General features: G+C 50.4%; 55 protein-coding genes and 2 pseudogenes (1 of these 57 only partly in view). 25 read left to right on the top strand and 32 right to left on the bottom strand.

Annotated elements, in window-relative coordinates; all coding sequences use genetic code 11:
* Positions 1 to 167 carry the start of a MipA/OmpV family protein gene (locus OGV38_RS10775; RefSeq protein ID WP_016154944.1) on the bottom strand. It extends 574 nt beyond the left edge of the window, so the window shows 167 of its 741 coding nt (coding positions 1-167); it begins with the start codon at positions 165 to 167; the stop codon falls past the left edge of the window.
* Between the two features lie 119 nt (positions 168 to 286).
* Here OGV38_RS10775 and OGV38_RS10770 point away from each other — a divergent pair, with 119 nt between their 5' ends.
* Positions 287 to 1240, top strand: coding sequence for a LysR family transcriptional regulator (locus tag OGV38_RS10770; protein WP_286473290.1), 954 nt, complete (start codon positions 287 to 289; stop codon positions 1238 to 1240).
* A gap of 48 nt (positions 1241 to 1288) precedes the next feature.
* Here the strand turns inward: OGV38_RS10770 and OGV38_RS10765 are convergent, their stop codons facing one another.
* The 9 genes and pseudogenes from OGV38_RS10765 to OGV38_RS10725 form a co-directional block, all read right to left on the bottom strand.
* The gene (locus OGV38_RS10765; protein WP_016154946.1) at positions 1289 to 2425 is read right to left on the bottom strand and encodes an HlyD family secretion protein; all 1137 of its coding nucleotides are present in this window, start codon (positions 2423 to 2425) and stop codon (positions 1289 to 1291) included.
* 5 nt (positions 2426 to 2430) lie between these two features.
* Positions 2431 to 2754, bottom strand: a complete 324-nt coding sequence (locus OGV38_RS10760) for a DUF3302 domain-containing protein (RefSeq protein ID WP_286473289.1) — start codon at positions 2752 to 2754, stop codon at positions 2431 to 2433.
* 184 nt (positions 2755 to 2938) lie between these two features.
* The gene (gene aldB, locus OGV38_RS10755; protein ID WP_286473288.1) at positions 2939 to 4477 is read right to left on the bottom strand and encodes an aldehyde dehydrogenase AldB; all 1539 of its coding nucleotides are present in this window, start codon (positions 4475 to 4477) and stop codon (positions 2939 to 2941) included.
* Positions 4478 to 4569: 92 nt separating this feature from the next.
* Positions 4570 to 5721 (bottom strand): L-threonine dehydrogenase, encoded by a 1152-nt coding sequence (gene yiaY, locus OGV38_RS10750; RefSeq protein WP_137380157.1) that lies wholly within the window; start codon positions 5719 to 5721, stop codon positions 4570 to 4572.
* A 188-nt stretch (positions 5722 to 5909) separates the two neighbouring features.
* Entirely contained in the window at positions 5910 to 7754 is a 1845-nt protein-coding gene (selB, locus tag OGV38_RS10745) for a selenocysteine-specific translation elongation factor (protein WP_016157738.1), read from the bottom strand.
* Positions 7751 to 9142 carry an L-seryl-tRNA(Sec) selenium transferase gene (selA, locus tag OGV38_RS10740; protein WP_016154951.1) on the bottom strand — a complete coding sequence of 464 codons (1392 nt, stop codon included), beginning with the start codon at positions 9140 to 9142 and terminating at the stop codon, positions 7751 to 7753. Before selA ends, selB begins: the two co-directional genes overlap by 4 nt.
* A 98-nt stretch (positions 9143 to 9240) precedes the next feature.
* The gene (locus OGV38_RS10735) at positions 9241 to 9849 is read right to left on the bottom strand and encodes a glutathione S-transferase (protein WP_101700432.1); all 609 of its coding nucleotides are present in this window, start codon (positions 9847 to 9849) and stop codon (positions 9241 to 9243) included.
* A 70-nt stretch (positions 9850 to 9919) separates the two neighbouring features.
* Positions 9920 to 11055 (bottom strand): annotated as a pseudogene (locus OGV38_RS10730) (HlyD family secretion protein).
* A gap of 2 nt (positions 11056 to 11057) precedes the next feature.
* Positions 11058 to 11420 (bottom strand): DUF3302 domain-containing protein, encoded by a 363-nt coding sequence (locus OGV38_RS10725; RefSeq protein WP_016154955.1) that lies wholly within the window; start codon positions 11418 to 11420, stop codon positions 11058 to 11060.
* 533 nt (positions 11421 to 11953) lie between these two features.
* Here OGV38_RS10725 and mtlA point away from each other — a divergent pair.
* The 3 genes from mtlA (at position 11954) to mtlR (ending at position 15826) form a co-directional block, all read left to right on the top strand.
* A complete protein-coding gene (gene mtlA, locus OGV38_RS10720; RefSeq protein WP_016154956.1) occupies positions 11954 to 13870 on the top strand; it encodes a PTS mannitol transporter subunit IICBA in 1917 nt (638 codons plus the stop codon).
* Between the two features lie 220 nt (positions 13871 to 14090).
* Entirely contained in the window at positions 14091 to 15239 is a 1149-nt protein-coding gene (gene mtlD / locus OGV38_RS10715) for a mannitol-1-phosphate 5-dehydrogenase (protein WP_286473287.1), read from the top strand.
* Complete coding sequence (gene mtlR, locus OGV38_RS10710) at positions 15236 to 15826, top strand: mannitol operon repressor MtlR (protein WP_005120486.1); 591 nt, start codon at positions 15236 to 15238, stop codon at positions 15824 to 15826. Before mtlD ends, mtlR begins: the two co-directional genes overlap by 4 nt.
* A 12-nt stretch (positions 15827 to 15838) precedes the next feature.
* Here mtlR and OGV38_RS10705 read toward each other — a convergent pair whose 3' ends face one another.
* Complete coding sequence (locus OGV38_RS10705; protein WP_016154958.1) at positions 15839 to 16045, bottom strand: hypothetical protein; 207 nt, start codon at positions 16043 to 16045, stop codon at positions 15839 to 15841.
* 292 nt (positions 16046 to 16337) lie between these two features.
* On the opposite strand from OGV38_RS10705, the gene OGV38_RS10700 reads away from it, so the two are divergent.
* The 6 genes and pseudogenes from OGV38_RS10700 (at position 16338) to trmL (ending at position 22633) form a co-directional block, all read left to right on the top strand.
* Complete coding sequence (locus OGV38_RS10700) at positions 16338 to 16700, top strand: YibL family ribosome-associated protein (RefSeq protein WP_286473286.1); 363 nt, start codon at positions 16338 to 16340, stop codon at positions 16698 to 16700.
* Between the two features lie 262 nt (positions 16701 to 16962).
* Positions 16963 to 18618 (top strand): L-lactate permease, encoded by a 1656-nt coding sequence (lldP, locus tag OGV38_RS10695; protein WP_016154960.1) that lies wholly within the window; start codon positions 16963 to 16965, stop codon positions 18616 to 18618.
* Positions 18615 to 19391, top strand: coding sequence for a transcriptional regulator LldR (gene lldR / locus OGV38_RS10690; protein ID WP_003024170.1), 777 nt, complete (start codon positions 18615 to 18617; stop codon positions 19389 to 19391). Before lldP ends, lldR begins: the two co-directional genes overlap by 4 nt.
* Positions 19388 to 20578 carry an FMN-dependent L-lactate dehydrogenase LldD gene (gene lldD, locus OGV38_RS10685; RefSeq protein ID WP_016154962.1) on the top strand — a complete coding sequence of 397 codons (1191 nt, stop codon included), beginning with the start codon at positions 19388 to 19390 and terminating at the stop codon, positions 20576 to 20578. The genes lldR and lldD overlap by 4 nt, the downstream gene beginning before the upstream one ends.
* 195 nt (positions 20579 to 20773) lie before the next feature.
* Positions 20774 to 22113: pseudogene (locus tag OGV38_RS10680) on the top strand (MFS transporter).
* Positions 22114 to 22159: 46 nt separating this feature from the next.
* Entirely contained in the window at positions 22160 to 22633 is a 474-nt protein-coding gene (gene trmL, locus OGV38_RS10675; RefSeq protein ID WP_016157744.1) for a tRNA (uridine(34)/cytosine(34)/5-carboxymethylaminomethyluridine(34)-2'-O)-methyltransferase TrmL, read from the top strand.
* 181 nt (positions 22634 to 22814) lie between these two features.
* On the opposite strand, the gene cysE is transcribed toward trmL, so the two are convergent.
* The 5 genes from cysE to OGV38_RS10650 form a co-directional block, all read right to left on the bottom strand.
* Positions 22815 to 23636: a serine O-acetyltransferase gene (cysE, locus tag OGV38_RS10670; RefSeq protein WP_016154965.1), complete on the bottom strand. Its 822-nt coding sequence runs from the start codon at positions 23634 to 23636 to the stop codon at positions 22815 to 22817.
* 77 nt (positions 23637 to 23713) lie between these two features.
* Positions 23714 to 24733, bottom strand: a complete 1020-nt coding sequence (gene gpsA, locus OGV38_RS10665) for an NAD(P)H-dependent glycerol-3-phosphate dehydrogenase (protein ID WP_016154966.1) — start codon at positions 24731 to 24733, stop codon at positions 23714 to 23716.
* Complete coding sequence (gene secB, locus OGV38_RS10660) at positions 24733 to 25200, bottom strand: protein-export chaperone SecB (RefSeq protein ID WP_003024155.1); 468 nt, start codon at positions 25198 to 25200, stop codon at positions 24733 to 24735. The genes gpsA and secB overlap by 1 nt, the downstream gene beginning before the upstream one ends.
* A gap of 46 nt (positions 25201 to 25246) precedes the next feature.
* Entirely contained in the window at positions 25247 to 25498 is a 252-nt protein-coding gene (gene grxC / locus OGV38_RS10655; protein ID WP_003024152.1) for a glutaredoxin 3, read from the bottom strand.
* Between the two features lie 51 nt (positions 25499 to 25549).
* Complete coding sequence (locus OGV38_RS10650) at positions 25550 to 25981, bottom strand: rhodanese-like domain-containing protein (protein WP_005120473.1); 432 nt, start codon at positions 25979 to 25981, stop codon at positions 25550 to 25552.
* Positions 25982 to 26228: 247 nt separating this feature from the next.
* On the opposite strand from OGV38_RS10650, the gene gpmM reads away from it, so the two are divergent.
* Genes gpmM through OGV38_RS10635 form a run of 3 tightly spaced genes read left to right on the top strand, consistent with a single transcriptional unit; the run spans position 26229 to position 30041 of the window.
* A complete protein-coding gene (gene gpmM / locus OGV38_RS10645; RefSeq protein ID WP_047501311.1) occupies positions 26229 to 27773 on the top strand; it encodes a 2,3-bisphosphoglycerate-independent phosphoglycerate mutase in 1545 nt (514 codons plus the stop codon).
* 33 nt (positions 27774 to 27806) lie between these two features.
* A complete protein-coding gene (envC, locus tag OGV38_RS10640) occupies positions 27807 to 29066 on the top strand; it encodes a murein hydrolase activator EnvC (RefSeq protein ID WP_286473309.1) in 1260 nt (419 codons plus the stop codon).
* 3 nt (positions 29067 to 29069) lie between these two features.
* Positions 29070 to 30041: a divergent polysaccharide deacetylase family protein gene (locus OGV38_RS10635; protein ID WP_103284429.1), complete on the top strand. Its 972-nt coding sequence runs from the start codon at positions 29070 to 29072 to the stop codon at positions 30039 to 30041.
* On the opposite strand, the gene OGV38_RS10630 is transcribed toward OGV38_RS10635, so the two are convergent.
* The gene (locus OGV38_RS10630) at positions 30028 to 31062 is read right to left on the bottom strand and encodes a glycosyltransferase (protein ID WP_049042810.1); all 1035 of its coding nucleotides are present in this window, start codon (positions 31060 to 31062) and stop codon (positions 30028 to 30030) included. The genes OGV38_RS10635 and OGV38_RS10630 overlap by 14 nt on opposite strands.
* Positions 31063 to 31306: 244 nt before the next feature.
* Here OGV38_RS10630 and rfaY point away from each other — a divergent pair, with 244 nt between their 5' ends.
* A complete protein-coding gene (gene rfaY, locus OGV38_RS10625; protein ID WP_075848011.1) occupies positions 31307 to 31993 on the top strand; it encodes a lipopolysaccharide core heptose(II) kinase RfaY in 687 nt (228 codons plus the stop codon).
* A 67-nt stretch (positions 31994 to 32060) separates the two neighbouring features.
* On the opposite strand, the gene tdh is transcribed toward rfaY, so the two are convergent.
* The 3 genes from tdh to yibB all read right to left on the bottom strand — a co-directional run bounded on the left by tdh (position 32061) and on the right by yibB (position 35419).
* Positions 32061 to 33086 (bottom strand): L-threonine 3-dehydrogenase, encoded by a 1026-nt coding sequence (tdh, locus tag OGV38_RS10620; RefSeq protein ID WP_046275753.1) that lies wholly within the window; start codon positions 33084 to 33086, stop codon positions 32061 to 32063.
* Positions 33087 to 33095: 9 nt separating this feature from the next.
* On the bottom strand, positions 33096 to 34292 hold the full coding sequence (kbl, locus tag OGV38_RS10615) for a glycine C-acetyltransferase (protein ID WP_075848009.1): 1197 nt from the start codon (positions 34290 to 34292) through the stop codon (positions 33096 to 33098).
* A gap of 269 nt (positions 34293 to 34561) precedes the next feature.
* Complete coding sequence (gene yibB / locus OGV38_RS10610) at positions 34562 to 35419, bottom strand: protein YibB (protein WP_286473285.1); 858 nt, start codon at positions 35417 to 35419, stop codon at positions 34562 to 34564.
* A gap of 278 nt (positions 35420 to 35697) precedes the next feature.
* Here yibB and rfaD point away from each other — a divergent pair, with 278 nt between their 5' ends.
* From rfaD to rfaL, 4 genes are read left to right on the top strand one after another with little or no spacing between them, the layout of a single operon-like run.
* Positions 35698 to 36630 (top strand): ADP-glyceromanno-heptose 6-epimerase, encoded by a 933-nt coding sequence (gene rfaD, locus OGV38_RS10605; RefSeq protein ID WP_016157750.1) that lies wholly within the window; start codon positions 35698 to 35700, stop codon positions 36628 to 36630.
* 2 nt (positions 36631 to 36632) lie between these two features.
* Positions 36633 to 37679 (top strand): ADP-heptose--LPS heptosyltransferase RfaF, encoded by a 1047-nt coding sequence (gene rfaF, locus OGV38_RS10600; protein WP_286473284.1) that lies wholly within the window; start codon positions 36633 to 36635, stop codon positions 37677 to 37679.
* A gap of 3 nt (positions 37680 to 37682) precedes the next feature.
* On the top strand, positions 37683 to 38660 hold the full coding sequence (gene rfaC, locus OGV38_RS10595) for a lipopolysaccharide heptosyltransferase RfaC (RefSeq protein ID WP_016157751.1): 978 nt from the start codon (positions 37683 to 37685) through the stop codon (positions 38658 to 38660).
* A 14-nt stretch (positions 38661 to 38674) separates the two neighbouring features.
* Entirely contained in the window at positions 38675 to 39883 is a 1209-nt protein-coding gene (gene rfaL, locus OGV38_RS10590; RefSeq protein ID WP_109018076.1) for an O-antigen ligase RfaL, read from the top strand.
* Between the two features lie 37 nt (positions 39884 to 39920).
* Here the strand turns inward: rfaL and OGV38_RS10585 are convergent, their stop codons facing one another.
* The 6 genes from OGV38_RS10585 to rfaQ all read right to left on the bottom strand — a co-directional run bounded on the left by OGV38_RS10585 (position 39921) and on the right by rfaQ (position 46245).
* Positions 39921 to 41063, bottom strand: a complete 1143-nt coding sequence (locus OGV38_RS10585) for a lipopolysaccharide N-acetylglucosaminyltransferase (RefSeq protein ID WP_286473283.1) — start codon at positions 41061 to 41063, stop codon at positions 39921 to 39923.
* A gap of 11 nt (positions 41064 to 41074) precedes the next feature.
* Positions 41075 to 42088, bottom strand: a complete 1014-nt coding sequence (locus OGV38_RS10580) for a glycosyltransferase family 8 protein (protein ID WP_200104092.1) — start codon at positions 42086 to 42088, stop codon at positions 41075 to 41077.
* A 90-nt stretch (positions 42089 to 42178) separates the two neighbouring features.
* Positions 42179 to 43189, bottom strand: a complete 1011-nt coding sequence (gene waaO, locus OGV38_RS10575) for a lipopolysaccharide 3-alpha-galactosyltransferase (protein WP_153646752.1) — start codon at positions 43187 to 43189, stop codon at positions 42179 to 42181.
* A 74-nt stretch (positions 43190 to 43263) separates the two neighbouring features.
* On the bottom strand, positions 43264 to 44061 hold the full coding sequence (gene rfaP / locus OGV38_RS10570; RefSeq protein ID WP_019078045.1) for a lipopolysaccharide core heptose(I) kinase RfaP: 798 nt from the start codon (positions 44059 to 44061) through the stop codon (positions 43264 to 43266).
* Positions 44054 to 45178: a glycosyltransferase family 4 protein gene (locus tag OGV38_RS10565; RefSeq protein ID WP_269519199.1), complete on the bottom strand. Its 1125-nt coding sequence runs from the start codon at positions 45176 to 45178 to the stop codon at positions 44054 to 44056. Before OGV38_RS10565 ends, rfaP begins: the two co-directional genes overlap by 8 nt.
* Complete coding sequence (rfaQ, locus tag OGV38_RS10560) at positions 45175 to 46245, bottom strand: lipopolysaccharide core heptosyltransferase RfaQ (RefSeq protein WP_016157758.1); 1071 nt, start codon at positions 46243 to 46245, stop codon at positions 45175 to 45177. The genes OGV38_RS10565 and rfaQ overlap by 4 nt, the downstream gene beginning before the upstream one ends.
* Before the next feature lie 397 nt (positions 46246 to 46642).
* Here rfaQ and waaA point away from each other — a divergent pair, with 397 nt between their 5' ends.
* On the top strand, positions 46643 to 47920 hold the full coding sequence (waaA, locus tag OGV38_RS10555) for a lipid IV(A) 3-deoxy-D-manno-octulosonic acid transferase (protein WP_047415798.1): 1278 nt from the start codon (positions 46643 to 46645) through the stop codon (positions 47918 to 47920).
* Between the two features lie 8 nt (positions 47921 to 47928).
* Positions 47929 to 48408, top strand: a complete 480-nt coding sequence (coaD, locus tag OGV38_RS10550; RefSeq protein ID WP_047358802.1) for a pantetheine-phosphate adenylyltransferase — start codon at positions 47929 to 47931, stop codon at positions 48406 to 48408.
* A gap of 47 nt (positions 48409 to 48455) precedes the next feature.
* On the opposite strand, the gene mutM is transcribed toward coaD, so the two are convergent.
* From mutM to radC, 4 genes are all read right to left on the bottom strand, one after another.
* Positions 48456 to 49265 (bottom strand): bifunctional DNA-formamidopyrimidine glycosylase/DNA-(apurinic or apyrimidinic site) lyase, encoded by an 810-nt coding sequence (gene mutM / locus OGV38_RS10545; RefSeq protein WP_019078041.1) that lies wholly within the window; start codon positions 49263 to 49265, stop codon positions 48456 to 48458.
* 98 nt (positions 49266 to 49363) lie between these two features.
* A complete protein-coding gene (gene rpmG / locus OGV38_RS10540) occupies positions 49364 to 49531 on the bottom strand; it encodes a 50S ribosomal protein L33 (RefSeq protein ID WP_003024094.1) in 168 nt (55 codons plus the stop codon).
* A gap of 20 nt (positions 49532 to 49551) precedes the next feature.
* A complete protein-coding gene (gene rpmB, locus OGV38_RS10535) occupies positions 49552 to 49788 on the bottom strand; it encodes a 50S ribosomal protein L28 (RefSeq protein WP_003024071.1) in 237 nt (78 codons plus the stop codon).
* Positions 49789 to 50064: 276 nt separating this feature from the next.
* A complete protein-coding gene (gene radC / locus OGV38_RS10530) occupies positions 50065 to 50730 on the bottom strand; it encodes a RadC family protein (protein WP_016154986.1) in 666 nt (221 codons plus the stop codon).
* Positions 50731 to 50902: 172 nt separating this feature from the next.
* Between radC and coaBC the strand changes: the two genes are divergently transcribed.
* The 3 genes from coaBC (at position 50903) to slmA (ending at position 53272) form a co-directional block, all read left to right on the top strand.
* A complete protein-coding gene (coaBC, locus tag OGV38_RS10525; RefSeq protein WP_269519296.1) occupies positions 50903 to 52123 on the top strand; it encodes a bifunctional phosphopantothenoylcysteine decarboxylase/phosphopantothenate--cysteine ligase CoaBC in 1221 nt (406 codons plus the stop codon).
* Positions 52101 to 52559 carry a dUTP diphosphatase gene (gene dut / locus OGV38_RS10520; protein ID WP_016154988.1) on the top strand — a complete coding sequence of 153 codons (459 nt, stop codon included), beginning with the start codon at positions 52101 to 52103 and terminating at the stop codon, positions 52557 to 52559. Before coaBC ends, dut begins: the two co-directional genes overlap by 23 nt.
* A 116-nt stretch (positions 52560 to 52675) precedes the next feature.
* Entirely contained in the window at positions 52676 to 53272 is a 597-nt protein-coding gene (slmA, locus tag OGV38_RS10515) for a nucleoid occlusion factor SlmA (RefSeq protein WP_016154989.1), read from the top strand.
* Positions 53273 to 53359: 87 nt separating this feature from the next.
* On the opposite strand, the gene pyrE is transcribed toward slmA, so the two are convergent.
* Positions 53360 to 54001: an orotate phosphoribosyltransferase gene (gene pyrE, locus OGV38_RS10510; RefSeq protein WP_016157763.1), complete on the bottom strand. Its 642-nt coding sequence runs from the start codon at positions 53999 to 54001 to the stop codon at positions 53360 to 53362.
* Between the two features lie 65 nt (positions 54002 to 54066).
* A complete protein-coding gene (rph, locus tag OGV38_RS10505; protein WP_016154991.1) occupies positions 54067 to 54783 on the bottom strand; it encodes a ribonuclease PH in 717 nt (238 codons plus the stop codon).
* Positions 54784 to 54908: 125 nt separating this feature from the next.
* Between rph and OGV38_RS10500 the strand changes: the two genes are divergently transcribed.
* The gene (locus OGV38_RS10500) at positions 54909 to 55772 is read left to right on the top strand and encodes a YicC/YloC family endoribonuclease (RefSeq protein WP_269519207.1); all 864 of its coding nucleotides are present in this window, start codon (positions 54909 to 54911) and stop codon (positions 55770 to 55772) included.
* Positions 55773 to 56109: 337 nt separating this feature from the next.
* Positions 56110 to 57317 (top strand): IS3 family transposase gene (locus tag OGV38_RS10495; RefSeq protein ID WP_117086587.1). Its coding sequence is split into 2 segments (ribosomal slippage): positions 56110 to 56431 and positions 56431 to 57317, totalling 1209 coding nucleotides; the frame shifts between segments, so codons are not numbered across the junction.
* Positions 57318 to 57354 lie beyond the last annotated feature (37 nt).

Genomic DNA, 57354 nt, shown 5'->3' with positions numbered 1-57354 from the left:
GATTCACTTTCATAACTGACAAGCGGTACTGCGTGAACGTTATCATTATATCCACGATAAGGAGATTCGTTATATACAGCGCCGCCGCCAATAGAAAATTCTGCGGCAGTTGCGCTCGCCATAAATGAAAAGGCGAATAGCGCCACAATATTGCGTTTAATTAACATGCCCACATTCCATTTTAAAATAAGATACAAAACGCGTGCATAATAATGCTTACAATTTCATCGGTGCAAGATTCATATTTATATAGTAATATATACAAACATATATATTGGGTTTGGCAATGAACAAATTACAACTCAAACACCGGGAACTGAAGATTATTTCGGTAATTGCTGCCAGTGAAAACATCAGTCATGCCGCTACGGTTCTCGGCATCGCACAAGCCAACGTTAGTAAGTATCTTGCTGATTTTGAATCCAAAGTTGGACTAAAGGTATTTGATCGCACCACTCGACAGCTCACCCTCACACCGTTTGGTACAGCGCTGCTTCCTTACATCAATGACATGTTGGACAGAAACGATCAGCTCAATAATTTCATTGCTGATTATAAGCACGAAAAACGTGGCCGGGTAACCGTATATGCTCCGACGGGCATAATTGCTTATTTATCGCAACATGTGATCGCAAAAATTCAGGATATTGGTGGAATTAGCCTCTCACTTAAAACATGTAACCTGGAACGAAAGGCATTTTTTGAAGGTGTCGACTTCCCTGAAGATTGTGATATTTTAATCACCTATGCGCATCCTAAAGATGAATCTCTGGTTGCCAGTTTCATTACTAAATATGCGGTGACGGCTTTTGCCAGCCCTGAGTATATCAAAGCACATCCTATTAGTAGCCCTGATGAACTGAAAGAACATTCCTGTATCCTGATTGATTCCATGATGATAGATGAGGCTAATATCTGGCGTTTCACTTCTGCCGGAGGCAAGGAGATGCACGATTATCGGGTAACCGGAAATTATGTCTGCGACAATACACAGTCTGCACTGGCGCTGGCACGTAACCATCTGGGCATTGTTTTTGCGCCAAATGCGAGTGTGCAAAAAGATGTTGAATCCGGGTCGCTGGTTCCATGTTTCTCAGAACAACATGAATGGTGGCTGGATTTGGTGGTGATTTTCCGCAAACGTGAATACCAGCCGTGGCGGGTACAGTTTATTCTTGATGAGATGTTGGCAGAGATCCGCCAGCAACTTACTCAGGCGCTGGAACAGCAGCCTGAGTAAGCGAAATTAGGGTACCAGGTTCAAAATGGTAAGCAAAATAGCCTGCGCCTAGTGATCGAGATACAGATAATGCACCCAACTGGTCATGCGCAGCAGAACCTTACGCATCACTGACACATGGGTGAAGTGATCAGAATAAACCGCGACCTGCGCATAAATCCCATCAGGCAGAGCGTTCACATCCACATTATCATTCAGCTCAATCGTGGCGATCACCCCTTCCGATCCAGGCGTAGAATTTAAGGATTGCAGCGCCCCATTCGACTGGTATGTCCCCCCCGGTACGGCCGGACTGATGGCAGCCAGTTTGCCGCTGAAAACCTTACCCGGCAGGGCGTTAAACACCACTTCAGCTTCATCGCCTGGCTCCAATCGCAGCAACGAGTTTTGCCGGAACTGGGCGATAATTTGCCGTTTTTGATCCGGAATAAACACCATCACCGGACGCATAGGCAGCGCGGCGGCATAGGTTCCCGGTCGCATCAGCACCTGCGTAACGTAACCATCGCTGGGCGCGCGAACCACTGTCTGGTCCAGGTTGAACTCCGCTTCGGCTAACTGCGCTTTCAGGCTGGCAATTTGCGAATTCTCACCCTGCACCAGGCTGTCTAACTGACTCTGGATTTGCTGTTGTTCCGCAACGGAGGATTTCACCGCTGCTTCCTGCGCCAAATAGTTTTGCCGCGCCGCATCGATATCGCGTTCAGAAAAAGGATTGACCTTCGCCTGACTCCCCTGCGCATAGCGCTGGTAATCTTTAGCTAGCTTGTCACGCGTAGCCTTTGCCCGCTGCGTGTTGGCTTGCATTTCGTCTAACTGCGCCACCAGCACCTGCTCTTTATGTTGTGCAGTGACAATATCAGCTTTCAGGCGATCAACTCGTGCCTGGTAACGTCCTGGATTAAGTTTAAACAGTACCTCACCTTTTTTGATCAGCGTATTCTTCTTATCCGTCACTTCCGTCACGACCCCCGTGACCTGCGGTACTACGGGAATAGAAATTACTGCCTTTTGCGCCTTAAATGTATACGGATGGTTATAATTCATCAGTAATATAAGCCCGCAAACAATGAATATACCGCCCAATGCTGCAGTGGGTACTGTCCATTTATTGGCAGGAATTTTAAAAATCTTAAATATTGACCATGCGCACGCCACATAGGTCAGAACGATCAATAAATCCATCGATATTACTCCGCCGGAGAGGTCTTCGCCTCACCCAGTTTCTTTTCCAGATCGGCAACCCTGGCCTGCAACTGGATCAGGGAAGAATCCGCGCTTTGCATACCCCACCCGCGTTCCGGGCGATAAAGCGTTGCCCAGATCCATAAAAAGGGCCAAATGACATGTAAGGTAAACAAACTCACCCAGCCTACGACATGTATTGCGTCAGCGTGAGGATGGTTACGTTTCTTTGCAATGAGATAGGGAATATCATGCAGAATAATAATCCCGTAAAAAATGACCAGGAATACAAAAATAAGCACTCCTAATGCAAAATAATTAAGGAACATATTTGCCTCAGGGATTTAAATTAAAAATTCGGCTGCAATTTGATTTACACAATAGAGTTGATAATAGTAGTGGAATGACCAGATTGGATGCAATCGTCTTATTTATATAACGATATATGGGTTTATATATAACTGCAGAATAAAGATATGCCCGGCGCAAAACCGGGCAATAAGTGATGAGAAATTAAAATAGTCCCAGCGGTTTATCCGAGTAGCTCACCAGCAGACATTTGGTTTGCTGATAATGCTCGAGCATCATCTTATGCGTCTCGCGCCCGATGCCCGACTGCTTATAGCCACCGAATGCCGCATGGGCCGGGTAAGCATGGTAACAGTTGGTCCATACACGCCCCGCCTGAATCCCACGGCCCATCTTGTACGCCAGATTTCCGTTACGGCTCCAGACACCAGCGCCAAGCCCATATTGGGTGTCATTGGCGATTTCCAGCGCCTCTTCCATGGTTTTAAAGGTCGTGACGGCCAGCACGGGCCCGAAGATCTCTTCCTGGAAAACCCGCATGTTGTTCTTGCCAAACAGAATGGTTGGTTCGAGGTAATAACCTTCTTTTAAGTCGCCATCCAGTTGCTTGCGCCGCCCGCCGGTGAGAACATCAGCCCCTTCTTTCTTACCAATATCGATGTAATTCAAAATGGTTTCCAGTTGACCATGCGAGACCTGCGCACCCATTTGCGTCACGCTGTCTAACGGGTTGCCGCTGCGAATACCCTCCACCCGGCGAATAGCTCTTTCCATAAAACGTTCGTAAATAGATTCCTGTACTAACGCACGGCTCGGACAGGTACACACTTCACCCTGATTGAAGGCAAACAGCGCGAAACCTTCCAGCGCTTTGTCAAAAAACGCATCCTCTTCATCCATCACATCAGCGAAGAAGATATTGGGCGATTTCCCACCCAGCTCCAGCGTGACGGGAATAATGTTCTGCGTGGCGTATTGCATGATCTGCTGCCCAACTTCCGTTGAGCCGGTAAACGCCACTTTCGCAATGCGTTTAGACGTCGCCAGATACTCACCGATTTCCCCACCCGCACCGTTTACCACGTTCACCACGCCCGGCGGGAGCAGATCGCCGATGACTTCCATCAGCAACAGCACGGACAGCGGCGTGAGGCGCGCGGGTTTAAGCACGACGCAGTTACCCGCCGCCAGCGCGGGCGCCATCTTCCAGCTGGCCATCAGCAACGGGAAGTTCCACGGGATAATTTGCCCTACCACGCCAAGAGGTTCATGGAAGTGATAAGCCACGGTCTCGCTATCAACCTCGCTTATACCCCCTTCCTGCGCACGAATACAGGAAGCGAAATAGCGGAAATGGTCAATCGCCAGCGGAACATCTGCCGCGCTGGTTTCGCGGATGGGCTTACCGTTATCCCAGGTTTCTGCCGTCGCCAGCAGTTCCAGATTTTGCTCCATACGATCGGCGATTTTGAACAGTATCGCTGCCCTGTCCTGCACGGATGTCTGTGCCCACTTGTCTTTTACTTTGTGCGCGGCATCCAGTGCCAGATCGATATCCTTTTTGCCGGAAGAGGCCACTTCGCACAGTAATTGCCCGGTTACCGGCGTCAGGTTTTGGTAATACTCGCCGTCCACTGGGGCAACCCAGTCACCGCCGATAAAGTTATCGTATCGGGCTTTTAACTTCAGAGGGTAACCATACTCGCCGGGATAAATACGCGTTGAAGGGGGGTTATTGGTCATGACCGTCTCCTTGCTGTAGGGGTACTACAAGGGTAGACGGGGCTGGCGAATTATTCGCCAGCCATTTACTGCTTTACGACAGGTATCACGAATTACATAGCAGCGCGATAAATCGCCATGATTTCTTCATGAGTCGCCTGAATCGGGTTAGTGAAACCGCAGGCATCTTTCAGGGCATTGGTCGCCAGTACGGCAATATCCTCTTCCTTCACGTTCAACTCACGCAGACCGTCCGGGATATTCACTTTCTGCGCTAGTTCGCGGATCGCCGTGATGCAGGCTTCCGCCCCTTGCTCTGCGCTCAAGCCAGCAACGTCCACACCCATTGCCGCAGCGCAATCACGCAGGCGAGCGGCAGCCACTTTGCTATTGAAGACCTGCACATGCGGCAGCAGCACTGCGTTACATACACCGTGCGGCAGATCGTAGAAGCCACCCAACTGGTGCGCCATTGCGTGCACATAACCAAGAGAAGCGTTGTTAAAAGCCATGCCCGCGAGGAACTGCGCGTAAGCCATGGCTTCGCGCGCCTGAGCATTGCTGCCATCTGCAACGGCGACCGGCAGGTTTTCCGCAATCATGGTGACCGCTTTCAACGCGCACGCATCGGTAATCGGCGTTGCAGCAATAGACACGTAGGCTTCAATGGCGTGGGTCAGCGCATCCATACCGGTTGCCGCTGTCAGGGACTTCGGCATGCCGACCATCAGCGAGGAGTCATTAACGGACAGCAGCGGCGTAACGTGCTTATCCACAATCGCCATTTTTATGTGGCGTACTTCATCGGTAATGATGCAGAAACGGGTCATCTCAGATGCCGTGCCCGCGGTGGTGTTAATGGCGATCATCGGCAGCTGTGGTTTTGCAGAACGGTCCACACCTTCGTAATCGCGAATATCGCCGCCGTTAGCCGCCACCAGCGCAATGCCCTTCGCACAATCGTGCGGAGAACCGCCGCCGAGGGAAATAACGCTATCACATTCGTTTTCTTTCAGTATATGCAGGCCAGCAGCGACGTTACTGGTCGTGGGATTAGGATGCGTACCGTCGAAAATTACGCTGAAAATATCACGTTCCTGTAATGCTTTTTGAATCTCGCCAGCCATACCTAATTTTGTCAGCATGGCATCCGTGACAATCAGCGTACGACGAAAACCATATTCCGCCATTGTATTCATTGCTTCTTTTAATGAATCAGCGCCGATTACATTCACGGAAGGAATAAAAAATGTTGAAGCAGCCATTGTACGATCCTTAATTACTCTAAAGAGTCAGGAAGCATACGAGTGAAATATCCAACAAAATATGATCGTGGTTGTTATTTTAATAACACCCACAATTAAAAAGCACATTAGGTTCATAATCTAATGTGCTTATTTCAATCAATATTTATTTTGTATTAATTCATTTAATTCCTGAATTAATTGTTTCATTACTTTTCGGGAAACAACAAAGCATCGCGTAATAAATGATCATTTCCCCGGCGACGCGTAAAACCAATGCGGTCAAAATATTCCAGAATCTGGATAGCCAATTTGCGTCCAACGTTAAGCCTGTCGCGGAAATCGGCAGCACAGGTCGATCCTTTCTCCTGATCCAGTTCGCGGATCATATTGGCAAAGGCCACAATCCGATCGTTACGGTAATAGCGATCTTTGACGATCGCGGTGATGATGCCTTGCTGCGCTGCTTGTCGTAACGCCACACGCATCATCTGCTCATCTGTGCCCGTCTGTTTTGCCAAATCGCGCACCCACCACGGCTCATCGCCAAAAAGCGGTTCTGCTTTTTGCCAGATAGCCTGCTGCTCTTCGCTGAAACCGGCCTTATGATCCGGCAAATGCAGCCAGCCATGATGACTATGGATGGCTCCGCTCTCACGCATCTTTTCAATCAGCAGCAGGACCAGCGCTTCATCTTCCATCGGCAAAGCCATACGGCGCAGGCGTTCTCGCCCAGGTCCTGGTTCATCACGGTGCTGTTCGTGGTACGTCGCCAGCGTATCAAGGACTTTCCGCTGCCAGCGCGCTGCAACGGCAGCATTCAACAGACTGTATCCCGCCTGAATAAAGCCATGCAGCTCAATCAACGGACGCATACCGTTGCCGTTGAGCTGACGCGCCCAGGCGAAGTCAGGAATATTCACCGCCCCGCGCGTCAGATGCAGCGCCAGAGCTTCGCCGTCGCTCTGCACCTTCTCCAGTGCTGCCAGCCACTGCAAATATTCCGGCTTACGCTTCCCGCGACGCGGCGGATTGAGCGTTACCACGCGCGCGCCAGCCAGCGTCGTGCGGGCCGAAATATCGCGTAGCACCAGACGGTCGTTATCGGCGAGCCAGAGCGGTGTATCAAACACCAGTTCCGCCAGCGTCCCTTCAAGCAGGGAGATTCTGCCGGTGACGTGGCTGGCCGCGTGGTGAATATGCAGCGGTTGCCACTGCATCAGCGGCGCGGCATGCTCCAAAGAGACAATCACGCGGGTAAACGCCTCTGGCGGTGCATCGGACAGCAGCCAGTCGCCGCGGTTAAGCTCTTCTTTTTGTGCATCACCGGCAATATTCAGCGCAATACGTTGCCCCGCCTGCGCGCGATCGGTGGCCTGATTTTGCGCATGCAAGCTACGCACGCGCATCGGTTTGTTGACGCCCGTGAGCCACAGCGTGTCACCAACAGTCACCTCACCGCTAAGCGCCGTCCCGGTCACCACCAGACCCGCGCCTTTGACCGTAAAGGCACGGTCAATCGCCAGGCGAAAGCTGCAATCGCGGGCATGCTCGCGCGACGTTAATTGCTGTAAATGATCGCGCAGTTCTTCGATTCCACGACCTTCACTGGCAGCCGTCACGAACAGAACCGCATCGGCGAATCCATAGTTTTCAAGCGCAGTATGCACCTCAGTACGTACCGCGTTGATGCGATCGTCATCCACGCGATCGGCTTTCGTGAGCGCCACGGTGATCTGCGGGTTGCCCGTCAGTTGCAGAATTTGCAAATGCTCACGCGTTTGCGCCATCACGCCGTCATCACACGCCACCACCAGCAGCGCATGGTCGATCCCGCCGACACCCGCCAGCATGTTGGACAAAAACTTTTCGTGTCCGGGAACATCGATAAATCCCAGAATCCTTCCGTCCGGCTGCGGCCAGTAGGCATAACCGAGATCGATGGTCATGCCGCGCTTTTTTTCTTCCGGCAAACGGTCGGCATTCACGCCGGTAATCGCCTGTAATAACGTTGTTTTTCCGTGGTCAACGTGTCCGGCGGTTGCAATAATCATTTTAGCATCATCTCCATAAACCGGGTCTCGTCCTCAAGGCAGCGCAGATCCAGCCATAAGCGACCATCATAAATTCGCCCAATGATCGGCACGGGCAGCGCACGCCAACGGGCGGCCAGTGCTTCGAGGCGGCTACCGCGCCCGTCATGTGGCGTAAAGGTTAATGCCGCGCTGGGCAGCCTATCAACAGGTAGCGAACCGCTGCCTATCTGCGATAAACAAGGCATAACGTTCAGGGCGAATTCGTCGCCGTAATGATCAGCAAGCCGTGCCTGTAATTGTTGTGCCTGCGCGTGGACAGCCTCCTGCGAGCGGGTGAGCTGGCGTAACGTCGGCAACTTCGCTGCCAGCGCTTCCGGGTGCAGGTAGAGCCGCAGCGTCGCTTCCAGCGCAGCCAGCGTCATTTTATCAGCCCGTAATGCACGTTTCAGCGGATGGCTCTGTAAGCGCGCGATCATCTCTTTTTTACCGACAATAATCCCTGCCTGCGGCCCTCCCAGTAATTTATCGCCAGAGAAGCTCACCAGGCTAACGCCAGCGGCAATCAGCTGTTGCGGCATCGGCTCCTGCGGTAATCCATACTGGCTGAGATCGACCAGCGAGCCGCTGCCGAGATCCGCCACTACCGGAACATCCAGCTCCTTGCCAATAGTGGCCAGCTCTGCCTCATCCACCGACTTCGTAAAGCCTTCGATGCTGTAATTACTGGTATGCACTTTCATCAGCAGACCGGTGTTTTCATTTACCGCCTGACGATAATCTTTCGTGTGGGTCCGGTTGGTGGTACCCACTTCGCGCAGAATACATCCGGCCTGACACATCACGTCCGGAATACGAAATGCGCCGCCAATTTCTACCAGTTCTCCGCGTGAAACGACCACCTCTTTGCCGTTAGCTGTGGCCGCCAGCATCAGCAAAACCGCTGCCGCATTGTTATTGACGATACAGGCGTCTTCCGCCCCCGTCAGACGGCAGAGTAAATCCGCCAGGGCCCGATCCCGATGCCCACGCCCGGCATCATCCAGGCTGTATTCCAGCGTCACCGGCGTGCGCATCGCCTGCACCACCGCCTCGATCGCTTCTTCGGCCTGCGATGCGCGCCCAAGATTGGTATGCAGCACCGTTCCGGTCAGGTTAATCACCGGACGCAGCGCACTTTGCGATTCTCGTTCCAGCCGGGCGCAGGCCTCTTGCGCCCAGTCCTCACACCATGCCGGGAGCGCGTGCGTGTCGCGAATAGCTTCTCTGGCTTCGTCGAGCATGTGACGCAGCAGGTCAACCACCCGGGTATGACCGTGAGACTCACGTAAAGCTGGGAAGGCGCTATCGCGCAATAAACGATCGATCGCAGGAAGCTGGCTGTAGAGTGAACGCATGTCGGTTGTCATGAAAGGGCCTGGCTGTTGGTGGCCCTCTCCACCGTGGAGAGGGATATCGATATAGGAAGGATTGTACCGTGACTTTGCTTAGGCGAGTATAATGTGTATCAAGCCTTTGGCGGTTCCGTACGGGCAAAACTTTCGCGTTGAAAGAGCGTTTCCACCAGTTTGACCAGACGCGGGCGATCAACACACCAGCCGGGCGCAACCCGACGGAAATTGAGATAACCGACGGCACAGGCAATCGCAATGGTTGCCAGGTTAACCGTATCCGTTTTCAGCGTACCCTCCGCCAGATAACCTTCCAGCATATCCAGACTACGGGTAATCTTTTCTCGCTGGCGTAACAGTTCGGTTTCTGACTGCTGTGCGACGGGGCGAGCCTGTTCGCGTACCGAGACTAAACCGGCATCCATAATGCCATCGGCCAGCGCTTCCAACTGGCGTACCTTCAGCGCCGCCAGTGGTTCACGCGGCAGCATCGCTGGCGCAATATCCAGCAGTTCTATGTATTCCGCGATGATCGGAGAGTCAAACCAGTACTCGCCCTCATCGGTAACCAACGCGGGCACTTTTCCTAACGGGTTATAGCGTGCCACGCCGCTATCTGCGTTATAGGGGAGTTCATTCACAAATTCGAAGGTGATACCCTTTTCCAGTAACAGAATAGAAATTTTACGCACAAAAGGGCTGGTATAGCTGCCAATGAGTTTCATGCCGGGTCCTTTTTGCCAACAAAAATATCAGTATGGCTCAGGTCAGTGCAAATGGCAGGTGATGACGGTCTCAATGATCCAAATAAAGGTAATGCATCCAACTGGTCATGCGCAGCAGCACTTTTCGCATCACTGAAACGTGAGCGAAATGGTCGGAATAGACCGCCACCTGGGCATAGATACCGTCCGGCAGCGCATCCACATCGGCATTGGGAGCCAGCTCAATCGTGGCCAGCACGCCATCGGTACCCGGCAGCACCGTTAAGGACTGTAATGCTCCCTGCGCCTGATAAGAACCGCCCGGAACAACCGGCAGAATGCTGGTGAGCTTGCCGGAGAATACCTGGCCTGGCAGCGCGTTGAAGACCACTTCCGCTTCATCACCCGGTTTAAGGCGCAGCAACGAATTCTGGCGGAATTGCGCCACGATTTGCCGTTTTTGTTCCGGAATAAATACCATCACCGGGCGCAGAGGCAGCGCGGCGGCATAGGTCCCGGGCCGGATAAGCACCTGCGTTACATAACCGTTGCTGGGGCACGTACGATAGTCTGCTCAAGATTGTATTTGGCTTCAGCGAGCTGGGCGCGCAGAGACGCAACCTGAGATTGCTCTCCATTGACCATACTGTCTAACTGGCTCTGAATCTGCGTCTGTTCAGCAACGGAGCCTTTGACCAGCGCATCCTGCGCCAGATAGTTTTGCCGGGCGTTGTCGATGTCGCTTTCAGAGAATGGATTAACCTTCGCCTGACTGCCCTTCAAATAGCGTTGATAATCTTTATACAGGCGATCTCGTTCAGCGGAAACGCGGGTGGTGTTGGCTACGGCTTCAGACAGCTGCGCTTTCATATTGTCGATGTTGTGCGTAGCGGTCACCAGGTCGGCCTGCAGCCTGTCGACCCGCGCCTGATAACGAACGGGATCGAGTTTAAATAACACCTCGCCTTTTTTAATCAGCTGATTATTTTTATCTGTCACCTCACTAACAATTCCGGTGACCTGTGGGGTAACAGGAATTGAAATAACCGCCTTTTGCGCCGTAAAGGTATACGGGTGGTTATAGTTCATTAATAAAATGAGTCCCGCCACAATAAACACCCCACCTAATGCGGCGGTAGCAAGCGTCCATTGATTTACCGGAATACGGAATATTTTAAAAATGGCCCAGGCGAATGCCACATAGGTCAGGACAATCAACAAGTCCATGATCAAATCTCCGGAAAGGTGGAGTTATCGTTTTTTTTCTCCCCATCCAGTCTATTTTCCAACTGGGTGATGCGCGCGGCCAGCGCGGCAATTTCAGGGTCAGGTTCCTTCCCGGACGGCGTGATGTGTGACTGCATTCCCCAGCCTCGTTCTGGCTGATAGAGCGTGGCCCAGATCCACAGGAAGGGCCAAATAACATGCAGCGTAAATAAACTCACCCAACCCGCCGTATGGATGGCATCGGCATGGGGATGGTTGCGCTTCTTAGCCATGTTATAGGGAATATCATGGATGGCGATGATTCCGTAAAACAGAACCAGAAAAACGAAGATCAGCACACCTAACGCGAAATAGTTTAGAAACATACCCGCCTCGTATTCACGCTAATCAGAGCTTTCAATTGCAGGCAGCCGAAAGGAGTCATGGCTGGTAATTTGAACATAATTGCAGTTAGTCATTTCCGCCATACCACCAGGGTATAAATTTTCAGGTTGATGGCTTGCGGGGTAGTTGCAAGAAATAGGTTATGAAACAGAATCCGCTCCAGATCACACCAGGAAAAATCCAGACAAATATTTATTGCGAAGTAGATCACAAATACTCAACAAACAGCCAAAGCAAAAACGTGAACAACTTCACACTTAACGCCCATTTTTAGCCAATCTTTGACCTGTGATGTTTTTTTGTACCGATATTTTGTGATGAAAATCACATTAACTAACGCCATACACCCTATATTTACGTGACAAACGTCACATAAAAAGCCGTCGACTGGACAGTTGAACGATTCAGTGCCAGATTTCGCAGTATCTACAGGGTCCGGCTACCTCCTGCCGCTACATTAACAAACCTCGGGCTTTTAGCCTGCGCGACAGCAAACATAAGAAGGGGTGTTTTTATGTCATCCGATATTAAGATCAAAGTGCAAAGCTTTGGTCGATTCCTCAGTAACATGGTGATGCCAAATATCGGCGCGTTTATCGCGTGGGGTATTATCACCGCATTATTCATTCCGACAGGGTGGTTGCCGAACGAAACGCTGGCGAAGCTTGTCGGCCCAATGATCACCTATCTGCTGCCGCTGCTGATCGGTTATACCGGTGGTAAGCTGGTTGGCGGCGAGCGTGGCGGCGTGGTGGGTGCTATCACCACCATGGGCGTTATCGTCGGTGCCGATATGCCAATGTTCCTCGGCGCGATGATCGCAGGTCCGCTGGGCGGCTGGGCTATCAAACATTTCGACAACTGGGTAGACGGTAAGATCAAGTCCGGTTTTGAGATGCTGGTGAATAACTTCTCCGCAGGCATCATCGGGATGATCCTCGCCATTCTGGCATTCCTTGGCATTGGCCCATTGGTTGAAGCACTGTCCAAAATCCTGGCGGCAGGCGTTAACTTCATGGTTGTCCATGACATGCTGCCGCTGGCGTCTATCTTCGTTGAACCGGCGAAAATCCTGTTCCTCAACAACGCCATCAACCACGGTATTTTCTCACCGCTGGGTATTCAGCAGTCCCACGAGATGGGCAAATCCATCTTCTTCCTGATTGAAGCTAACCCGGGTCCGGGTATGGGCGTTCTGCTGGCATACATGTTCTTCGGTCGCGGCAGCGCTAAGCAGTCTGCAGGCGGCGCGGCTATCATCCACTTCCTGGGTGGTATCCACGAAATTTACTTCCCGTACGTGCTGATGAACCCGCGTCTGATCCTGGCCGTTATCCTCGGCGGTATGACTGGCGTATTTACCCTGACTATCCTGAACGGCGGCCTAGTTTCTCCGGCTTCTCCGGGTTCTATCCTGGCCGTACTGGCAATGACGCCGAAGGGTGCTTACTTCGCGAACATCGCTGCTATCTGTGCCGCAATGGCTGTCTCCTTTGTCGTCTCAGCCATTCTGCTGAAAACCAGCAAAGTGAAAGAAGATGATGACATTGATGCCGCTACTCGTCGTATGCACGACATGAAAGCGGAATCCAAAGGTGCATCTCCGCTGGCGGCTGGCGACGTGACTAACGACCTGAGCCATGTGCGTAAAATCATCGTTGCCTGCGATGCGGGTATGGGCTCCAGCGCCATGGGGGCGGGCGTACTGCGCAAGAAAGTGCAGGATGCCGGTCTGTCTCAGATTTCCGTCACCAACAGCGCGATTAACAATCTGCCGCCGGATGTCGATCTGGTCATTACCCACCGTGACCTGACCGAACGTGCGATGCGCCAGGTGCCTCAGGCGCAACACATTTCGCTGACCAACTTCCTCGACAGCGGCCTGTACGCCAGCCTGACCGAACGTCTGGTTGCTGCACAGCGCCACAACGTGAACGAAGAGAAAGTCCGCGATCACCTGAAAGACAGCTTCGAAGAGGGTGATACCCACCTGTTCAAACTGGGTGCGGAGAATATCTTCCTCGGCCGTAAAGCCACTAACAAAGAAGAAGCGATTCGCTTTGCCGGTGAGCAACTGGTGAAAGGCGGCTACGTTGAGCCAGAATACGTCGAGGCGATGCTGGACCGCGAAAAACTGACCCCGACTTACCTCGGTGAGTCCATCGCAGTGCCGCACGGTACGGTTGAAGCCAAAGACCGCGTGCTGAAAACCGGCGTGGTGTTCTGCCAGTACCCAGAAGGCGTGCGCTTCGGTGAAGAAGAAGACGACATTGCCCGCCTGGTCATTGGTATCGCCGCACGTAACAATGAACATATCCAGGTGATCACCAGCCTGACCAACGCTCTGGATGACGAATCCGTAATCGAACGTCTGGCCCATACCACCAGCGTGGATGAAGTTCTGGAACTGCTGGCTGGTAAAAAAGCTTAACCATTAAGTATCTCCAAAATAGTTCGAGCTGCAGAAAGGCGGCAACGCAGCGAATCCCCAGGAGCGTACATAAGTACGTGACTGGGGTGAGCGAGGAGAGCCAACGCATCTGCAGTTCGAAATATGAAGGCGATATCCTCTCCCTTGTGGAGAGGGTTAGGTTGAGGGAAACGCCTCACCCCAGCCCTCTTGGGTAAAAACATTAATGAAGGTTAATACTATGAAAGCATTACATTTTGGCGCAGGTAATATCGGTCGTGGCTTTATCGGCAAACTGCTGGCGGACGCGGGGATACAACTGACGTTCGCGGATGTAAACCAGGTCGTGCTCGATGCCCTGAATGCCCGTCATAGCTATCAGGTTCATGTGGTGGGTGAAAACGAGCAGGTTGATACCGTTTCCGGCGTCAACGCCGTGAGCAGCATCGGCGATGATGTTGTCGATCTGATTGCCCAGGTAGATTTAGTCACTACCGCCGTCGGCCCGGTCGTGCTTGAGCGTATCGCTCCGGCCATCGCCAAAGGGCTGGTTAAACGCAAGGCGCAGGGCATCGCCACTCCGCTGAATATTATCGCCTGTGAAAACATGGTGCGCGGAACCACCCAGTTGAAAGGCCACGTTATGAACGCGCTGGCAGATGAAAACAAATCTTGGGTTGAAGAACATGTTGGCTTCGTCGATTCCGCCGTGGACCGCATTGTTCCCCCTTCGGCTTCTGCGACCAACGATCCGCTGGAAGTCACCGTCGAAACCTTCAGTGAGTGGATTGTCGACAAAACACAGTTCAAAGGCGAACTGCCTAACATCCCGGGAATGGAATTAACTGATAACCTGATGGCATTTGTCGAACGTAAACTCTTCACGCTGAACACCGGGCATGCTATAACCGCGTACCTCGGAAAATTGACCGGTCATCAGACCATCCGTGACGCGATTCTCGACGAGAAAATCCGTGCAGTGGTAAAAGGTGCGATGGAAGAGAGCGGCGCGGTACTGATCAAACGCTATGGCTTTGATGCAGCAAAACATGCGGCATACATTCAGAAAATCCTCGGTCGCTTTGAAAACCCGTATCTGAAAGATGACGTTGAGCGCGTGGGTCGTCAGCCGCTGCGTAAACTGAGCGCGGGCGACCGTCTGATTAAACCGCTGCTGGGCACGCTGGAGTATGGCCTGCCGCACGCGAATCTGGTCACCGGTATTGCTGCAGCGATGCACTATCGCAGTGAAGAAGATCCGCAGGCCCAGGAACTGGCCGCGCTGATTGACGAAAAAGGTCCACAGGCCGCGCTGGCACAGGTTTCCGGTCTGGATGCCAACAGTGATGTGGTGGCGGAGGCGGTTAACGCATATAACGCAACCAAATGATAGAGAATGTGGCGCAGGTCAGCCTGCGCCCAAATGACAGATTGTCAGATATGCAGGCAATAATGGAACAAACGCAGGCCTTTGAAAATCGTGTGCTTGAGCGTCTGAATGCTGGCAAAACCGTACGCAGCTTCCTCATCACCGCCGTAGAACTGCTCACCGAAGCGGTGAATATCCTTGTGCTTCAGGTATTTCGCAAAGACGACTATGCGGTAAAATATGCCGTAGAACCCCTGCTCGACGGCGACGGTCCGCTGGGCGATCTTTCCGTTCGTCTGAAGCTAATTTACGGTCTGGGCGTACTCAGCCGGCCGGAGTATGAAGATGCGGAGCTTCTGATGGCGCTGCGGGAAGAGTTAAACCATGACGGTAATGAATACGCGTTCACCGACGACGAAATTCTTGGCCCGTTTGGCGAACTCCACTGCGTGACGGCACTCCCGCCGCCACCGCAGTTTGATACCTCAGACTCAGGTTTGCACGCAATGCAGATTCAGCGCTACCAGCAGATGGTACGCTCCACGATGGTACTTTCCCTGACCGAGCTGATTTCTAAAATCAGCTTAAAAAAAGCCTTTCAAAAATAAGACCCTGCAGGCTTACTTCTCTTCCTGCTGCGGTCGATACAGCTGCCGATAATACGCCAGACGTTGCAGATACAGCTGCGCATTCTCCTGCGGTATTTCAGTAGGGACAACGTTGCGCGGTGGTGTTTTATTCAGATATTCGCGAAAAGCCTGGCTTGAAGCCATAAAATCGACCGTCTTATCAATAAGGGCCGAAACGTTCTCACCTATTTTCGCCATAATCTTCCCTCCTCCATGTATTAACCGCGCTCAGCCTGCGCGGTTGCTCATTTAAGTTTAGGATCGGTTGGGCGATTATATTGAGGAAAACGTGCTTCACTATGAACCCGTCAATAAAAAGCACCACGGCCGACCTTATCACTTAAAATTCCTTATTAATCAAAATAGTAGTATTTTCATTAGCTGAATAATACTTGCAACATTTGATTATTTATCTTCGATTAGTTGTGAATAATCCCGCTCTGCGCGCATACTATAGGATATTCATCCTATTTTTATCAGAAGCTATCCTATGAAAGAAGTCGAAAAAAACGAAATTAAACGCCTGAGCGATCGTCTGGACGCTATCCGCCACCAGCAGGCAGACCTGTCCCTGGTTGAAGCCGCCGACAAATATGCCGAGCTGGAGCAAGAGAAAGAAACGCTGGAAACCGAGATTGCGCGTCTGCGTGACGTCCACGGCCAGAAGCTGAGCAAAGAAGCGCAAAAGCTGGCGAAACTTCCTTTCCGTCGTGCTATCACCAAAAAAGAACAGGCCGACATGGGCAAGCTGAAGAAGAGCGTGCGCGGCCTGATCGTCGTTCACCCGATGACCGAGCCTGGCCGTGAAATGGGCCTGAAAGAGATGACGGGCTTCGCGAAGAGCGATTTCTGATCTCCCACCGGGCAACATTCGCTTGCCCGGTCCTTCCCTTCCCCTCGCAATTGGCCCTACCAATTTCAGCCAGATCCTACCAGTACCTCACATTTCATTAAAATGTGCGTACAATACCGTTGCCAATAAATAACATTTGATTAACCATCCATTGTCATTACCCCTACACAACAATATTGGCAGGGCCACTTTTACACATAATGTGACCAGGAGATGAGCACAGACTCATTCCATTATGTCGGCGGCCCCCAGGAGACCTGCAATGAATCTCTGGCAACAGAACTACGACCCGGCCGGTAACATCTGGCTTTCCAGTCTGATCGCATCGCTCCCTATCCTGTTCTTTTTCTTCGCCCTGATTAAGCTCAAGCTGAAAGGCTATGTTGCGGCGTCATGGACGGTGGTGATCGCTCTGACGGTCGCCCTGCTGTTTTACAAAATGCCGGTCGATCACGCTCTGGCTTCCGTGGTGTACGGCTTCTTCTATGGTTTGTGGCCAATTGCCTGGATCATTATCGCCGCGGTATTCGTCTATAAAATCTCGGTGAAAACCGGGCAGTTCGACATCATCCGCTCCTCAATACTCTCGATTACCCCGGACCAACGTCTGCAAATGCTGATTGTCGGTTTCTCCTTTGGCGCATTCCTCGAAGGGGCGGCAGGATTTGGCGCTCCGGTAGCGATTACCGCCGCACTGCTGGTTGGTCTGGGCTTTAATCCTCTGTACGCGGCAGGTTTGTGTCTGATCGTAAACACCGCTCCGGTCGCTTTTGGCGCAATGGGCATTCCGATTCTGGTTGCCGGTCAGGTTACCGGGCTGGATAGTTTCGAGATTGGTCAGATGGTGGGCCGTCAGTTACCGTTCCTGACCATTATCGTGTTGTTCTGGATTATGGCGATTATGGATGGCTGGCGCGGCGTAAAAGAGACCTGGCCTGCGGTGATGGTCGCTGGCGGCTCGTTTGCTATCGCGCAGTACCTCAGCTCTAACTTTATCGGGCCGGAACTTCCGGACATTATCTCGTCTCTGGTTTCGCTGGTCTGCCTGACGCTGTTCCTGAAACGCTGGCAGCCGGTACGCATCTTCCGCTTTGGCGATATGGGCGCTTCACAGGTCGATCAGACGCTGGCTCGCACCCACTATACCGCTGGACAGGTGGTCCGCGCCTGGTCTCCGTTCCTGTTCCTGACGGCCACCGTCACGCTGTGGAGCGTACCGCCGTTTAAAGCGCTGTTTGCGCCAGGCGGCGCGATGTACCACTGGGTGGTCAATATTCCGGTTCCGTACCTCGATAAGCTGGTTGCCCGTATGCCGCCGGTCGTACACGAAGCCACAGCCTACGCGGCGGTGTATAAATTTGACTGGTTCTCCGCGACCGGTACCGCAATTTTGTTTGCCGCCCTGCTGTCTATCGTCTGGTTGAAGATGAAGCCGTCCGCAGCGCTGCAGACTTTTGGCAGCACGCTGAAAGATCTGGCATTACCTATTTACTCCATCGGAATGGTGCTGGCATTCGCGTTTATCTCAAACTACTCCGGGCTTTCATCAACCCTGGCGTTGGCCCTGGCACACACCGGCAGCGCGTTTACCTTCTTCTCACCGTTCCTCGGCTGGCTGGGGGTATTTCTGACCGGGTCCGACACCTCATCAAACGCACTGTTTGCCGCCCTGCAGGCTACGGCTGCTCAGCAAATCGGCGTTTCGGATGTGCTGATGGTTGCGGCAAATACCACCGGCGGCGTGACCGGCAAGATGATCTCGCCGCAATCTATCGCTATCGCCTGTGCGGCAGTGGGATTAGTGGGGAAAGAGTCTGACCTGTTCCGCTTTACCGTGAAACACAGCCTGATTTTCACCTGCATGGTGGGTGTGATTACCACGCTGCAGGCCTATGTCTTAACCTGGATGATTCCATGATAGTGATGCCCAGACGCCTGTCAGACGAAGTCGCATCTCGTGTGCGGGCGCTGATTGAAGAACAACAGCTGGAGGCGGGCATGAAGTTGCCCGCTGAGCGCCAACTGGCCGTACAGCTCGGCGTATCGCGTAACTCGCTGCGCGAGGCGTTAGCAAAGCTGGTCAGTGAAGGCGTACTGATTAGCCGTCGTGGCGGCGGGACGTTTATCCGCTGGCAGCATGAGGCCTGGTCTGAACAAAACATCGTTCAGCCGCTGAAAACCCTGCTGGCGGACGATCCTGATTACAGTTTCGATATTCTGGAGGCCCGCCACGCCATCGAAGCCAGTACCGCCTGGCACGCAGCCATGCGGGCCACCGCCGCGGATAAAGAGAAAATCAGGCTCTGTTTCGAGGCCACGCAAAGCGAAGATCCGGATCTCGCCTCGCAGGCTGACGTTCGTTTTCATCTCGCCATTGCGGAAGCCTCGCACAACGTGGTGCTGTTGCAGACCATGCGCGGTTTCTTCGACGTCCTGCAGTCTTCGGTAAAACAGAGCCGCCAACGTATGTACCTGGTACCGCCGGTATTTTCTCAACTGACGGCGCAGCATCAGGCCGTGCTGGACGCCATTGTTGCCGGGGATGCCGACGGGGCGCGTAAGGCCATGATGGCGCACCTCAGTTTTGTCCACACCACAATTAAACGATTTGATGAAGATCAGGCCCGGCAGGCGCGTATTACGCGCCTGCCCGGTGATCCTGGTGAGAATAGCAGGGAGAACAACACATGATTATTTCAGCAGCCAGCGACTATCGCGCCGCAGCCCAGCGCATCCTGCCCCCCTTCTTGTTCCACTATATTGACGGCGGGGCGTATGCCGAGCACACCTTGCGCCGTAACGTGGCAGACCTGTCAGAGGTGGCGCTGCGCCAGCGCGTACTGAAGAATATGTCTGACCTGAGCCTAGAAACCAAGCTGTTCAACGAAACACTCTCCATGCCGGTAGCCCTCGCGCCTGTCGGTTTGTGCGGCATGTACGCACGCCGGGGCGAGGTTCAGGCCGCCGCCGCCGCTGATGCCAAAGGCATTCCGTTTACGCTTTCCACAGTGTCCGTATGTCCGATTGAAGAAGTCGCCCCGACCATCAAGCGTCCGATGTGGTTCCAGCTGTATGTTCTGCGCGATCGCGGTTTTATGCGTAACGCACTGGAGCGCGCCAAAGCGGCGGGTTGCTCCACGCTGGTCTTTACCGTCGATATGCCAACGCCTGGCGCACGCTACCGTGATGCCCATTCCGGTATGAGCGGCCCAAATGCGGCACTGCGGCGCTACTGGCAAGCAGTCACTCATCCACAGTGGGCATGGGACGTTGGTCTGAACGGTCGCCCGCATGATTTAGGCAATATTTCGACTTATCTGGGCAAACCCACCGGCCTTGAAGATTACATCGGCTGGCTGGCGAATAACTTCGATCCGTCGATTTCCTGGAAAGACCTCGAGTGGATCCGTGAATTCTGGGATGGTCCGATGGTGATCAAAGGGATCCTCGACCCTGAAGATGCCCGCGACGCCGTACGCTTTGGCGCGGATGGTATCGTTGTCTCTAACCACGGTGGCCGTCAGTTAGATGGCGTGCTGTCTTCAGCTCGTGCGCTGCCCGCCATTGCCGATGCGGTGAAAGGCGATATCACCATTCTGGCTGATAGCGGGATCCGCAATGGTCTGGACGTTGTACGCATGATAGCGCTGGGCGCGGATAGCGTGCTGCTGGGGCGTGCTTATCTGTACGCGCTGGCGACCCACGGCCAGGCCGGTGTGGCGAATCTGCTGAACCTGATCGAGAAAGAGATGAAGGTGGCGATGACCCTGACCGGTGCGAAGTCGATTAGCGAAATCAGCCGTGATTCGCTGGTACAGGAACTGGGTAAGAGCCTGCCTGCCGCGCTGGCACCTCTGGTCCAGGGTAGCGCAGCGTAACAACATCCCCGTAAACCCCATTTTCTGAATGGTCGGTCTGTTTTCAGCCCGACCATTTTTTATCCAAAAATAACGACTAGTTAACATTTACAACCAATATATTTGACAACTTTTTATCCACCTGCCAAATGTATAGACAAGCTAATACAACAGCATTTTATACATATAACAACCATCATAACGGGCGAGGGTGACATGGCTTATTCCGGAAAAGTGAATATCCAGCAGGCGATAGATGACAGTGCTTTTTCGCGCTTCCACTGGGTCATTATTGTCCTGGGTTTTCTGGTTTTAGCCATTGACGGCTTCGATACGGCGGCGATGGGCTATATTGCCCCCACGCTTTCAGCCGACTGGGGCATCAAGAAACAAGATCTTGGACCGGTGTTAAGCGCCGCGCTATTGGGCCTCTCATTTGGTGCCCTGCTGGCCGGACCGATTTCCGATCGTATGGGTCGTAAGCGCGTCCTGGTCTTTTCCTGTCTGTTCTTTGGCCTCGCCAGTCTGGGAACCGCCTATGCCCAGACGCTGAATATGCTCACGTTTTGGCGCTTTCTCACCGGGCTTGGGCTTGGGCGGCAATGCCCAATGCCATCACCCTAGTGTCAGAATTCGCCCCGAAACGCTGTCGTTCAATGGCGATTAACACCATGTACTGTGGCTTTCCGTTAGGGGCTGCGGGCGGCGGCGTGATCTCCTCCTGGCTGATCCCCAACTACGGCTGGCACAGTGTTCTGCTTGCTGGTGCGATCGCCCCGCTGGTCCTCACCGCACTGTTGGTGCTGTTCCTGCCAGAGTCGGTTAAGTATCTGGTTCACCGCGGTAAAGGGGTTGCACAGATCAAACGCATTGCTCAACGCTTTATGTCGGGAAGTCTGGAACAGGTTACCCAGTTTTATCTGGATGAAGACCGTATCACGGTCAAAAAAAGCAGCGTGGCACAGTTATTTAGTATGCCCTGGCTGCCGGGTACGCTGATGCTCTGGATGACCTACTTTATGGGGCTGGTTATCTATTACGTGCTACTGAGCTGGATGCCAACGCTGATGCTGGGAATGGGCTATCCGCTGGCCGAATCCGCCTGGCTGACATCGCTGTTTACCTTTGGCGGTACGGCGGGGATCCTGCTGGCCGGTTGGTTAATGGACCGCTGGGAAGCCCATAAAGTGGTCTCACTCGGCTTTATTCTGACGATGCTGTTTGCCCTCGCTCTCGGGTTTGAACATAACCACATCATCTTGTTCGGCGCACTGATCTTCCTGATGGGGATTACCATGAACGGCGCGCAGTCCGGGCTGCAGACGCTGGCCGCCACGTTTTATCCAACCCACTGCCGTGCGACGGGCATTGCCTGGATGCAGGGCGTGGGCCGCTTCGGCGGCGTAGCCGGAACGATGATGAGCGCCCAGTTGCTTTCCCTGCAATGGCAGGCAGACAGTATCTTAATGTTCCTCAGCCTTCCGGCCCTGGTCGCTGCTGCCGCGACAATTTACAAGCTGCAACGCTATAAACCGCACGCGCTGACCGTCGCATAGTACCCGCTCTTTCTGCTATTCTGCCCCCCGTTATCAAGGGGGCAGTATGCTTAACATCGTTTTATTCGAACCAGAAATCCCGCCAAATACCGGCAATATTATCCGTCTTTGCGCCAACACCGGCTTTCGTCTGCATATTATAGAGCCAATGGGCTTTACCTGGGACGACAAGCGCCTGCGTCGCGCGGGGCTGGATTACCATGAATTTACCGCCGTGCTGCGCCACCCTGATTACGCCGCCTTCGTCGCCGCAGAACATCCGCAGCGCCTGTTTGCTCTGACCACCAAAGGTACGCCAGCGCATAGCGCGGTATGCTATCAGGACGGGGATTATCTGATGTTTGGTCCGGAAACACGCGGTCTGCCAGCCAGCATCCTTGACGCGTTGCCGGCCGAACAAAAAATTCGTATTCCGATGATGCCAGACAGTCGCAGTATGAACCTGTCAAATGCGGTGTCGGTGGTGGTGTATGAGGCCTGGCGCCAGCTAGGGTATCCGGGCGCGGTACTGCGTAGCTGATGATTGTTGGATGGCGGCTAGCGCCTGATCCGACCTACATTAATTTGATGAAATTCATTTCGAGCGTTATCGGCGCAGACAGATTGAACACGGACTGCGCACAGTCACCGGAGCGTACACGCAATACGTGAGGATGACGAGCACAGCTCAGGTTCAATCTGCCAAGTAAGATAGCTCGAAATCAGATACCATCTCCATACTCAAAAGTATGATGTATCCCGTTGAAATGCTGATCCATATCCATGGACGGCTTATCGCTGTCAGGCTTACCGACAATGCGTGCCGGAACGCCTGCTGCAGTGGTATGCGGGGGTACCGGCTGTAAAACGACGGAACCTGCGCCAATCTTCGCGCCGCGCCCGACTTCAATGTTACCGAGAATTTTTGCTCCCGCGCCAATCATCACGCCTTCACGAATTTTCGGATGGCGGTCACCGCCGGCTTTACCGGTCCCGCCCAGCGTGACGGATTGCAAAATAGAGACGTCGTTTTCAATCACGGCAGTTTCACCGACCACAATACCAGTGGCGTGATCGAGCATAATCCCACGGCCAATTTTTGCCGCCGGGTGAATGTCTACCTGGAAGCTAACGGACACCTGATTTTGCAGGAAGATCGCCAGCGCCTGACGCCCCTGATGCCACAGCCAGTGACCGATACGGTAGGCCTGAAGCGCATGAAAGCCCTTCAGATACAGAAGTGGGGTGGAATATTTATCGACAGCCGGATCACGCGTGCGTACCGCCTGAATATCACAGGCCGCTGAGGCAATCATTTCAGGATCGGCCGCGTAGGCCTCTTCCACGACTTCGCGAATGGCAATGGCGGGCATGATCGGAGAAGCGAGTTTATTCGCCAGCATATAGCTCAGCGCACTGCCGAGGTTTTCATGCTTGAGCAACGTTGCGTGATAAAAACTGGCCAGCATTGGCTCACATTCCGCCAGTGCCCGGGCTTCCGCTTTAATGTTTTTCCAGACGATATCCAGTTCTTCACACGGCATTGCGTACTCCAGAAGGTAGCAAAACGACCGACCCGTTCTTCGCGGGTCGGGTCGTTATATTCAACAGTTCCTTACAGCTAGTGGCGACTCAGCTCGTCCCTGCGTGCACGGCCTAATAACGTCAATGCTGCCTCGCGCGCGTTTTTTCCGCAATACAATACTTGATAAATTTCCTCGGTTATTGGCATCTCAACACCAAAACGGTGCGCCAATTCACGAACTTCTTTCGTATTGCGGTAGCCTTCAACCACCTGACCAATCTTGTCCTGCGCCCCCTGCACGTCCATCCCCTGGCCGAGCATCATGCCAAAACGACGGTTACGCGACTGGTTGTCGGTACAGGTCAGCACCAGATCGCCTAAACCCGCCATCCCCATAAAGGTGGCAGGATCGGCACCCAACGCCGCGCCAAGACGAGACATTTCGGTCAGTCCACGAGTGATCAATGCGGTTCGCGCATTCGCGCCGAAACCGATGCCGTCAGACATACCCGCGCCAATCGCAATGACGTTTTTCACCGCGCCGCCAAGCTGCACGCCAATGAAATCCGGATTGCTGTAAACGCGGAAGCTCTTGCCGCAGTGCAGCAACTGCTGGAGATCGTCAGCAAAGGTGTCGTCCGTCGAGGCCAGAGAAATCGCCGTCGGCATGCCCGCCGCCAGCTCTTTGGCGAACGTCGGACCGGAGATAACCGCCAGTGGAATAGAATTCCCCAGCGCTTCACGCGCGACGTCCTGCAGCAGGCGTCCCGTTTCCGCTTCCAGACCCTTTGTCGCCCAGACCAGACGCGCGTCAGGACGCATCAGCGGTTTGATGTTGCGCAGCACTTCGCCAAAGACGTGGCTAGGCACCACCACCAGAATATTACGACTGGCGGCCAGCGCAGTGGCTAAATCACTTTCCAGGCGCAGCGTTTCGGGAAAAGGCACATCAGGGAGGAACGCGACGTTGCAGCGATCGTGCTCGAGGGTCGCGATATGTTTCGGATCATGGCCCCACAGGACAACCTGATGGCCATTTCTTGCCAGGGTGATGGCAAGAGCGGTGCCGTACGAGCCGGCACCAATCACAGTCATTGAAGCATTACTTTGGTTCATCAGGCATCCTGATGTTCTTCAGTACCTTCGCCAGCCTGCTGCTGTAAATAGTTCATGAACAGCGCATCAAAGTTGACCGGCGCAAGGTTCAGTTGCGGGAATGTACCGCGGGAAACCAGGCTGGTGATGCATTCGCGGGCATACGGGAACAGAATGTTCGGGCAGTATGCACCAAGGCAATGCGCCATCTGAGTCCCTTCAATACCACTGATGGAGAAAATACCGCCCTGCTGAACTTCACACAGGAACGCAGTTTCTTCACCCAGAGAAGCCGTTACGGTGACACGCAGCACTACTTCATACACATCATCTGCCAGTTGGGTAGATGCGGTATCAAGATCCAGTTTAACCTCTGGCTGCCAATCTTTCTGGAAAACATGTGGTGCATTTGGCGCTTCGAAAGACACATCCTTGGTATAAATACGTTGGATCTGGAAAGCCATTTCAGTGTTATTTTGTTCTGACATGTTGAGAAAACCCTTTAGTGTTGTCCTTTAAATACTTCGGTACGCCTTAACGCAGCAGTGGATCCAGTCCACCACGTGCATCCAACGCATACAAGTCGTCACAACCACCAATGTGCTGTGCATCAATAAAAATCTGCGGAACCGTTGTACGGCCACTGCGCTTGATCATCTCTTCACGCTTCACGGCATCGCCGTCAATCGGAAGTTCCTGGAAACTCACACCCTTGCTGTTCAACAGCGCCTTTGCGCGATGGCAAAACGGGCAGGTCGCTTTGGTATAGATCTCAATATTGGCCATGACTTATCTCCAGTGTTCTTTTACCCTGAGGCATGAAAGAAGACGGGTAAATTACTTGCCGCGAACCAGTGGCAGATTCTCGCCACTCCAGCCCGCTACGCCGTCTTTCAGTACAGATACCTGCTCAAAACCGGCTTTAATCAGCGCAGTTGCTGAATCCTGGCACTGCATACCAGAGCCATCAACCACAATAACAGGTTTGTTTTTGTGTTTTTCCAGCTCGCCAAAATTGTTGGCTTTGATTTCGCTCGGCAGCAGGTTAGTGGAGCCCGCGATATGGCCTTTGCGGAAGTCGTCGCGCTGACGTAAATCCACAATCACCGCATCTTCTTTGTTGATAAGACGAGTGGCTTCTCCGCGCGTAATTACCTTCACTTTCGAAGTCAGGCTCTTAAACGTGGTAAATAATACAGCCGCCAGTAACGCAATCCAGGCGATACTCAATACAGGGTGGCGACTAACAAATTGCATAATTTCTTGCATGGGGGGTAACAACTCCCGACTTAGTGATTAAAAAACCAGGAAAGGAGTATACCTGCGCGTTGGCGCAAATACAGCCAGAGCGTGCATTGGATTGCATTTTTGCGGGGCGCTACGGAAAAAAAAACGTAAATCCGCGCCCTCTGCGACACGCTCTGGTCGATTATTTGATCTTCTGGGGCTATTTTATCGATTCAGCTGTAGTAAAATTACGCAATTATTTTTGTCTATTGAGTGTGAGGTTGTCGCAATGTCGGTTTCTAAAAAACCTATGGTACTGGTGATTCTGGATGGCTATGGCTATCGTGAAGACAGCCAGGATAACGCCATCTTTAATGCCAAAACCCCGGTAATGGATGCTCTGTGGGCAAAACGTCCGCATACCCTGATTGATGCCTCTGGCCTGGAAGTCGGCCTGCCCGATCGCCAGATGGGCAACTCCGAAGTGGGTCACGTCAACCTGGGCGCGGGCCGCATCGTGTATCAGGACCTGACCCGTCTGGATGTTGAAATTAAAGAACGGACTTTCTTCGCTAACCCAGTGCTGACCGATGCGGTCGACCAGGCAAAAAATAGCGGCAAAGCGGTTCATATCATGGGCCTGCTCTCTGCTGGCGGCGTTCACAGCCACGAAGATCACATCATGGCGATGGTCGAAATGGCAGCTGAACGCGGTGCTGAGAAAATCTATCTGCACGCTTTCCTTGATGGCCGTGATACCCCGCCGCGCAGCGCTGAACATTCGCTGCAGAAATTCGAAGAGAAATTTGCCGCGCTGGGCAAAGGCCGCGTAGCGTCCATCATCGGTCGTTACTACGCCATGGACCGCGACAACCGTTGGGATCGCGTTGAACAGGCTTATGACCTGATGACGCTGGCAAAAGGCGAGTTCCAGTTCGCTACGGCTGTTGAAGGCCTGCAGGCTGCTTATGCCCGCGACGAAAACGACGAATTCGTGAAAGCGACCGTGATCCGTGCTGAAGGCCAGGCTGAAGCCGCCATGGAAGACGGCGATACGCTGATTTTCATGAACTTCCGTGCTGACCGTGCGCGTGAAATCACCCGTGCGTTTGTTAACGCTGACTTCGACGGCTTCACCCGTAAGAAAGTCGTTAACCTCAACTTTGTGATGCTGACCGAATACGCAGCCGACATCAAAACGGCTGTTGCTTACCCACCAGCGTCTCTGGCCAACACCCTTGGCGAGTGGATGGCGAAGAATGACAAAACGCAGCTGCGTATTTCCGAAACTGAAAAATATGCCCACGTGACCTTCTTCTTTAACGGCGGCGTAGAAGAGCCGTTCAAAGGCGAAGATCGCATCCTGATCAATTCGCCGAAAGTCGCGACCTACGATCTGCAGCCGGAAATGAGCTCTGCTGAGCTGACCGAGAAGCTGGTTGCTGCGATTCAGAGCGGAAAATACGACACCATCATTTGTAACTACCCGAACGGCGACATGGTTGGTCACACCGGGGTGATGGAAGCTGCGGTTAAAGCGGTTGAAGCGCTGGATCACTGCGTTGAGCAGGTGACTAAAGCGGTTGAATCCGTTGGCGGCCAACTGCTGATCACCGCGGACCACGGTAACGCAGAGCAAATGCGCGATCCGTCCACCGGTCAGGCGCATACAGCACACACCAACCTGCCCGTTCCGCTGATTTATGTCGGTGGTAAAAACGTCAAAGCAGTTGAAGGCGGCAAACTTTCTGATATCGCCCCGACGATGCTGACGCTGATGGGTATGGAAATCCCGCAAGAGATGACTGGTAAGCCGCTGTTCATCGTGGAATAATCCCTCCCCATGAGGGGAAAGGCGATTAATACCATCACTTGGGCCGTGAAACTGCGAAAGCTTTCAGTCAGGCCCTTGTTCTACGCCAGCGCGCTTAGCGCTGGCGTATTGCTGTGCGCCTTTCCCGCCCACGCGGACGAGCGCGATCAGCTCAAATCTATTCAGGCTGATATCGCGGCAAAAGAACGCGCGGTACGCCAACAACAACAACAACGCTCCACTCTCCTCGCTCAACTTAAAGCTCAGGAACAGGCCATCGCCGTTGCCGCCAGGCAACTACGCGAAACGCAAAACTCGCTGGCGCAGCTGAATGCGCAAATCACTGAAATGAATGCCGCCCTCGCGAAGCTGGAAAAACAGCGGGCTGCGCAAGAGCGTAGCCTGGCAGCCCAACTTGACGCAGCGTTTCGCCAAGGCGAACACACCGGTATTCAGCTCATTCTGAGCGGGGAAGAGAGCCAGCGCGGGCAACGCCTGCAGGCCTATTTCGGCTATCTGAACCAGGCGCGGCAGGAAACCATCGCGCAGTTGAAACAAACCCGCGAAGAAGTCGACTCGCAAAAAGCCGAGCTGGAAGATAAGCAGAGCGAACAGCAGACGTTGCTGTACGAACAGCGCGCTCAGCAGGCTAAGCTGGAGCAGGCGCGTAATGAACGCAAGAAGACGCTCTCGGGTCTGGAGTCATCGATTCAGCAGGGTCAGCAGCAACTGGGCGAAATGCGCGCCAACGAATCACGCCTGCGCAACAGCATTGCTCGTGCCGAAGCCGCAGCCAAAGCACGTGCGGAACGTGAAGCTCGCGAGGCGCAGGCCGTACGTGACAAACAGAAGGATGCGTCACGGAAAGGCTCAACCTACAAGCCAACCGAAAGCGAAAAATCACTGATGTCCCGTACCGGCGGTTTAGGTTCCCCACGCGGCCAGGCATTCTGGCCCGTTCGTGGCCCAACGCTACATCGTTATGGCGAACAGTTGCAAGGTGAGCTACGTTGGAAGGGGATGGTTATTGGCGCATCCGAAGGCACCGAAGTTAAAGCCATTGCCGATGGTCGCGTCATTCTGGCGGACTGGTTGCAAGGCTACGGTCTGGTGGTCGTCGTTGAGCACGGTAAAGGCGATATGAGCCTTTACGGTTATAACCAGAGCGCGCTGGTCAGCGTCGGTACGCAGGTTCGCGCCGGGCAGCCTATTGCACTTGTGGGTAGCAGCGGCGGACAGGGCAGGCCGGCACTCTATTTCGAAATTCGTCGCCAGGGTCAGGCGGTCAATCCACAGCCGTGGTTGGGAAGATAAGTTTTGCCTCAATTTCGTCGTCTATTATTCTCTCTCGCCAGCGTGCTGGCCTTCGCAACACCTGTTTTTGCTGGCAAACTTGCCATCGTTATTGATGATTTCGGCTATCGTCCACACACCGAAAATCAGGTTCTGGCGATGCCTTCCACCCTCTCCGTTGCCGTTCTGCCTAATGCCCCACACGCGCGTGAAATGGCGATTAAAGCGCATAACAGCGGGCATGAAGTGTTAATCCATCTACCGATGGCGCCGCTGAGCAAACAGCCGTTAGAGAAAGATACTTTGCGCCCGGAAATGAGCAGCGAAGAGATTGAGCGGATTATTCGCGACGCGGTAAGCAAAGTACCGAATGCGGTCGGGCTGAACAACCATATGGGCAGCGCGATGACCTCCAGCCTGTTCGGCATGCAGAAGGTGATGCAGGCGCTGGAACGCTACGATCTCTACTTCCTGGACAGTATGACCATCGGCAACAGTCAGGCAATGCGCGCAGCATCAGGAACCGGCGTGAAGGTTATCAAACGCAAAGTCTTCCTGGATGACACGCAAAACGAAGCCGATATTCGCCGTCAGTTTAATCGGGCCGTTGAGCTTGCGCGCCGCAACGGTTCAGCAATTGCCATTGGGCATCCTCACCCTTCGACGGTTCGCGTCCTGCAGCAGATGCTTTATAACCTGCCTGCGGACATTACGCTGGTTCGCCCAAGCAGCCTGCTCAATGAACCACAGGTAGACACCTCCAGACCAAACCTTACACCGCCGAAGAATGGTAAACCTGATGTGCCACGTAATCCTTTCCGCGGGGTGAGATTATGCAAACCGAAGCAGCCGTTAGAGCCGGTTTACGCCAGCCGCTTCTTCAGCGTGCTCGGTGAAAGCATCACCCAAAGCACGCTGGTGCAGTACATGCGCCTGCAATGGCAGGGCTGGGGGAATACATCCTCACCCAGCGCTATGAACGCTAACGTAAATTAAGCGTTTTACGGGCAATACGAGAGGGCGAGGATGTTTTATCGCGCCATTTCCAGAGACGGAATGACCATAGCAGCGCCTGGTACAAAACTTTGGCGCTGCGTACGTTAGTAATCATGCGCTTATACATACCAGAGACAAAAATCTCTGCAATCATGCGTTGACGAATATGGACATCCGGCTCTTTGCGTACTGCGTGGCAAACGCGTAATGCTTCATAGGTTATTTGCTGATGAAATTCCGGATAAATAGTAATCCGACCCGCATATTCACGATTCAACTTATCCAATAACCGTGTAATTTTAATATAGTGGCGTTGGTAATTGAGATTTTTTAAGCCTTGTCTTTTAAGGCGGCTAACTGATTGATCGTGTAAGAAGTATTTATACAATGATTGCTCGGTATATCGCACACGTTTGGCGTTAAACATAAACTCCGTCGTCCATACAATATCCTGATGATGCAACCCTGGAATAAACGCTATCTTGTTTTTCTCGATAACATCTCTGCGATAAACCCCCATCCAGACCACATGCGTCCAACGGCGTGAAGCCAATGCCATACGTAACCAGTCGGGGCCGGTCAATACACCCGTAGACCGCAGACGGTCCGTCGGTATTGATTGCCAGGTGTCCCCCGTTTCGAAAATGCACCAATCAGAATTGCACTGTGCCAGATCGAGGTCATCCTGAAGCGCCATGGTCATCAGGGTTTCATACATATTGGGATAAACCAGGTCATCGGCATCGACAAATGCAACATAATCCCCTTTGGCCACTGCCAGACCACGATTACGCGCGACAGATGCCCCGGCGTTAGCCTGATGTAACAACCGGACATGGGAATAGTTATCAGCATAATGTCTTGCAATATCAACAGAGTTATCCGTTGAACCGTCATCCACAATAATGATCTCTATCGCAGCCCATGTCTGTGCGATCAAAGATTCCATGCAATCCCGAAAACTATCACCCGCGTTATACAACGGAATAATAACACTCAACATATTTGTGCGGTTTCTCATCAGATAACCCAAGTTTGTCAGTACACTGATGACTTTTACTACAGTTTCATTAAGGAATTATTAAGGTTAGAACGTTTAATTTTCAGAAGCGGCGCAGCGAAAGCAACCAGTATGGGAAAATGCCATGCGGCGCCTGAGTTCAGCGGGCTGTGATAGCTCAGATCGTCTACATATTGAGGGACACAACCTGTATACTATACCCCTGTAAATTAACGCGCGATGTACACTGATATTGAGGAAAGTGATGGCCATCAGTAAGACACATGAAAAAGGTTATACGGTCTATTGTAAAGAGACCAAAACAGACCTTAAGTCACTGATGAATAAGTATATAAACAAAGAAATCAGTGGCAAACCGTTGAGCAGTGGTAACGCCATGCGCAGTGTAGAACTGGTCGAGTACAACTCACAAAAATTTATCATCAAAAACGACCGTGAAGTTGATCCTCGATTTGAGAAAAAAATGCAGAATTTTATCTCCGGCCCCTTTTATTCCAGGCTCATCAAGAAGCTGGACACACTCTCCCCGGAAATGCGCGCCTGTACAGCCGATCTCTACTATGCCGCTGAAAAAGTACGACTTCGTCAGTGTCATGATGTTTATATTATTCATGAATATGTTGAAGGCACTCCTTTAAAAGAAATTAACCATAAGAATGCCGATGAAGTGAAGCAGTGCGTTCTGCGCCTTCACAAAGCCGGGTTGGCATCTAATGATATCCACCCTGGAAATTTCATTCGTACGCCAGGCGGTGAATTAAGAATAATTGACTTATCCTGTAAGGGAAATATGAAGATTTGCCAGGCTAATGATATTTTAGCTTTGCAGCGAAAATATCATATTCACATCAAAGGAAAAGGGTTAATCTATAAGCTCATCTGGCTCAAAGAAGCGATAAGATCTTTATCCAGAAAGCTTCGTGGCAAATAGTATTTATTATTTATACGGCCAGAATAAAGAATCTGGCCATTGGTAGCATTTAATACAAGTCGAGCATTCAATCCCAGCTCAGGATCACTTTCCCTGACTGGCCCGAGCGCATCGCGTCAAAGCCCTGCTGGAATTCATCGATGGAGAATCGATGGGTGATGATCGGCGACAAATCCAGACCAGACTGAATCAATGCGGCCATCTTGTACCAGGTCTCAAACATCTCTCGACCGTAGATACCTTTAATAAACAATCCTTTAAAGATAACTTTAGTCCAGTCGATGGACATGTCTGATGGTGGAATACCCAGCATAGCAATACGGCCACCGTGGTTCATGGTGTCCAGCATGGTGCGAAACGCTGGCGGCGCGCCGGACATCTCCAGACCGACATCAAACCCTTCGGTCATGCCCAGTTCAGCCATCACGTCGGTCAGACTCTCTTTCGACACGTTGACCGCGCGAGTGATGCCCATTTTACGCGCCAGTTCAAGGCGATACTCATTAACATCGGTAATCACCACGTGGCGTGCGCCAACGTGCCTGGCAACCGCTGCCGCCATAATACCAATTGGACCCGCGCCGGAAACCAGCACATCTTCCCCAACCAGATCGAACGACAGCGCCGTATGCACCGCATTACCGAACGGATCGAAGATAGACGCCAGATCGTCAGAGATGTTGTCCGGAATTTTAAACGCGTTAAATGCCGGGATCACCAGGTATTCTGCAAAGCAGCCAGGACGGTTTACGCCAACACCGGTCGTATTGCGGCACAGGTGAGTACGTCCACCGCGGCAGTTACGGCAATGCCCGCAGGTGATATGACCTTCGCCTGAAACGCGATCGCCGATTTTAAAGCCTTTAACTTCCTGGCCGATGCCAACAACTTCGCCGACATATTCATGTCCAACGACCATCGGTACCGGGATGGTTTTTTGCGACCATTCATCCCAGTTATAAATGTGAACGTCAGTCCCGCAGATGGCTGTTTTACGGATTTTAATCAGCAAATCGTTATGGCCGACTTCCGGTTCAGGAACGTCGGTCATCCAAATGCCCTCTTCCGCTTTCAGTTTGGATAACGCTTTCATTTCACATCCTCAGGCAATAACGCCCAGTTGTTTACCAATGCGTGTGAACGCCTCAACAGCACGCGTAATCTGCTCAGGGGTATGCGCCGCAGACATCTGGGTACGAATACGCGCCTGACCTTTTGGAACCACCGGATAGAAGAATCCAGTAACGTAAATCCCCTCTTTTTGCAGCTCGCGAGCGAAATCTTGCGCCACTACCGCATCCCCCAACATGACCGGGATAATTGCGTGATCCGCTCCCGCTAACGTAAAGCCTGCGGCAGACATTTGCTCGCGGAACTGACGTGCGTTCGCCCACAGGCGATCGCGCTGCTCGCTGCCTGCTTCGACCATCTCCAGCACTTTAATGGAGGCAGAAACAATTGCAGGAGCCAATGAGTTGGAGAACAGATATGGACGGGAACGCTGACGCAGCCACTCAACAACCTCTTTGCGCGCTGCGGTATAACCGCCAGATGCGCCGCCGAGCGCTTTACCCAGCGTACCAGTGATGATGTCCACACGCCCCATCACGTCACAGTATTCATGTGAGCCACGACCATTTTCGCCGACAAAGCCGACAGCATGGGAATCATCAACCATGACCAGCGCGTCGTATTTATCCGCCAGGTCACAAACGCCTTTCAGGTTAGCGATCACACCATCCATAGAGAACACGCCATCGGTGGCGATCAGGATATGACGGGCTCCCGCTTCACGCGCTTCTTTCAGGCGCGCTTCCAGCTCTACCATGTCGTTGTTGGCGTAACGGAAACGCTTTGCTTTACACAAGCGAACACCGTCAATGATAGAAGCGTGGTTGAGCGCATCTGAGATAATCGCATCTTCTGCGCCCAGCAGCGTTTCAAACAGGCCGCCGTTGGCGTCAAAGCAGGAAGAGTAAAGGATGGCATCTTCCATACCGAGGAATGCCGCCAGTTTTTGCTCCAGTTGCTTATGGCTGTCCTGGGTACCGCAAATAAAGCGGACCGAAGCCATACCAAATCCGTGAGAATCCATACCTGCTTTTGCAGCTGCAATCAGTTCCGGGTGGTTAGCCAGCCCCAGATAGTTGTTCGCACAAAAGTTAATAACGTGGCTTCCATCGGCCACGGTGATATCCGCCTGCTGGGCAGACGTAATAATGCGCTCTTCTTTAAACAATCCTTCCGCACGTGCGGTTTCGAGATCGTTCGTTAACTGTTTGTAAAAATCCCCACGCATTTCAATTCTCCAGACTGGGCAAATTTCAGCACATATTACCCAAAGCTATACGCTGATACGAGATGACACATCATCACTTCTTCAAAATGAAGCATAAATCACGTATACCCACATGGCTAATCAGTGATGCCGTCGTATGGATTCGTTGGACGCACTGAATCGCAACCAATTGAATTGGCTGGATTTTATAAAAAAACAACAGCAATAGCAGAAGAATGCCTTTGCAGCATTCTATCTGGTTAGGTAACCCTTCAATCTCATTCAAGCCACTACTTTCGAGTGAGAAAAATTCGCAATGCCTGGAGTTTTGCACCTAAAGCGGTTCGCCGATAAACACGGAACAGATCGAACCATTTGCCACGACCAAGGTAATTAAGCATTAATAGATCAGGGCGCTTGTAATAACACATGACAAAAATACCCTGATCATCATCAACAATATTATTTCTGAGAGTCTCTTTTTGACACTCAGTGACTAATGAGTAAAACTCTTTCCATTTCTCTGGTGAACCAACAATAGCGCCGCCGATAATATAAGTATGATTTCCGATCATAAAATCAAAAACCTGTTTTCTGGATGATATAACCAGACCCTTTTTAATCGTGAAGAGATGCATTTTATTACGGTCAAAAGGGAAGTCCCATACTTTTAATCCGCGAGTAACCTGCGGTTTACGGCAATATCCGAAGTCTACCCAGGCAACCATCGGAGTATTAACTAAGCCTGCATTTATGGCCTTCACTACAAAATATGCTTTTAAATTATTGATCAACACATATTCTGGAGACCAGTACTCAGGGTTACCTAGCTGTCGCGTCTCTAATTTACTCTTAAAGGTATCATCCTGCTGGATTTGTCTTATTTTATTATTAATATGCTTAAATTTTTTACCTAAATCTATGGTTATAATTTTTGTGGGCTTACCTTTGCGTATTTCCGCAACTCTGTCCTCAAACTCAGACGAAGTAAAAATAACCATATCATTTTCTAAAGCGGCTAACCGTTTGAAGTAGTCAAAATAGACATCAGAAGATCGGGAAAGTTTTTCACGGAAGCCTTTATTAACAGTCCACTCCTCCCTACCGATATCAAAATATGCTGTCACAATAGTGGTAGACGATTTCATAACCATTTTCAAACCATTAATAAAAAAAATATTATATCACATAGTTTTTGTTTTTGTACATATAATATACATAGATGGATATAAAAAAACTAAGTACATTTAAGATTAATTTAATAGACTTAATAACCATTAAATAAGCATTCTTATACTGGTGTTTATAGGCCTTCTACCGACCCACCATCTTACTTAAGAGGCTGAAGGGATGCCGATGTGATGGTATGATTACAGACATTAGTGTCTGAGATTGTCTCTGACTCCAAAATTCGAAGGTTACATTTATGATCATCGTTACCGGCGGCGCGGGCTTTATCGGCAGCAACATCGTCAAATCATTGAATGATAAAGGCATCACCGACATCCTGGTGGTGGACAACCTGAAAGATGGCACCAAGTTTGTTAACCTGGTGGATCTGAATATTGCTGACTACATGGACAAGGAAGACTTCCTGATCCAGATTATGGCCGGAGAAGATTTCGGCGATATCGAAGCGATTTTCCACGAAGGCGCATGCTCCTCCACTACCGAGTGGGACGGCAAGTATATGATGGACAACAACTATCAATACTCCAAAGAGCTGCTGCACTATTGCCTGGAGCGTGAAATTCCGTTCCTGTATGCGTCCTCTGCCGCCACCTACGGCGGTCGTACTTCTGATTTCATCGAATCCCGTGAATATGAGAAACCGCTGAACGTTTACGGCTACTCAAAATTCCTGTTCGACGAGTACGTTCGTCAGATCCTGCCAGAAGCCAATTCTCAGATTGTTGGCTTCCGCTATTTCAACGTCTACGGACCGCGTGAAGGCCATAAAGGCAGCATGGCAAGCGTCGCTTTCCACCTCAACACCCAGCTCAACAATGGCGAAACACCAAAACTGTTCGAAGGCAGTGAAAACTTCAAGCGTGATTTCGTTTACGTAGGCGATGTGGCTGCGGTGAACCTGTGGTTCCTGGAAAACGGGGTTTCCGGCATCTTTAACCTTGGTACCGGTCGTGCGGAATCTTTCCAGGCCGTTGCCGATGCAACGCTTGCGTACCACCAAAAAGGCAGCATTGAGTACATCCCATTCCCGGAAAAACTGAAAGGTCGCTATCAGGCGTTTACCCAGGCCGATCTGACTAATCTGCGTGCTGCGGGCTATGACAAGCCGTTTAAAACCGTTGCTGAAGGTGTAACGGAATATATGGCCTGGCTGAACCGCGACGCGTAAGTATGAAAATTTTGGTGGTAGGCCCGTCCTGGGTGGGCGACATGATGATGTCGCAAAGTCTCTATCGCACGCTTAAGGCGCGCTATCCCCAGGCGATAATCGACGTGATGGCACCTGCATGGTGCCGTCCGTTATTGTCGCGCATGCCTGAAGTTAACGAAGCTATCGCCATGCCGCTGGGACACGGCGCGCTGGAGATCGGCGAGCGGCGTAAACTCGGTCATAGCCTGCGTGAAAAACGCTATGACCGCGCCTATGTGCTGCCTAACTCGTTTAAATCCGCGCTGGTACCGTTTTTTGCTGGCATTCCCCATCGTACCGGATGGCGTGGTGAAATGCGCTACGGCCTGCTAAACGATGCGCGCGTGCTGGATAAAGATGCCTGGCCGCTGATGGTCGAACGCTATGTAGCCCTGGCCTATGATAAAGGCGTAATGCTGTCAGCTAAAGATTTACCGCAGCCTCTGCTATGGCCGCAGTTGCAGGTAAGCGAAGGTGAAAAGTCCCTGACCTGTCGCCAGTTTTCCCTTTCTGCCGAACGCCCCATCATCGGCTTTTGCCCTGGTGCGGAATTTGGTCCAGCGAAACGCTGGCCACATTACCACTACGCAGACCTGGCGAAGCAACTGATCGATGAAGGCCATCAGATTGTGCTTTTTGGCTCTGCAAAAGACCATGACGCCGGAAATGAGATCCTGGCGACGCTGAGCGTTGATCAGCAGGCCTGGTGCCGTAATCTGGCGGGCGAAACACAGCTGGAGCAGGCCGTCATTCTGCTCGCCACCTGCAAAGCGGTGGTCACCAACGACTCTGGATTAATGCACGTTGCCGCAGCGTTGAATCGACCTCTGGTAGCGTTATATGGCCCCAGCAGCCCGGATTTTACTCCGCCGCTTTCACACAAGGCTCGCGTAATTCGCTTGATTACGGGCTATCACAAAGTACGCAAGGGAGATGCAGCAGAAGGCTATCATCAGAGCCTGATTGACATCACACCCCAGCGCGTGCTGGAAGAACTCAACGACCTGTTGTTACAAGAGGAAGCCTGACGGATGCGGGTACTGATCGTTAAAACATCGTCTATGGGCGATGTACTGCATACGTTACCGGCATTAACCGATGCGCAGCAGGTCATGCCGGATATTCAATTTGATTGGGTAGTGGAAGAAGGCTTCGCGCAGATCCCATCCTGGCATGCAGCCGTTGACCGGGTTATTCCAGTGGCGATCCGCCGCTGGCGTAAAGCCTGGTTTTCAGCGCCGATTAAAGCCGAGCGTAAAGCCTTTCGTGATGCGGTGCGTTTACAGCAGTATGACGCGATAATTGATGCGCAGGGTCTGGTTAAAAGCGCGGCGTTGGTTACGCGTCTGGCACGTGGCATCAAGCATGGTATGGACTGGAGCACGGCGCGCGAACCATTGGCGAGCCTGTTTTATAATCGCAAACATCACATTGCCAAACAGCAGCACGCGGTAGAACGTACGCGTGAATTGTTCGCCAAAAGTCTGGGATATTCCAGGCCCCAGTCGCAGGGTGATTACGCTATCGCTCAGCATTTTCTGAAAGAACGTAATGCTGATGCGGGCCAGTATGCCGTATTTCTGCATGCCACAACGCGTGATGATAAGCACTGGCCAGAAGCCAACTGGCGGGAGCTAATTGGCTTGTTAAATAACGCTGGCATACGTATTAAACTGCCATGGGGTGCTCCTCATGAAGAAGCACGAGCCCGTAGGCTGGCAAATGGTTTTTCTTATGTTGATGTTCTTCCACGGATGACTTTGGGAGAGGTCGCTCGCGTACTGGCGGGGGCAAAATTTGTGGTGTCGGTTGATACAGGCCTGAGTCATTTAACCGCTGCACTGGATCGCCCAAATATTACGTTGTACGGTCCAACGGACCCAGGATTGATTGGTGGGTATGGGAAGAATCAAGTGGTATGTCGCTCAGGAAGTGAAAATCTTTCAGACTTACGTTCTTCGACCGTATTGAAATCAATTAATTGCGATTTTTTAAATAATTGTCTGTAAGTGTCGGAGAAATGATGGCTTTAACAAAGTTTTTTTTAGATGAGAAAAAAAACTGGAAGATAAACTGGAATAGAGGACTTATATTTCTGTTTGTCGCCACCTATTTCTTAGGTGGTATTACGCGTTATAAACATTTGATTGTCATACTGATGACTATCACAACGATTGTTTATTTATGTAAGAATCCTCGACATTATATTCCTATTTTTAAAACATTTGTTTTTGCAAGTATATCATTTCTTGTAATCGCTACCTTCGTCTCTTTAGTGTTCACTCCTGAACTAAAAGCTAGCCTGAAAGAGATAAACAACTCAGTTATTGAAAATGTCTTATTATGCACTATTGCGATCCCTGTATTACTAAGAGAAGAAAGCAAAGAAACCATTTCAAAGTTGATATTCTTCTCGTTCCTTACAGCTCTTAGTTTGCGATGCCTTTCAGAACTTGTCCTTTATTATCAGGACTATCAGCAAGGAATCAGGCCTTTTACTAATTACCAACACCGCGAAATTTCAGATGCAATGGTGTTTTTATTCCCGGTGCTTCTGAATGTATGGCTCATTAAATCAGCGAAATACCGTATATTATTCCTAATGTTAGGGGCGATATACACCTTTTTAATTCTTGGAACATTGTCCCGTGGCGCATGGTTATCTGTATTTATTATTGCTCTTACATGGATAATCATGTACAAACAATGGCGATTGCTTACTGTAGGTATCCTCGTGGCCATTGTTGCTCTGACAGCTATATTTTCATACAAAAATATGTCAGAAAACCTGACCGTTAAATTGCAGCAAACTGACAGTTCATATCGCTATACTAACGGTACGCAAGGGAGTGCGTTTGACCTAATCTTAGAAAATCCAGTTATTGGTTATGGTTTTGGTAATAACGCTTATAAAACTGTATACAACAAGCGTGTTGTTGATTATCCAAACTGGACATTCCGCGAGTCAATTGGACCACACAACCTTATTCTTTTTGTATGGTTTGGTACAGGATTACTTGGACTTGTGGGTTTAATACTGGTGTACACTAGCATTGTGAGAGAATGTGTTACGCATGCATTTAGGGAGAATTACTATTCCCCATACAATGCTTATATAATAATTTTACTTTCATTTTTCGGTTATTTTATTATACGTGGCAACGTTGAGCAGATTGAGTTAGATCTGTTGGGTATTTTTGCAGGTTTTCTGTTAGCGCTGAAGAATAAATAAAATAGTAAAAAAAAGGCTACTTTATGTAGCCTTTTTTTCACTCGAACCAGTTACAAATAACCTCTTCAAACCGTTGTGTAACCGCAGACCAACTATAGTTTCCAAAGACATATTGCTGACCTCGTTGGGCGGTATCCGCTAAACTACTTTCCGCCATTACCCTGGTAATATCCTGAGCAATAGTTTCTGCAGTCATCAGCTCTGTAAGGTGATAGCCTGTAATTTTATCTTTAACAAACTCAACCATGCCGCCTCGAGTACTGACTAATACAGGTCTTCCAGCGCCCATAGCCTCAATAGCCACCATACAAAATGGCTCCTGAAATTGAGAAGGAATCACAACTATATCTGCCAGTGGATAGTAATAGTGCATTTTCTCGGGTGAGATACTACCTAACATAATACAATGTGGTTTGAGGCGCTCAGCTATTTCCCGAACTTCACGCTGATAATCACCTTTATCGTTCTTACTTACTTCCATGTGATCACCAACAACCACAAGCTTCAGATTTTTGTTCTCATGCAGCAACTTTTCAAAAGCCTGCAGAAGTAAGAGAACGCCTTTATCAGGGACTATACGTCCAGCAAAAAATACCACCTTGCTTTCAGGGGGAATATTTAATTTATTTTTTGATATTGATTCATATGACGATTGATAGATATCCAGGTCAATACCATTAGGCACAATAACAATATCAGCTTCAGGAAGATAAGATTGATAATAGTTCTTCAAAAACAAACTTGGTACGATCATCTTAACTTTTTTATCAAGCAACTTAGGTTCAAACGCATTATGCATATGAATCACAACTTTAGCCTGAGGAGCTTGCGAACGAATTTGTCGATATAGCTTCATACTGTTATGGACAACAATCACACTTTGATCGGTTATCTCAAACTTTTCGGCAACTTTCAGTATGCGCTTTGAATAAGGTAACGGATCCAGCCGAGTCCACTTTTGGAAAATACGCTTATATACCGAGCTAAATCCAATACGATGAATACTACATTTTTCGTTTACGTAAGAATAATCAGAATATCCTTCATTCTTTATACAGACAATACGATTAGGGAATTTGGTTCTTTGGGCAACCTGATACATCCAGGTCTCAACTGCTGCGGCACCACGTGGTGGAATAGAATAAATAGGTGTTACAGTAAATATGATTTTATCAATCATAAAGATCACCATTACATTGTTTTATATTTAATTGCTGCGATCAGGCCTGGAATTATTTTATTTTGATAAAGAAGGTGTTTATATTCTTCTCTATATTCGTGCTTTTGTTTTGCAACTTGATAAGGCTGATTCTTCCATGGTGACTTCTCATATACTGTGCGGAAAAATTGTGCTGAGGAATAGTTAGCCCACTCGTGCCATGGTTTTGTTACACCAGTATAATGAATAAATACTGTCTCTTCATTAATCACTGATTTATAGTGATTTTTATTTTTAATCTCAAACTCAGACTTCAATGAGTAAATTGAGTTATATTTCCTCGGTAGTAATACCGCATGATGCAAAAACATGATATTTAAAATATCCTGGTCAGGATATTTTACTCTGGAAACTATACTTTCATCTGACAATAGTTCGAAGAATTTTTTCGTTAAATTAGAGTTAAGCCATTGCTGCAAGTTTATATACATGACACCCGAGTTAAAGTAGTTGCCTTTAAACTCAGGATTATGTAGACGCTCTGCACTTTTATCCTGCATTGAATCAACATCTACTACAACCGCACCATATTCCCCATCAAATTTCAGTGCAGCAAGATCCTCTAAAGAGCCTTTACACGTAATATCAGCATCAAGATATAGCAGTCGTTCTAATCGTTCAGAAAAATAATCAAATGAAAGCAAGCGATAGTATATTGACACTGGCCATATATTTGTTTTAGGTAGTGACACCAGCGGTTCAGAATCAATATGATATAGCTTAATAACTGTTTTATACTGTTCTGCTAGTTGTGTCAAAAGTACAATATATTCTTGATCTAAATAATCCGCAATAATATGAAAAGTAAAATTAATATTACTCTCTTTATTATTTTCAAGGATTGAGGCAATAGAAATTGCCGCACCAGTTTGGTAATTTTTATCGATTCCCCATGAGATATTAAAAGTGTCACGATCATCACATGGTGTAACACGTCTGTCTAACTCAATAATATCTTTGAAGTTAGTTAATCTTTTGAAGTCCAAGTTAATTACCTTTAATTATTTCAGCTATATTTTCCAGCGGCTAAGATATGCATTGTCGTTGATTATTTTAACAATGTACTTAACCAGCAGTTAACCTTTCAACTTGGTCAGATAATAATTAAAGTAGTTACACAGTCCCTGAACGTATAACCCTTGTTTAAATTTATGCTTTGCACAATATCTGAATTGATTGCTATTGGTCGGTTTGAGAAGCGCTACTGAATGCCAGGGCGAGGCCTCTTTCGCAACTAAAAAACTCTTCGATACCGGATAGTTGGACCACTCATGCCAGGGTTTTGTCGGTCCCACATAATGAATGAAGACAGTTTCATGATTCACAGGATTGACTACTTTATCTTTCAGTTCATAATTAATGCTAAAGCGTGTATTGTATTTACCATTGATAAAAGTTACTTTTCCGGCTAACAATACATTAAGGACATCTTGATCAAGATGAGTTATTCTTTCCACCCATTCTGGAACTCGCAACATTTCGATGGCTCGGGAAGAGATATTATTACTGTGCCATGCGTTGATGTTGATAAGTAAGAATCCAGCATTAAAGTATCCGGTGATTAATTCTGGAGTGGCCAGCGTTACAGAACGATTATGCCACCATTCGGAATCTCTTTCCGTTACAACGACAGCGATCTCATCTGCGGAAAACTTATAATCGACCAGTTCTCGTACACTACCCTGGCAAGCAATATCAGCATCCAGGTATAATAATTTATCTATTTTATTATAGAAATAATCTGCAATAACAAAACGGAAGTATGTTGCATAAGTCCAGTTTTTAGTACTAGGTAAGTCTTTTAATTTATTGCAATCAATTAGGTAAACTTTGATACAGGATTGATATTGTTTAGCAAGATCGGCGAATCTGGCTTTATCACTCTCATCGAAATAATCAGTAAATATATGAAATGTGAAATCGATTTTTTTATTCGACAATAATACAGAGGCTATTGATACACCACAGCCAAATAAAAAATTCCTGTCAATACCATAACCGATATTAAAACAGTCTGCAGAAGCATTTTCCCGAAAATCGTACTCAAAAACAGAAAGGATAACTTCTTTATCGCTAAATTGAGACATTTGACTCTTACCAATTTTTGAGAAATAGACCATGTTCTCACATGATGCATTTCAAATAGTTCAGGATAAATTAATCACAGAGATTTACGGATTGTTCTTTCGCGTATTTTATTAGCTTTAACCTGAGCTTCCTTGAACAAATCAGCCTCCTGACTTAGGATGCTTTTCAACGGCAACTCGCAATAGATGCGTAGAAATCTATAAATATCACGCTGGGTTAATCCAATGTTCATGGACGAAAAATAGAGACCGATCAAGTCCTTATCGCGCCAGCGTCGGGGAACAGTCGACCGAATCTGAGCACGGTGCAAATCAATCACTGAAATCTTGAGATCGTCCTCATGCCCTGAAAAAGGCAGATGTAATAAAAAGTGGCAAATATAGCAATCGCGATGATTGATACCACCAGCATGCATCTTACGCACCATGGTGGCAACACGATCAATAATTATACGCTTCACTTTCACATCGGGAGAATTTGTGGCCCAATCAGCACAGTAATCTTCTAAGCTGATAGTTGGTGTGAGATCCTCAGTAATAATAAACGAGGTTTTAGTCAGTGGATTCAACCCTTTCTCACCAAATCCCACGCCTGTCATTGTATCCACACCTAACTGACTCAGGCGATGAATGGCATTCCATTCTCTATCAGCACCTAATACTGGCATGCGTAATGAAAGTAGGTTTTTAACAATCTCTTTCAGAGAAGTGCCTCTGTGCCATTTTAAAAAATAGCTTTTACCCGTTAGTTCAAATCGTAGAGTACGGCGAGTCTCCAGTTCTCTGAATACTTCACCTTGTAAATTTTTAACTTCTTCAAATGCATCTTTCCCGCGCCATAGTGTGGCTAACGGTTCTTTTAATTCAACCATCTAAACCACCCGTAATCATATCCGCAGCTTTCTCCGGTAGGCTGTATAAATCTTGCGTATCCGCATAGTGTCGTGCATTTGCCCTCCATTCCGAACACAATGAAGGCTCTACCAGCGCTTTACGTAAGGCTTCATTCAGCGTTTCTTGCCGGAATGGTTCTGTAATTGCCATACCACAATTAGCATCAACAATATAATGCGCGTAACCGCATACGGCTGTGGTCAACACCGGCAGCCCGGCAGTGATTGCTTCTAGTAAAACAATACCTGCCGCCTCCTGATAAGCTGGATGCATCAATATATCAGCCGCAGCCATTAATTCTGCAACATCATTACGGCCAGAGTAGAAATGGACATTACTGCGTACGCCAAGTTTTTCCGCCAGCGCCTCAAATTTTCTCGGTCTGTCTTGTCCAACAACATACAGTAGCGTATTAGTTCGAAGCGTTTCTGGTAACGAGGCCAATGCACGTATTGAACGATCCACACCTTTACGAGTGAAATCAGAGCCTACCTGCAATAATAGATTTTGTTGCTCTGTTATACCGTTTTTCTGGCGATAAACTTCACGGCTATTCGGAATCTGCTGGCTATACTTCCTGTCCGGATAAATCCCAGGAGGAAGAATATGAAATCGTTGAGCTTCTGTCTGATAGTGTTTCTGAAAATCAGCAATCTGCTTATCAGTTAGCATCAATAGCTGCGTCGGTTTACCCTGCTCAAACGTCGCGCGTTCAAACGCTGCATAGTGCCGATATCGTGAAGTTAACCGATAGAGGAAACCTTTTTCTTGTGCCACTTTCTCGGCATAGCAAACGTCAGCAGCATAGTAGAGATCCAGCCCTGGCATTTTATTAAAACCAACTACCCGATCGACAGGGTGCTGAAGTAAATGTGCCTGGACCCAGGAATAATACTCCGCATTGCGACCATGGTTTGTCTGGGACTTGACCGGTACAAGAACCAATTCAAAAACGTCAGGACACTCACCTTCCCAAGACTGCGTATAGACACGAACATGGTGACCACGTGCCGCTACAGTTTGCGCAATGCGCATAAAATCACGCTGTAACCCACCGAATGGGAAGTATTTATACAAACAGAAAGCAACAATCATACGGGACTCCCCGCTTGTGGCGGCACAAGTCTACCCGGTAATAATTTATCGATAGCAGCAATAACATCGTCAGCGGGAATCACCGAAAGATACATTTCATTGCGATCGCGCTGCTCGCGTGGAGGCATCGGACGATAATCACCAGCCCAAAATTGAATCATCTGCTTTGACCATGGTCGCCAAAAATTATGATCCGTTGCGCCAAACAGGCATATCAATGGTGTATCAACCGCAGCAGCAATGTGTCCCGGAGCAGAGTCCACCCCAATAAACAACTGCGCATGATCGATGACCGCTCCTAGCTCGGGGAAGCTCATCTTTCCCGCCAGAGCAGTAACGGGCTTTTCTTTGCAACCTTGTGCAATTTCATTCACGCAAGCCAGATCGTCTTCGCCTGGGCCTGAGGTCATAACTACCTCCAAACCACGCTGGTGTAAGGCGTCAATTACCTGTGAAAACTTTTCGTTATTCCAGCACTTGAAGCGTTGGCGTGCCGTTGGTTGAATTACAACGTATTCATCACCAACTCCAGCCCGATTTAATTCTGTGCGCATACGTTCCCAGCTATCCGGAGGATAGCTCATTGTTGTATGCGTAACAGTCGATTTAAGTTTCAACGGGGCCAGCACAGACAGATTGCTTTCCACCACATTTTCACCGCTAAGCGGAGCCAGACATGTAAAACTATTTTTCCAAAAAGAAGATTGCCGATGTGCATAATCTTGAGAGATTTTGATTGGCGCGTTCAGTAGCCGCATCAGTATCGCAACCATCCACTGATCGGTAAGGTTTACAACTAAATCATACCCGTTTGCGCGCAACGTTCCGATCAGGTGCAGAAAATTAGTAATTTTATCAGTTACTTTTGTCTTTTTATTTTTAATACCATAAAGGGCATTAATTTCTGGGTTTTCCGACAAAATTGGGATGGTATCCTGATAGAGAAGCACGTCGATTTTCGCATCAGGATAGTTCTGCTTTAGCGTACTAATGACCGGAGTTGTTAACAACATATCTCCGTGAAAACGCATTTTTATGACCAGAATTCTATTAATTGGCTTATCCACAAGCGGCTCTTTTATCGTGAGTGTCCGGTAAAGTTAAGCAGAAAAAAGCACGCTACCGCCCCAGGCTCAACAGCTACCTGATTACTGATATCGCACTGATTTTTTACGCGCTAGTGTATCACTTCTTTCGCCATGTTCCGACTCGAATAATTCTTGCACAGCCAATGATTTTAAAACATATAAATCAATGAATTAAGATGTTCAGACCTTTTGATTTTTAGCCCTCTATCTCGACTAAACCGGAAAATATCAACAGAAAACGTAAAGATGCAAAAGATGCTGGCACCCTGGACTTCCCCCGCGAGGGACGCTATTTAATTTAAAAATGGGAAAAGTATTGGTAAAGCCACAGCTAAATACATAGAATCCCCAGCACATTCATAAGTCAGCTACCATTATGCTCGAATTGCTTTACACCGCCCTTTTCTACCTTATTCAGCCTTTGATCTGGATACGGCTTTGGGTGCGCGGACGTAAGGCTCCGGCCTACCGTAAACGCTGGGGTGAACGCTACGGCTTTTACCGCCGTCCGCTAAAACCAGGCGGTATCATGCTTCATTCGGTTTCCGTAGGCGAAACGCTGGCAGCTATCCCATTAGTCCGCGCTCTGCGACATCGTTACCCCGACTTGCCGATCACGGTTACCACCATGACGCCAACCGGTTCCGAGCGCGTACAATCCGCTTTTGGCCCTGACGTTCAGCATATTTATCTGCCATACGATTTACCGGATGCCCTAAACCGTTTCCTGAATAAAGTTGACCCCAAGCTGGTGTTAATTATGGAAACCGAGCTGTGGCCGAATCTGATCGCGGCACTGCATAAGCGCCATATTCCGCTGGTCATTGCCAATGCACGTCTTTCCGCTCGTTCAGCTGCTGGCTACGCTAAATTAGGTAAATTTGTTGGCAGGCTACTGCGCCGAATTACGTTGATTGCCGCCCAGAACGAAGAAGATGGCGCTCGTTTTATCACGCTTGGTGCCAGAAACAATCAGGTCACCGTTACCGGTAGCCTGAAGTTTGATATTTCCGTCACGCCGCAGCTGGCCGCAAAAGCGATTACATTGCGCCGTCAATGGGCACCTCACCGCCCGGTATGGATTGCAACCAGCACGCACGACGGCGAAGAAAGCATTATCATTGCCGCCCATCAGGCGTTATTAAACCAGTTCCCTAATCTTTTACTGATTCTGGTACCCAGACATCCTGAACGGTTCCCGGATGCCATTAACCTCGTACGCCAGGCTGGGCTAAGCTATACGACACGTTCTTCAGGCGAAGTTCCGTCATCAGGAACCCAGGTCGTAATCGGCGACACCATGGGCGAGTTGATGTTGCTGTACGGCATTGCCGACCTTGCTTTTGTTGGCGGTTCGCTGGTTGAACGCGGTGGACACAACCCACTGGAAGCCGCGGCGCACGCCATTCCGGTACTGATGGGGCCACATACTTTTAATTTTAAAGATATTTGCGCCCGCCTCGAACAGGCAAGCGGATTGATCACCGTCACCGACGCAACTACGCTGGTGAAAGAGGTCTCTTCTTTACTGACCGATGCAGATTATCGTAATTTTTATGGCCGTCACGCAGTTGAAGTTCTGTATCAAAATCAGGGCGCGCTTCAGCGTCTGCTGCAGCTGCTGGAACCTTATCTGCCACCCAAAACGCATTGAGGCAAGTCATGCAAAAACGGGCGATTTATCCAGGAACCTTTGATCCCATTACTAACGGCCACATCGATATCGTGACAAGAGCGACAAGCATGTTCGATCACGTAATCCTGGCAATTGCCGCAAGTCCCAGTAAAAAACCGATGTTTACTCTGGAAGAGCGCGTTGAGCTGGCACAACAGGCAACGGCGCATCTCGGTAATGTGGAGGTTCTGGGATTCAGCGATCTGATGGCAAACTTTGCCCGCGATAATCAGGCTAACATTCTGATCCGTGGCCTGCGTGCGGTAGCCGATTTTGAGTATGAAATGCAGCTGGCCCATATGAACCGTCATCTGATGCCACAACTGGAAAGCGTCTTTCTGATGCCGTCTAAAGAGTGGTCATTTATCTCATCTTCACTGGTGAAAGAAGTTGCCCGCCACCAGGGTGACGTAGCGCACTTTCTGCCGGAAAACGTTCATCAGGCATTATTGAGTAAACTGAAGTAATGCGTCTGGCCGGATGAGGCATTCGCTACGTCCGGCCGATAATGGTGTTATTTCTGACAGCGACGGCAATAAAACGTTGTGCGCTGAGCGTGTTTTGTCGCAATGATTGGCGCGCCGCATACGCGACAGGGTTCACCTTCTCTCCCATAGACCTGCAACTCCTGGGCAAAATAGCCCGGCTTACCGTCACTTTGCAGAAAGTCCTTTAGCGTGGTCCCGCCCTGCTCGATAGAACGCAGCAAAACCGCCTTGATAACGCGCACCAGCAGTTCGCACTCATCCTGCGACAAAGATGACGCCAGACGGTCAGGATGGATACCAGCCGCAAACAGCGACTCGCTGGCATAGATGTTTCCCACCCCCACGACCAGCTTGTTATCCATCAGCCAGGGTTTAATCGCAGTTTTCTTCTTCGCACATTTCTGCTGCAGATAACCAGCATTGAAATCGTCGCTCAGAGGCTCAGGGCCAAGATGGGCGAGGACATTATGCCCATCCAGCTCTTTAGTCCACAGCCAGGCGCCAAAACGACGCGGATCGGTATAGCGCAGGACTTTGCCGTTACTCATCACTAAGTCGACGTGGTCATGTTTTTCTGCCGGAAGCTCTTCAGAAAGGATACGCAAGCTACCCGACATCCCCAGGTGAATGATTACCCAGCCATCTGATAGCTCCAGCAGCAGGTATTTCGCGCGCCGCTGTACGCTCAGGACAGGTTTATCACTCAGACGATAGATTTCCTCTGATACAGGCCAACGCAAACGACCGTTACGCACAGTCGCGTGCATAATCGTTGCCCCCACCAGATGCGGCTCAATACCGCGGCGGCTGGTTTCGACTTCAGGTAATTCAGGCATAGTATCTCCGGCGGTGTATCAGGTCTCATTAATATGGGGACGGCCAGAAAACAAAAAACCCCGCCGAGGCAGGGTTTTTCTTTACATCAAAGCGGAAATTATTTGATTTTCGCTTCTTTGTATAAAACGTGCTGACGAACAACTGGATCGAACTTTTTCAGCTCCAGTTTTTCCGGCTTAGTACGTTTGTTCTTCGTGGTGGTATAGAAGTGACCAGTACCAGCAGAAGAAACCAGCTTGATTTTCTCACGAATACCTTTAGCCATGATTTATTTCCTCTTAGTACTTAGTACTTTTCGCCACGGGCACGCAGTTCAGACAGAACTGTTTCGATGCCTTTCTTATCAATAACACGCATACCTTTAGCAGATACACGCAGGGTGACAAAACGCTTCTCGCTCTCAACCCAAAAACGGTGAGAGTGCAGGTTAGGCAGGAAACGGCGTTTAGTCGCGTTCAGTGCGTGGGAACGGTTGTTACCGGTCACCGGACGCTTGCCAGTAACTTGGCAGACTCGGGACATGTCTATTCTCCAAAAATCAAATTAGCTCGAGCTTCGTATGGGGTATTGGCGCCTCGTCAGGCTTCTCAGCCCGGTTATCGCAGTTCAATACACTAAATCTTTCATCGTTGCCTCGTCATTGGACGCAACAAGAATGATTTTGCGTATTTGCGAACTCTCGATTGCCAGGCCCAAATGCCAAACCCGAGATTCTCAAAGGTGGCGTAGTATACGCTGAGTCAGCGATGTGCTCAAGTCCCGAACAGACAAAGATCCCGATGGATCGCGTAAAGTGCGTTAAATCCAACCGCGTTCCGCAAAAGAAACGTACTCTCCGCGCCCAATGACCAGATGATCAAGCACCCGGATATCCATGAACTGACAGCATTTCACAACACGCTCGGTGATGAGTTTATCTGCCTTGCTCGGCTCTGCACACCCCGAAGGGTGATTATGTGCAAGGATCACCGCAGAAGCATTCATTTTTATCGCTTCGCGGACAATTTCTCGCGGATGCACTTCAACGTGGCTTAGCGTTCCGGAAAAAAGTTTACGGTGTTTAATCACGCGATGTTGAGAATCCATAAAGATCACATAGAAGATCTCGCGTTCCTCTTGCGAAAGCTGGCTTTGCAGAAATTCACGCGCCATTTCCGGGCTAAGTATCGCACGTTCCTCTATCACCTGTACGTTGTAGTAGCGCCTTGCCAGCTCCACTATTCCCTTCAACTGTGCGTACTTCGCGATACCGATGCCCTGAACATAGCTGAAATCCATGTAATCAGCAGACAACAGGCCATACAACGAATCAAAATGCTGAAGCATCTCTTTCGCCAGCGTAAGCACATCTTTACCCAGTATTCCGGTGCGTAGAAAAAGAGCCAGTAGCTCTACGTCGGTCAGCGAACTGGCCCCCTGCGCCAACAGCTTTTCCCGAGGCATTATACGTCCTGTATTTTCCATGCTTTTCCCCTCCTTTCGCCTCCGCATAGTGGCATAACGCCAGCGGCGAATCGACGCTCTGTTTTCACTTCTTCGTAGAGCCTCGCAAACTGGAGCGCGGGCAAAAGCACGACACATTGCGGATTGTGATAAAATATCCGCCTTCTGGTGAAACCCAACAGGAAAGATCATGATGAGCCTGGCCGGTAAAAAAATCGTACTTGCCGTCAGTGGCGGGATTGCTGCGTACAAAACCCCTGAGCTGGTGCGTCGTTTACGGGAACGCGGCGCAGACGTCCGCGTGGCGATGACCGAAGCCGCAAAAGCGTTTATTACTCCTCTGAGCTTACAGGCGGTTTCGGGCTATCCCGTTTCCGACAGCCTGCTTGACCCCGCAGCCGAAGCCGCGATGGGCCACATTGAGCTGGGGAAATGGGCCGATTTGGTTATACTGGCCCCTGCGACGGCAGACCTGATTGCCCGCGTTGCCGCAGGTATGGCCAACGATCTGGTGTCTACGATCTGTCTGGCAACGCCAGCGCCTGTTGCCGTGCTGCCGGCTATGAACCAGCAGATGTACCGCGCTGCCGCAACCCAACACAATCTGGGCATTCTTGCCTCGCGCGGTTTGCTCATTTGGGGCCCTGACAGCGGTAGTCAGGCATGTGGTGATGTCGGTCCTGGACGTATGCTGGATCCGTTAACAATTGTGGATATGGCGGCAGAACATTTTTCACCTGTCAAAGATCTGCAACATCTCAACATCATGATTACAGCAGGCCCGACGCGTGAACCGCTTGATCCCGTGCGTTATATTTCCAACCACAGCTCCGGGAAAATGGGATTTGCTATCGCGGCCGCTGCCGCAAAACGCGGGGCAAACGTCACACTGGTATCAGGTCCGGTTTCGTTACCTACACCGCCTTTTGTCCAGCGCATTGATGTGATGACCGCGCTGGAAATGGAAGCCGCCGTGCAATCTGCGGTGCAACAACAGCATATTTTTATCGGCTGCGCCGCAGTCGCTGATTATCGCGCTGAAACTGTCGCCAGTGAAAAAATCAAAAAACAGGCAACGCAGGGTGATGAATTAACAGTAAAAATGGTCAAAAACCCGGACATCATCGCTGGTGTTGCCGCACTGGATGCTAATCGTCCTTTTGTCGTTGGGTTTGCCGCCGAAACAAATAATGTGGAAGAATATGCCCGGCAAAAACGCATCCGCAAAAACCTTGATGTGATCTGTGCGAACGACGTTTCGCTGTCTACTCAAGGATTTAACAGCGACAGCAACGCATTACACCTTTTTTGGCAGGATGGAGATAAAGTCTTACCGCTTGAGCGCAAAGAACTCCTGGGCCAATTATTACTCGACGAGATCGTGACCCGTTATGATGAAAAAAATCGACGTTAAGATTCTGGACCCGCGCGTAGGGCAACAATTTCCGCTCCCGACGTACGCCACTTCTGGTTCTGCCGGACTTGACCTGCGTGCCTGTCTTGATGACGCCGTAGAACTGGCGCCTGGCGCAACAACGCTGGTGCCAACCGGGTTAGCTATCCACATTGCCGATCCTTCTCTTGCGGCGGTGATGCTCCCGCGCTCCGGGCTGGGCCATAAGCACGGGATCGTACTGGGCAATCTGGTCGGTTTGATTGATTCCGACTACCAGGGCCAGCTGATGGTTTCAATCTGGAACCGTGGTCAGGACAACTTTACTATTGAACCGGGCGAACGTATCGCGCAGATGGTATTTGTACCGGTCGTCCAGGCTGAATTTAATTTGGTGGAAGAGTTTGAAGCCACCGATCGTGGCGAAGGTGGCTTCGGCCATTCCGGGCGCAAGTAACCCGCAGAAAAGTATCTCACAGCGTAATAACGCAATAACACACCGCAAACACCAGTTTGCGGTCGCTGTGTGGATGCCTGCCTGGCAAGAGCTTATTTTCAGGGGTATTTTGTAACATGGTAGAAAAGCAAACTGCGAAAAGGAATCGTCGCGAAGAAATACTTCAGTCTCTGGCACTGATGCTTGAGTCCAGCGATGGTAGCCAACGCATCACGACAGCTAAACTGGCGGCCTCTGTGGGCGTTTCCGAAGCGGCCTTGTATCGCCATTTTCCCAGCAAGACCCGCATGTTCGATAGCCTGATTGAGTTTATCGAAGATAGTCTGATTACCCGTATCAATCTGATTTTGAAAGATGAAAAGGACACTAACGCGCGATTGCGTCTGATCGTACTGCTGATTTTAGGGTTCGGTGAACGTAATCCTGGCCTGACGCGAATTCTGACCGGACACGCGTTGATGTTCGAGCAAGACCGTCTGCAAGGCCGTATTAACCAGCTTTTTGAGCGAATTGAGGCGCAGTTACGCCAGGTTCTGCGAGAAAAAAGAATGCGTGAAGGTGAAGGCTACACCGTGGATGAAACGCTGCTGGCCAGCCAGCTACTGGCTTTCTGCGAAGGTATGCTGTCCCGGTTTGTACGTAGCGAATTTAAATACCGCCCAACGGATGATTTCGACATCCGCTGGCCGTTGGTTGCCGCTCAATTGCAGTAACACCGTTGTTGGATGGCGACCTCGCCTATTTTGCCTACGAACCCTGCGGTGCGTAGGCTGGATAAGCGCAGCGCCATCCGGCAGTTCTTATACGCCGTACGCTTCGCGATACGCCCGTACTGCGGCCAGGTGTTCTGCCATTTCTGGTTTTTCTTCCAGATACGCAATCAGATCTTTCAGGGTAATGATAGAAATCACCTTGCAGCCATAATCGCGTTCCACTTCCTGAATCGCTGAAATCTCGCCGCGACCGCGTTCCTGACGATCGAGAGAAATCAGTACCCCCGCCAGCGTAGCGCCGTTAGCCTGAATAATTTCCATCGACTCACGAATAGCCGTACCTGCAGTGATAACATCATCCACCAGCATTACACGCCCCTCAAGTGCGCTACCTACCAGATTACCGCCTTCACCGTGGGTCTTCGCCTCTTTACGGTTAAAGCAGTACGGCAAATCTTTATCGTGGTGTTCCGCCAGCGCAACAGCCGTGGTGGTCGCAATCGGGATACCTTTGTAGGCCGGACCAAACAGCAAATCGAACTCAATACCGGAATCCATCAGCGCTTCGGCATAAAAACGGCCTAACAGTGCCAGGCAGCGCCCGGTATTAAACAGCCCGGCGTTGAAGAAATAGGGGCTTTTACGCCCGGATTTCAGCGTAAACTCGCCAAACTTTAGTACCTGCTTGCTAAGCGCAAACTCAATAAACTGGCGCTGATACGGTTTCATGGATTCGCTCCTCATCTCACTTTATTACAGACAAAAAAAAGGCGACTCATCAGTCGCCTTTAAAATCAATTTTCTAACGCCGCCTTCTGCGTCGTTACAATGGATTCGATTCCCCCTCGGGCTAACGCCAGTAGGGTGAGAAGTTCTTCATGGCTGAACGGCTCGCCTTCTGCCGTACCCTGCACCTCTATAATGCGTCCGTCTTCAGTCATCACCACGTTCATGTCGGTTTCTGCGGCAGAGTCCTCAACGTATTCGAGGTCACAGAGCGCTTCACCGTTCACAATGCCCACGGAAACCGCGGCGACCATCCCTTTCATCGGGTTAGTTTTCAGTTTACCGCTCGCAACCAGCTTGTTCAGCGCATCAGCCAACGCCACACATGCGCCGGTAATTGATGCAGTGCGCGTACCGCCATCTGCCTGAATAACATCGCAGTCCAGCGTAATAGTGAATTCACCGAGCGTCTTCAGATCAACGGCGGCGCGCAGCGCACGAGCGATCAGACGCTGGATTTCCATGGTACGACCGCCCTGCTTACCTTTCGCCGCTTCACGGGCGTTACGGGTGTGCGTGGCGCGTGGCAGCATGCCATATTCTGCGGTGATCCAGCCCTGGCCCTGACCTTTCAGAAAACGCGGTACGCCTTCATCAATAGAGGCGGTACACAGCACTTTGGTATCACCAAATTCGACCAGCACGGAGCCTTCAGCGTGTTTTGTATAATTACGGGTCAGGGTGACGGGACGCACCTGGTTGGCACTACGACCTGCTGGACGCATGATAAAATCTCCGGCTTGAAACGAATGTGGCTGCGCATTATACGGACTTCCGACTGTTATTCCTATCCTGACAAGACGTGGATGGCTATAATCCTCCCATCTCATCTTTAAAAACAGGAACGTCTATGATCCGCAGCATGACCGCCTACGCCCGGCGTGAAATCAAGGGTGAATGGGGTAGCGCTACCTGGGAAATGCGCTCGGTAAACCAGCGTTATCTGGAAACTTATTTTCGCCTGCCGGAACAGTTCCGTAGTCTTGAACCCGTTGTTCGCGAACGCATACGCACGCGTCTGACGCGCGGTAAAGTCGAGTGTACGCTGCGTTTTGAGCCTGATGCCAGCGCCCAGGGCGAGCTGATTCTAAATGAAAAGCTCGCTAAACAGCTCGTTAGCGCTGCTAACTGGGTCAAAATGCAGAGTGATGAAGGTGAAATTAACCCAGTTGATATCATGCGCTGGCCAGGCGTAATGGCTGCCCAGGAGCAAGATCTGGACGCCATTGCCGCCGAGATCCTCGCCGCGCTTGACGGTACGCTGGATGACTTCATCGTCGCGCGTGAAACCGAAGGTCAGGCGCTGAAAGCGCTGATCGAGCAGCGTCTGGAAGGCGTCAGCACTGAAGTCGCTAAAGTGCGTGCACATATGCCGGAAATTCTGCAATGGCAGCGTGAGCGTCTGGTAGCCAAACTGGAAGACGCCCAGGTGCAACTGGAGAATAACCGCCTTGAGCAAGAACTGGTGCTGATGGCGCAGCGCATAGATGTAGCAGAAGAGTTAGATCGTCTGGAAGCCCACGTCAAAGAAACCTACAACATTCTGAAGAAAAAAGAGGCTGTTGGCCGTCGTCTGGACTTCATGATGCAGGAATTCAACCGTGAGTCGAACACTCTTGCATCCAAGTCTATCAATGCCGAGGTGACTAATTCCGCAATTGAACTGAAGGTATTGATCGAGCAAATGCGCGAGCAGATTCAGAATATCGAGTAATTTTGCGTACCATGCCTATGCTATCGTAACGTACTAGATAGCCTGCTCAATGCAGGCTATCCGTACCGCCAGTAAGTGCTAATTGATATAAAATTGAATACTTATTTATCTGGCATATATTTGTCGTTATAAATACTCTTCAGAATATCAACCCGAACAGCATTACTGCTGTTCATATTCACGACTGTCAGTACTTCATCGGATCCCCTGAGGCGCCAGCATTCTGCCTCAACATCGCATTTTACCTGATGTAGCCCCCTGAAACACCGGACAGTAGCTGTATCTCCAGATAAGAGATAGGCTTGAATATATGTCTAACACTAACGCCAATTTTGAGATGACCGGGATCCTGTTAGGGCAAGAAGTCCGTAAACGTAAAACTCCTCAGGAGAAGATCGCCATTATCCAGCAGACGATGGAGCCGGGTATGAATGTCTCCCATGTCGCCCGCCTGCATGGTATCCAGCCCAGCCTGCTGTTTAAGTGGAAGAAGCAATATCAGGAAGGCAGCCTCACCGCCGTTGCGGCTGGAGAGGAAGTCGTTCCTGCTTCTGAGCTTACTGCTGCTCTGAAGCAGGTCCGGGAGCTTCAGCGCCTTCTGGGCAAGAAGACGATGGAAGTTGAGATCCTGAAAGAAGCCGTGGAGTACGGTCAGTCGCGAAAATGGATAGCGCACGCGCCCTTGTTGCCAAAGGACGGGGAATAGCCATGGTCTGCCGGACCATGGGCGTGTCGCGTGCGCAACTGTCACTGCGGATTAACCGTTCTGCCGACTGGCAGGACAGGCGCTGTAACCGGCGTAATGAAGAAGCAGACGCAGAAATACTGTCGGCTATCCTCAACATTATCAGCGATATGCCGAGTTATGGTTATCGACGCGTGTGGGGCATCCTGCGCAAGCAACGTCGCACAGAGGGACAGCTACCTGTGAATGCCAAACGGCTTTACAGGATAATGCGTGAGCATAACCTGTTGTTGTTGCATCACAAACCAGAGCGACCGAAGCGTGAACATAAGGGCAAGATAGCGGTGGCAGAAAGCGATATGCGCTGGTGTTCAGATGGCTTCGAGTTCGGCTGCGACAACGGCGAAAAACTGCGGGTAACGTTCGCGCTGGACTGCTGCGACCGTGAGGCCATAGACTGGGCAGCAAGCACGGGAGGCTATGACAGTTCGACCGTGCAGGATGTGATGCTGAGGTCGGTGGAAAAGCGCTTCGGCGACAGGTTGCCCGACACAGCGGTGCAGTGGCTGACGGATAACGGTTCAGCGTATACCGCGTATGAAACGCGGAGGTTCGCGAGAGAGCTGAATCTGGAGCCCTGCACAACAGCGGTGAGCAGCCCGCAGAGTAATGGCATGGCCGAACGGTTCGTGAAAACGATGAAAGAAGACTATATCGCGTTCATGCCAAAACCGGATGTGAGAACAGCACTGCGAAACCTTGCAGTAGCGTTCACGCATTACAATGAAAACCACCCGCACAGCGCGCTGGGATATCACTCCCCGAGGGAATACCGGCGGCAGCGGACATCGTTAACTTAAGATACAAAAGCTGTTCGGAGATGGAGGGTCAAGATCA

Origin of the sequence: Citrobacter sp. Cb080 (assembly GCF_030334745.1) — a bacterium.
GTDB classification, from domain to species: domain Bacteria; phylum Pseudomonadota; class Gammaproteobacteria; order Enterobacterales; family Enterobacteriaceae; genus Citrobacter; species Citrobacter braakii.
Note: the sequence above shows the minus strand (reverse complement) of the source record. Positions and strands in the feature narration are given on the sequence as shown.

What these genes read in the sequence shown, in the direction of transcription:
- rpmG (WP_003024094.1), bottom strand. Translation starts at nt 49,531, where the DNA reads ATGGCTAAAGGTATTCGTGAGAAAATCAAGCTGGTTTCTTCTGCTGGT.
- OGV38_RS10585 (WP_286473283.1), bottom strand. Translation starts at nt 41,063, where the DNA reads ATGATTGATAAAATCATATTTACTGTAACACCTATTTATTCTATTCCA.
- mutM (WP_019078041.1), bottom strand. Translation starts at nt 49,265, where the DNA reads ATGCCTGAATTACCTGAAGTCGAAACCAGCCGCCGCGGTATTGAGCCG.
- OGV38_RS10650 (WP_005120473.1), bottom strand. Translation starts at nt 25,981, where the DNA reads ATGCAAGAAATTATGCAATTTGTTAGTCGCCACCCTGTATTGAGTATC.
- OGV38_RS10705 (WP_016154958.1), bottom strand. Translation starts at nt 16,045, where the DNA reads ATGGCGAAAATAGGTGAGAACGTTTCGGCCCTTATTGATAAGACGGTC.
- OGV38_RS10565 (WP_269519199.1), bottom strand. Translation starts at nt 45,178, where the DNA reads ATGATTGTTGCTTTCTGTTTGTATAAATACTTCCCATTCGGTGGGTTA.
- rfaC (WP_016157751.1), top strand. Translation starts at nt 37,683, where the DNA reads ATGCGGGTACTGATCGTTAAAACATCGTCTATGGGCGATGTACTGCAT.
- tdh (WP_046275753.1), bottom strand. Translation starts at nt 33,086, where the DNA reads ATGAAAGCGTTATCCAAACTGAAAGCGGAAGAGGGCATTTGGATGACC.
- coaBC (WP_269519296.1), top strand. Translation starts at nt 50,903, where the DNA reads ATGAGCCTGGCCGGTAAAAAAATCGTACTTGCCGTCAGTGGCGGGATT.
- slmA (WP_016154989.1), top strand. Translation starts at nt 52,676, where the DNA reads ATGGTAGAAAAGCAAACTGCGAAAAGGAATCGTCGCGAAGAAATACTT.
- lldP (WP_016154960.1), top strand. Translation starts at nt 16,963, where the DNA reads ATGAATCTCTGGCAACAGAACTACGACCCGGCCGGTAACATCTGGCTT.
- rpmB (WP_003024071.1), bottom strand. Translation starts at nt 49,788, where the DNA reads ATGTCCCGAGTCTGCCAAGTTACTGGCAAGCGTCCGGTGACCGGTAAC.
- OGV38_RS10700 (WP_286473286.1), top strand. Translation starts at nt 16,338, where the DNA reads ATGAAAGAAGTCGAAAAAAACGAAATTAAACGCCTGAGCGATCGTCTG.
- selA (WP_016154951.1), bottom strand. Translation starts at nt 9,142, where the DNA reads ATGACAACCGACATGCGTTCACTCTACAGCCAGCTTCCTGCGATCGAT.
- kbl (WP_075848009.1), bottom strand. Translation starts at nt 34,292, where the DNA reads ATGCGTGGGGATTTTTACAAACAGTTAACGAACGATCTCGAAACCGCA.
- secB (WP_003024155.1), bottom strand. Translation starts at nt 25,200, where the DNA reads ATGTCAGAACAAAATAACACTGAAATGGCTTTCCAGATCCAACGTATT.
- rfaY (WP_075848011.1), top strand. Translation starts at nt 31,307, where the DNA reads ATGGCCATCAGTAAGACACATGAAAAAGGTTATACGGTCTATTGTAAA.
- aldB (WP_286473288.1), bottom strand. Translation starts at nt 4,477, where the DNA reads ATGACCAATAACCCCCCTTCAACGCGTATTTATCCCGGCGAGTATGGT.
- mtlD (WP_286473287.1), top strand. Translation starts at nt 14,091, where the DNA reads ATGAAAGCATTACATTTTGGCGCAGGTAATATCGGTCGTGGCTTTATC.
- OGV38_RS10735 (WP_101700432.1), bottom strand. Translation starts at nt 9,849, where the DNA reads ATGAAACTCATTGGCAGCTATACCAGCCCTTTTGTGCGTAAAATTTCT.
- waaO (WP_153646752.1), bottom strand. Translation starts at nt 43,189, where the DNA reads ATGTCTCAATTTAGCGATAAAGAAGTTATCCTTTCTGTTTTTGAGTAC.
- waaA (WP_047415798.1), top strand. Translation starts at nt 46,643, where the DNA reads ATGCTCGAATTGCTTTACACCGCCCTTTTCTACCTTATTCAGCCTTTG.
- rfaL (WP_109018076.1), top strand. Translation starts at nt 38,675, where the DNA reads ATGGCTTTAACAAAGTTTTTTTTAGATGAGAAAAAAAACTGGAAGATA.
- OGV38_RS10770 (WP_286473290.1), top strand. Translation starts at nt 287, where the DNA reads ATGAACAAATTACAACTCAAACACCGGGAACTGAAGATTATTTCGGTA.
- OGV38_RS10760 (WP_286473289.1), bottom strand. Translation starts at nt 2,754, where the DNA reads ATGTTCCTTAATTATTTTGCATTAGGAGTGCTTATTTTTGTATTCCTG.
- rfaF (WP_286473284.1), top strand. Translation starts at nt 36,633, where the DNA reads ATGAAAATTTTGGTGGTAGGCCCGTCCTGGGTGGGCGACATGATGATG.
- rfaD (WP_016157750.1), top strand. Translation starts at nt 35,698, where the DNA reads ATGATCATCGTTACCGGCGGCGCGGGCTTTATCGGCAGCAACATCGTC.
- selB (WP_016157738.1), bottom strand. Translation starts at nt 7,754, where the DNA reads ATGATTATTGCAACCGCCGGACACGTTGACCACGGAAAAACAACGTTA.
- mtlA (WP_016154956.1), top strand. Translation starts at nt 11,954, where the DNA reads ATGTCATCCGATATTAAGATCAAAGTGCAAAGCTTTGGTCGATTCCTC.
- OGV38_RS10725 (WP_016154955.1), bottom strand. Translation starts at nt 11,420, where the DNA reads ATGTTTCTAAACTATTTCGCGTTAGGTGTGCTGATCTTCGTTTTTCTG.
- coaD (WP_047358802.1), top strand. Translation starts at nt 47,929, where the DNA reads ATGCAAAAACGGGCGATTTATCCAGGAACCTTTGATCCCATTACTAAC.
- pyrE (WP_016157763.1), bottom strand. Translation starts at nt 54,001, where the DNA reads ATGAAACCGTATCAGCGCCAGTTTATTGAGTTTGCGCTTAGCAAGCAG.
- radC (WP_016154986.1), bottom strand. Translation starts at nt 50,730, where the DNA reads ATGGAAAATACAGGACGTATAATGCCTCGGGAAAAGCTGTTGGCGCAG.
- rfaP (WP_019078045.1), bottom strand. Translation starts at nt 44,061, where the DNA reads ATGGTTGAATTAAAAGAACCGTTAGCCACACTATGGCGCGGGAAAGAT.
- cysE (WP_016154965.1), bottom strand. Translation starts at nt 23,636, where the DNA reads ATGCCGTGTGAAGAACTGGATATCGTCTGGAAAAACATTAAAGCGGAA.
- dut (WP_016154988.1), top strand. Translation starts at nt 52,101, where the DNA reads ATGATGAAAAAAATCGACGTTAAGATTCTGGACCCGCGCGTAGGGCAA.
- lldD (WP_016154962.1), top strand. Translation starts at nt 19,388, where the DNA reads ATGATTATTTCAGCAGCCAGCGACTATCGCGCCGCAGCCCAGCGCATC.
- OGV38_RS10500 (WP_269519207.1), top strand. Translation starts at nt 54,909, where the DNA reads ATGATCCGCAGCATGACCGCCTACGCCCGGCGTGAAATCAAGGGTGAA.
- grxC (WP_003024152.1), bottom strand. Translation starts at nt 25,498, where the DNA reads ATGGCCAATATTGAGATCTATACCAAAGCGACCTGCCCGTTTTGCCAT.
- rph (WP_016154991.1), bottom strand. Translation starts at nt 54,783, where the DNA reads ATGCGTCCAGCAGGTCGTAGTGCCAACCAGGTGCGTCCCGTCACCCTG.
- yibB (WP_286473285.1), bottom strand. Translation starts at nt 35,419, where the DNA reads ATGAAATCGTCTACCACTATTGTGACAGCATATTTTGATATCGGTAGG.
- gpsA (WP_016154966.1), bottom strand. Translation starts at nt 24,733, where the DNA reads ATGAACCAAAGTAATGCTTCAATGACTGTGATTGGTGCCGGCTCGTAC.
- trmL (WP_016157744.1), top strand. Translation starts at nt 22,160, where the DNA reads ATGCTTAACATCGTTTTATTCGAACCAGAAATCCCGCCAAATACCGGC.
- OGV38_RS10765 (WP_016154946.1), bottom strand. Translation starts at nt 2,425, where the DNA reads ATGGATTTATTGATCGTTCTGACCTATGTGGCGTGCGCATGGTCAATA.
- mtlR (WP_005120486.1), top strand. Translation starts at nt 15,236, where the DNA reads ATGATAGAGAATGTGGCGCAGGTCAGCCTGCGCCCAAATGACAGATTG.
- OGV38_RS10630 (WP_049042810.1), bottom strand. Translation starts at nt 31,062, where the DNA reads ATGAGAAACCGCACAAATATGTTGAGTGTTATTATTCCGTTGTATAAC.
- lldR (WP_003024170.1), top strand. Translation starts at nt 18,615, where the DNA reads ATGATAGTGATGCCCAGACGCCTGTCAGACGAAGTCGCATCTCGTGTG.
- gpmM (WP_047501311.1), top strand. Translation starts at nt 26,229, where the DNA reads ATGTCGGTTTCTAAAAAACCTATGGTACTGGTGATTCTGGATGGCTAT.
- yiaY (WP_137380157.1), bottom strand. Translation starts at nt 5,721, where the DNA reads ATGGCTGCTTCAACATTTTTTATTCCTTCCGTGAATGTAATCGGCGCT.